The sequence below is a fragment of the Amycolatopsis sp. NPDC004747 genome, assembly GCF_053601335.1.
Window position 1 is genome coordinate 1 of sequence record NZ_JBSGBQ010000026.1, and the last position, 53,952, is coordinate 53,952.

At 71.6% G+C, this 53,952-nt stretch carries 60 protein-coding genes (1 of these 60 only partly in view); 28 read left to right on the forward strand and 32 right to left on the reverse strand.

Annotated features, from left to right (window positions below; genetic code table 11):
• Positions 1-118 precede the first annotated feature (118 nt).
• The 5 genes from ACWEGE_RS33630 to ACWEGE_RS33650 form a co-directional block, all read right to left on the reverse strand.
• The gene (locus ACWEGE_RS33630) at positions 119-379 is read right to left on the reverse strand and encodes a hypothetical protein (protein ID WP_003105220.1); all 261 of its coding nucleotides are present in this window, start codon (positions 377-379) and stop codon (positions 119-121) included.
• Positions 379-1,359 (reverse strand): TNT domain-containing protein, encoded by a 981-nt coding sequence (locus ACWEGE_RS33635; RefSeq protein ID WP_449664495.1) that lies wholly within the window; start codon positions 1,357-1,359, stop codon positions 379-381. The genes ACWEGE_RS33630 and ACWEGE_RS33635 overlap by 1 nt, the downstream gene beginning before the upstream one ends.
• Before the next feature lie 154 nt (positions 1,360-1,513).
• Positions 1,514-2,443 carry a hydroxymethylglutaryl-CoA lyase gene (locus tag ACWEGE_RS33640; RefSeq protein ID WP_449664496.1) on the reverse strand — a complete coding sequence of 310 codons (930 nt, stop codon included), beginning with the start codon at positions 2,441-2,443 and terminating at the stop codon, positions 1,514-1,516.
• Positions 2,443-3,033 (reverse strand): PH domain-containing protein, encoded by a 591-nt coding sequence (locus tag ACWEGE_RS33645; RefSeq protein ID WP_449664497.1) that lies wholly within the window; start codon positions 3,031-3,033, stop codon positions 2,443-2,445. The genes ACWEGE_RS33640 and ACWEGE_RS33645 overlap by 1 nt, the downstream gene beginning before the upstream one ends.
• Before the next feature lie 84 nt (positions 3,034-3,117).
• Positions 3,118-3,915 (reverse strand): biotin--[acetyl-CoA-carboxylase] ligase, encoded by a 798-nt coding sequence (locus ACWEGE_RS33650; protein ID WP_449664498.1) that lies wholly within the window; start codon positions 3,913-3,915, stop codon positions 3,118-3,120.
• 81 nt (positions 3,916-3,996) lie between these two features.
• Between ACWEGE_RS33650 and ACWEGE_RS33655 the strand changes: the two genes are divergently transcribed.
• Complete coding sequence (locus ACWEGE_RS33655) at positions 3,997-5,025, forward strand: C40 family peptidase (RefSeq protein ID WP_449664499.1); 1,029 nt, start codon at positions 3,997-3,999, stop codon at positions 5,023-5,025.
• Between the two features lie 9 nt (positions 5,026-5,034).
• On the opposite strand, the gene ACWEGE_RS33660 is transcribed toward ACWEGE_RS33655, so the two are convergent.
• On the reverse strand, positions 5,035-5,685 hold the full coding sequence (locus ACWEGE_RS33660; protein ID WP_449664500.1) for a response regulator: 651 nt from the start codon (positions 5,683-5,685) through the stop codon (positions 5,035-5,037).
• Complete coding sequence (locus ACWEGE_RS33665) at positions 5,682-6,791, reverse strand: histidine kinase (protein ID WP_449664501.1); 1,110 nt, start codon at positions 6,789-6,791, stop codon at positions 5,682-5,684. The genes ACWEGE_RS33660 and ACWEGE_RS33665 overlap by 4 nt, the downstream gene beginning before the upstream one ends.
• Before the next feature lie 192 nt (positions 6,792-6,983).
• Between ACWEGE_RS33665 and ACWEGE_RS33670 the strand changes: the two genes are divergently transcribed.
• Positions 6,984-7,304, forward strand: coding sequence for a DUF6223 family protein (locus ACWEGE_RS33670; RefSeq protein ID WP_449664502.1), 321 nt, complete (start codon positions 6,984-6,986; stop codon positions 7,302-7,304).
• A 10-nt stretch (positions 7,305-7,314) separates the two neighbouring features.
• A complete protein-coding gene (locus tag ACWEGE_RS33675) occupies positions 7,315-7,650 on the forward strand; it encodes a VOC family protein (RefSeq protein WP_449664503.1) in 336 nt (111 codons plus the stop codon).
• Here ACWEGE_RS33675 and ACWEGE_RS33680 read toward each other — a convergent pair.
• Complete coding sequence (locus tag ACWEGE_RS33680; protein WP_449664504.1) at positions 7,639-8,676, reverse strand: alkene reductase; 1,038 nt, start codon at positions 8,674-8,676, stop codon at positions 7,639-7,641. The two genes, ACWEGE_RS33675 and ACWEGE_RS33680, sit on opposite strands and share 12 nt — an antisense overlap.
• Before the next feature lie 65 nt (positions 8,677-8,741).
• Between ACWEGE_RS33680 and ACWEGE_RS33685 the strand changes: the two genes are divergently transcribed.
• Complete coding sequence (locus tag ACWEGE_RS33685) at positions 8,742-9,596, forward strand: sigma-70 family RNA polymerase sigma factor (protein ID WP_449664505.1); 855 nt, start codon at positions 8,742-8,744, stop codon at positions 9,594-9,596.
• Here ACWEGE_RS33685 and ACWEGE_RS33690 read toward each other — a convergent pair.
• Positions 9,586-10,173: a dihydrofolate reductase family protein gene (locus ACWEGE_RS33690; protein ID WP_449664506.1), complete on the reverse strand. Its 588-nt coding sequence runs from the start codon at positions 10,171-10,173 to the stop codon at positions 9,586-9,588. The genes ACWEGE_RS33685 and ACWEGE_RS33690 overlap by 11 nt on opposite strands.
• Positions 10,174-10,363: 190 nt before the next feature.
• Between ACWEGE_RS33690 and ACWEGE_RS33695 the strand changes: the two genes are divergently transcribed.
• Complete coding sequence (locus ACWEGE_RS33695) at positions 10,364-11,182, forward strand: class I SAM-dependent methyltransferase (protein ID WP_449664507.1); 819 nt, start codon at positions 10,364-10,366, stop codon at positions 11,180-11,182.
• A 15-nt stretch (positions 11,183-11,197) separates the two neighbouring features.
• Positions 11,198-11,851 carry a TetR/AcrR family transcriptional regulator gene (locus ACWEGE_RS33700; RefSeq protein WP_449664508.1) on the forward strand — a complete coding sequence of 218 codons (654 nt, stop codon included), beginning with the start codon at positions 11,198-11,200 and terminating at the stop codon, positions 11,849-11,851.
• A 67-nt stretch (positions 11,852-11,918) separates the two neighbouring features.
• Here the strand turns inward: ACWEGE_RS33700 and ACWEGE_RS33705 are convergent, their stop codons facing one another.
• Positions 11,919-12,302 carry a nuclear transport factor 2 family protein gene (locus ACWEGE_RS33705; protein ID WP_449664509.1) on the reverse strand — a complete coding sequence of 128 codons (384 nt, stop codon included), beginning with the start codon at positions 12,300-12,302 and terminating at the stop codon, positions 11,919-11,921.
• Between the two features lie 96 nt (positions 12,303-12,398).
• Here ACWEGE_RS33705 and ACWEGE_RS33710 point away from each other — a divergent pair, with 96 nt between their 5' ends.
• Positions 12,399-13,301 carry a LysR family transcriptional regulator gene (locus ACWEGE_RS33710; RefSeq protein ID WP_449664510.1) on the forward strand — a complete coding sequence of 301 codons (903 nt, stop codon included), beginning with the start codon at positions 12,399-12,401 and terminating at the stop codon, positions 13,299-13,301.
• On the opposite strand, the gene ACWEGE_RS33715 is transcribed toward ACWEGE_RS33710, so the two are convergent.
• Together ACWEGE_RS33715 and ACWEGE_RS33720 are read right to left on the reverse strand one after the other, a co-directional pair.
• Positions 13,258-14,142 carry a transglutaminase-like domain-containing protein gene (locus ACWEGE_RS33715; protein WP_449664511.1) on the reverse strand — a complete coding sequence of 295 codons (885 nt, stop codon included), beginning with the start codon at positions 14,140-14,142 and terminating at the stop codon, positions 13,258-13,260. The two genes, ACWEGE_RS33710 and ACWEGE_RS33715, sit on opposite strands and share 44 nt — an antisense overlap.
• Before the next feature lie 20 nt (positions 14,143-14,162).
• Positions 14,163-15,161, reverse strand: a complete 999-nt coding sequence (locus ACWEGE_RS33720; protein WP_449664512.1) for a GlxA family transcriptional regulator — start codon at positions 15,159-15,161, stop codon at positions 14,163-14,165.
• Positions 15,162-15,232: 71 nt separating this feature from the next.
• On the opposite strand from ACWEGE_RS33720, the gene ACWEGE_RS33725 reads away from it, so the two are divergent.
• Positions 15,233-16,009 (forward strand): NAD(P)H-dependent oxidoreductase, encoded by a 777-nt coding sequence (locus ACWEGE_RS33725; protein WP_449664513.1) that lies wholly within the window; start codon positions 15,233-15,235, stop codon positions 16,007-16,009.
• On the opposite strand, the gene ACWEGE_RS33730 is transcribed toward ACWEGE_RS33725, so the two are convergent.
• Both ACWEGE_RS33730 and ACWEGE_RS33735 read right to left on the reverse strand, forming a co-directional pair.
• Positions 15,993-16,742, reverse strand: a complete 750-nt coding sequence (locus tag ACWEGE_RS33730) for an SDR family oxidoreductase (RefSeq protein WP_449664514.1) — start codon at positions 16,740-16,742, stop codon at positions 15,993-15,995. The two genes, ACWEGE_RS33725 and ACWEGE_RS33730, sit on opposite strands and share 17 nt — an antisense overlap.
• A complete protein-coding gene (locus tag ACWEGE_RS33735) occupies positions 16,739-17,590 on the reverse strand; it encodes an NAD(P)-dependent oxidoreductase (protein ID WP_449664515.1) in 852 nt (283 codons plus the stop codon). Before ACWEGE_RS33735 ends, ACWEGE_RS33730 begins: the two co-directional genes overlap by 4 nt.
• Positions 17,591-17,672: 82 nt before the next feature.
• Here ACWEGE_RS33735 and ACWEGE_RS33740 point away from each other — a divergent pair, with 82 nt between their 5' ends.
• Positions 17,673-18,038 (forward strand): winged helix-turn-helix transcriptional regulator, encoded by a 366-nt coding sequence (locus ACWEGE_RS33740; protein WP_449664516.1) that lies wholly within the window; start codon positions 17,673-17,675, stop codon positions 18,036-18,038.
• Here the strand turns inward: ACWEGE_RS33740 and ACWEGE_RS33745 are convergent.
• Positions 18,004-19,194 carry an FAD-dependent monooxygenase gene (locus tag ACWEGE_RS33745; protein WP_449664517.1) on the reverse strand — a complete coding sequence of 397 codons (1,191 nt, stop codon included), beginning with the start codon at positions 19,192-19,194 and terminating at the stop codon, positions 18,004-18,006. The genes ACWEGE_RS33740 and ACWEGE_RS33745 overlap by 35 nt on opposite strands.
• A 73-nt stretch (positions 19,195-19,267) precedes the next feature.
• Here ACWEGE_RS33745 and ACWEGE_RS33750 point away from each other — a divergent pair, with 73 nt between their 5' ends.
• A complete protein-coding gene (locus ACWEGE_RS33750; protein WP_449664518.1) occupies positions 19,268-19,840 on the forward strand; it encodes a TetR/AcrR family transcriptional regulator in 573 nt (190 codons plus the stop codon).
• Here the strand turns inward: ACWEGE_RS33750 and ACWEGE_RS33755 are convergent.
• Entirely contained in the window at positions 19,837-20,400 is a 564-nt protein-coding gene (locus tag ACWEGE_RS33755; protein WP_449664519.1) for a flavodoxin family protein, read from the reverse strand. The two genes, ACWEGE_RS33750 and ACWEGE_RS33755, sit on opposite strands and share 4 nt — an antisense overlap.
• Before the next feature lie 78 nt (positions 20,401-20,478).
• On the opposite strand from ACWEGE_RS33755, the gene ACWEGE_RS33760 reads away from it, so the two are divergent.
• The 4 genes from ACWEGE_RS33760 to ACWEGE_RS33775 are packed head-to-tail and all read left to right on the forward strand — an operon-like array spanning position 20,479 to position 23,506.
• Positions 20,479-20,895 (forward strand): MarR family winged helix-turn-helix transcriptional regulator, encoded by a 417-nt coding sequence (locus tag ACWEGE_RS33760; protein WP_176173069.1) that lies wholly within the window; start codon positions 20,479-20,481, stop codon positions 20,893-20,895.
• 31 nt (positions 20,896-20,926) lie between these two features.
• On the forward strand, positions 20,927-21,718 hold the full coding sequence (locus ACWEGE_RS33765; RefSeq protein WP_449664520.1) for an SRPBCC domain-containing protein: 792 nt from the start codon (positions 20,927-20,929) through the stop codon (positions 21,716-21,718).
• A 34-nt stretch (positions 21,719-21,752) separates the two neighbouring features.
• On the forward strand, positions 21,753-22,859 hold the full coding sequence (locus tag ACWEGE_RS33770) for a sensor histidine kinase (protein WP_449664521.1): 1,107 nt from the start codon (positions 21,753-21,755) through the stop codon (positions 22,857-22,859).
• Positions 22,856-23,506, forward strand: a complete 651-nt coding sequence (locus ACWEGE_RS33775; protein ID WP_449664522.1) for a response regulator — start codon at positions 22,856-22,858, stop codon at positions 23,504-23,506. The genes ACWEGE_RS33770 and ACWEGE_RS33775 overlap by 4 nt, the downstream gene beginning before the upstream one ends.
• On the opposite strand, the gene ACWEGE_RS33780 is transcribed toward ACWEGE_RS33775, so the two are convergent.
• A complete protein-coding gene (locus ACWEGE_RS33780; RefSeq protein ID WP_449664523.1) occupies positions 23,490-24,272 on the reverse strand; it encodes a GNAT family N-acetyltransferase in 783 nt (260 codons plus the stop codon). The genes ACWEGE_RS33775 and ACWEGE_RS33780 overlap by 17 nt on opposite strands.
• A gap of 55 nt (positions 24,273-24,327) precedes the next feature.
• On the opposite strand from ACWEGE_RS33780, the gene ACWEGE_RS33785 reads away from it, so the two are divergent.
• Complete coding sequence (locus tag ACWEGE_RS33785; RefSeq protein WP_449664524.1) at positions 24,328-25,965, forward strand: acyl-CoA carboxylase subunit beta; 1,638 nt, start codon at positions 24,328-24,330, stop codon at positions 25,963-25,965.
• The gene (locus ACWEGE_RS33790; RefSeq protein ID WP_449664525.1) at positions 25,962-26,186 is read left to right on the forward strand and encodes an acyl-CoA carboxylase subunit epsilon; all 225 of its coding nucleotides are present in this window, start codon (positions 25,962-25,964) and stop codon (positions 26,184-26,186) included. Before ACWEGE_RS33785 ends, ACWEGE_RS33790 begins: the two co-directional genes overlap by 4 nt.
• Here the strand turns inward: ACWEGE_RS33790 and ACWEGE_RS33795 are convergent.
• Both ACWEGE_RS33795 and ACWEGE_RS33800 read right to left on the reverse strand, forming a co-directional pair.
• Positions 26,177-26,635, reverse strand: coding sequence for a MarR family winged helix-turn-helix transcriptional regulator (locus tag ACWEGE_RS33795; protein ID WP_449664526.1), 459 nt, complete (start codon positions 26,633-26,635; stop codon positions 26,177-26,179). The two genes, ACWEGE_RS33790 and ACWEGE_RS33795, sit on opposite strands and share 10 nt — an antisense overlap.
• 4 nt (positions 26,636-26,639) lie before the next feature.
• Complete coding sequence (locus ACWEGE_RS33800) at positions 26,640-27,530, reverse strand: LLM class flavin-dependent oxidoreductase (protein WP_449664527.1); 891 nt, start codon at positions 27,528-27,530, stop codon at positions 26,640-26,642.
• Positions 27,531-27,717: 187 nt separating this feature from the next.
• On the opposite strand from ACWEGE_RS33800, the gene ACWEGE_RS33805 reads away from it, so the two are divergent.
• Both ACWEGE_RS33805 and ACWEGE_RS33810 read left to right on the forward strand, forming a co-directional pair.
• On the forward strand, positions 27,718-28,344 hold the full coding sequence (locus ACWEGE_RS33805; RefSeq protein WP_449664528.1) for a PadR family transcriptional regulator: 627 nt from the start codon (positions 27,718-27,720) through the stop codon (positions 28,342-28,344).
• Entirely contained in the window at positions 28,325-29,938 is a 1,614-nt protein-coding gene (locus ACWEGE_RS33810; RefSeq protein WP_449664529.1) for a DHA2 family efflux MFS transporter permease subunit, read from the forward strand. Before ACWEGE_RS33805 ends, ACWEGE_RS33810 begins: the two co-directional genes overlap by 20 nt.
• A 70-nt stretch (positions 29,939-30,008) precedes the next feature.
• Here ACWEGE_RS33810 and ACWEGE_RS33815 read toward each other — a convergent pair whose 3' ends face one another.
• The gene (locus ACWEGE_RS33815) at positions 30,009-31,853 is read right to left on the reverse strand and encodes a glycoside hydrolase family 3 protein (RefSeq protein ID WP_449664530.1); all 1,845 of its coding nucleotides are present in this window, start codon (positions 31,851-31,853) and stop codon (positions 30,009-30,011) included.
• Positions 31,854-31,971: 118 nt separating this feature from the next.
• Between ACWEGE_RS33815 and ACWEGE_RS33820 the strand changes: the two genes are divergently transcribed.
• Both ACWEGE_RS33820 and ACWEGE_RS33825 read left to right on the forward strand, forming a co-directional pair.
• Complete coding sequence (locus tag ACWEGE_RS33820) at positions 31,972-32,601, forward strand: Maf family protein (RefSeq protein ID WP_449664531.1); 630 nt, start codon at positions 31,972-31,974, stop codon at positions 32,599-32,601.
• Positions 32,602-32,701: 100 nt separating this feature from the next.
• Positions 32,702-34,054, forward strand: coding sequence for a dicarboxylate/amino acid:cation symporter (locus tag ACWEGE_RS33825; protein WP_449664532.1), 1,353 nt, complete (start codon positions 32,702-32,704; stop codon positions 34,052-34,054).
• A 52-nt stretch (positions 34,055-34,106) separates the two neighbouring features.
• Here ACWEGE_RS33825 and ACWEGE_RS33830 read toward each other — a convergent pair whose 3' ends face one another.
• Positions 34,107-34,829 carry a hypothetical protein gene (locus ACWEGE_RS33830; RefSeq protein ID WP_449664533.1) on the reverse strand — a complete coding sequence of 241 codons (723 nt, stop codon included), beginning with the start codon at positions 34,827-34,829 and terminating at the stop codon, positions 34,107-34,109.
• A 160-nt stretch (positions 34,830-34,989) separates the two neighbouring features.
• Between ACWEGE_RS33830 and ACWEGE_RS33835 the strand changes: the two genes are divergently transcribed.
• The 5 genes from ACWEGE_RS33835 (at position 34,990) to ACWEGE_RS33855 (ending at position 38,768) form a co-directional block, all read left to right on the forward strand.
• On the forward strand, positions 34,990-35,286 hold the full coding sequence (locus ACWEGE_RS33835; RefSeq protein ID WP_449664534.1) for an SAV_915 family protein: 297 nt from the start codon (positions 34,990-34,992) through the stop codon (positions 35,284-35,286).
• A 106-nt stretch (positions 35,287-35,392) separates the two neighbouring features.
• Positions 35,393-37,186 (forward strand): acetyl/propionyl/methylcrotonyl-CoA carboxylase subunit alpha, encoded by a 1,794-nt coding sequence (locus ACWEGE_RS33840; protein WP_449664535.1) that lies wholly within the window; start codon positions 35,393-35,395, stop codon positions 37,184-37,186.
• Between the two features lie 58 nt (positions 37,187-37,244).
• Positions 37,245-37,802: a DUF1707 domain-containing protein gene (locus ACWEGE_RS33845; RefSeq protein ID WP_449664536.1), complete on the forward strand. Its 558-nt coding sequence runs from the start codon at positions 37,245-37,247 to the stop codon at positions 37,800-37,802.
• 7 nt (positions 37,803-37,809) lie between these two features.
• Positions 37,810-38,205, forward strand: coding sequence for a DUF1707 SHOCT-like domain-containing protein (locus tag ACWEGE_RS33850; RefSeq protein ID WP_449664537.1), 396 nt, complete (start codon positions 37,810-37,812; stop codon positions 38,203-38,205).
• Between the two features lie 32 nt (positions 38,206-38,237).
• Positions 38,238-38,768 carry a GNAT family N-acetyltransferase gene (locus tag ACWEGE_RS33855; RefSeq protein WP_449664538.1) on the forward strand — a complete coding sequence of 177 codons (531 nt, stop codon included), beginning with the start codon at positions 38,238-38,240 and terminating at the stop codon, positions 38,766-38,768.
• Positions 38,769-38,775: 7 nt separating this feature from the next.
• Here ACWEGE_RS33855 and ACWEGE_RS33860 read toward each other — a convergent pair whose 3' ends face one another.
• Positions 38,776-40,509, reverse strand: a complete 1,734-nt coding sequence (locus ACWEGE_RS33860) for a glycerol-3-phosphate dehydrogenase/oxidase (protein WP_449664539.1) — start codon at positions 40,507-40,509, stop codon at positions 38,776-38,778.
• A gap of 235 nt (positions 40,510-40,744) precedes the next feature.
• Here ACWEGE_RS33860 and ACWEGE_RS33865 point away from each other — a divergent pair, with 235 nt between their 5' ends.
• Positions 40,745-41,494 carry an MIP/aquaporin family protein gene (locus ACWEGE_RS33865; protein WP_449664540.1) on the forward strand — a complete coding sequence of 250 codons (750 nt, stop codon included), beginning with the start codon at positions 40,745-40,747 and terminating at the stop codon, positions 41,492-41,494.
• Positions 41,495-41,525: 31 nt separating this feature from the next.
• A complete protein-coding gene (glpK, locus tag ACWEGE_RS33870; RefSeq protein ID WP_449664541.1) occupies positions 41,526-43,040 on the forward strand; it encodes a glycerol kinase GlpK in 1,515 nt (504 codons plus the stop codon).
• A gap of 48 nt (positions 43,041-43,088) precedes the next feature.
• Here the strand turns inward: glpK and ACWEGE_RS33875 are convergent, their stop codons facing one another.
• The 5 genes from ACWEGE_RS33875 to ACWEGE_RS33895 form a co-directional block, all read right to left on the reverse strand.
• Positions 43,089-43,892: a VOC family protein gene (locus ACWEGE_RS33875; RefSeq protein ID WP_449664542.1), complete on the reverse strand. Its 804-nt coding sequence runs from the start codon at positions 43,890-43,892 to the stop codon at positions 43,089-43,091.
• Positions 43,893-43,972: 80 nt separating this feature from the next.
• Positions 43,973-44,620 (reverse strand): class F sortase, encoded by a 648-nt coding sequence (locus ACWEGE_RS33880; RefSeq protein ID WP_449664543.1) that lies wholly within the window; start codon positions 44,618-44,620, stop codon positions 43,973-43,975.
• A 79-nt stretch (positions 44,621-44,699) separates the two neighbouring features.
• Positions 44,700-45,218, reverse strand: a complete 519-nt coding sequence (locus ACWEGE_RS33885; RefSeq protein ID WP_449664544.1) for a hypothetical protein — start codon at positions 45,216-45,218, stop codon at positions 44,700-44,702.
• 126 nt (positions 45,219-45,344) lie between these two features.
• Complete coding sequence (locus tag ACWEGE_RS33890) at positions 45,345-45,803, reverse strand: hypothetical protein (RefSeq protein WP_449664545.1); 459 nt, start codon at positions 45,801-45,803, stop codon at positions 45,345-45,347.
• A 72-nt stretch (positions 45,804-45,875) separates the two neighbouring features.
• The gene (locus ACWEGE_RS33895; protein ID WP_449664546.1) at positions 45,876-47,276 is read right to left on the reverse strand and encodes an NAD(P)H-quinone dehydrogenase; all 1,401 of its coding nucleotides are present in this window, start codon (positions 47,274-47,276) and stop codon (positions 45,876-45,878) included.
• A gap of 127 nt (positions 47,277-47,403) precedes the next feature.
• Between ACWEGE_RS33895 and ACWEGE_RS33900 the strand changes: the two genes are divergently transcribed.
• Positions 47,404-47,856, forward strand: a complete 453-nt coding sequence (locus ACWEGE_RS33900) for a gamma-glutamylcyclotransferase (protein ID WP_217709632.1) — start codon at positions 47,404-47,406, stop codon at positions 47,854-47,856.
• Between the two features lie 64 nt (positions 47,857-47,920).
• On the opposite strand, the gene ACWEGE_RS33905 is transcribed toward ACWEGE_RS33900, so the two are convergent.
• The 5 genes from ACWEGE_RS33905 to scpA all read right to left on the reverse strand — a co-directional run.
• Positions 47,921-48,754 carry a DUF559 domain-containing protein gene (locus tag ACWEGE_RS33905; protein WP_449664607.1) on the reverse strand — a complete coding sequence of 278 codons (834 nt, stop codon included), beginning with the start codon at positions 48,752-48,754 and terminating at the stop codon, positions 47,921-47,923.
• 205 nt (positions 48,755-48,959) lie between these two features.
• Positions 48,960-50,261, reverse strand: coding sequence for an amidohydrolase (locus ACWEGE_RS33910; protein ID WP_449664547.1), 1,302 nt, complete (start codon positions 50,259-50,261; stop codon positions 48,960-48,962).
• 197 nt (positions 50,262-50,458) lie between these two features.
• Entirely contained in the window at positions 50,459-50,764 is a 306-nt protein-coding gene (locus ACWEGE_RS33915; protein ID WP_449664548.1) for a hypothetical protein, read from the reverse strand.
• A 49-nt stretch (positions 50,765-50,813) separates the two neighbouring features.
• Positions 50,814-51,797, reverse strand: coding sequence for a methylmalonyl Co-A mutase-associated GTPase MeaB (gene meaB / locus ACWEGE_RS33920; RefSeq protein WP_449664549.1), 984 nt, complete (start codon positions 51,795-51,797; stop codon positions 50,814-50,816).
• Positions 51,798-51,800: 3 nt separating this feature from the next.
• Positions 51,801-53,952: the 3' portion of a methylmalonyl-CoA mutase gene (gene scpA / locus ACWEGE_RS33925; protein WP_449664550.1), read on the reverse strand. 17 nt of this gene lie beyond the right edge of the window; the window shows 2,152 of its 2,169 coding nt (coding positions 18-2,169); the start codon falls outside the window, past its right edge — the gene reads right to left on this strand; it ends in the stop codon at positions 51,801-51,803.

The following is a 53,952-nucleotide window of genomic DNA, read 5'->3' on the forward strand; positions in this document are numbered from 1 at the left end:
CTCCCCCCCCGCCCCCCCCCCCGCCGCGGCCCCCGGGGCCGCCCCCCCCTCACTTCCCCCCGGGGTTGGGGGGGGGGGTCTGGGGGGGGGGGCCCCCCCCCCCCCCCCCCCCCACCACTCAAGAGCCGGGGAGCAGGCCGACGGCGCCGCGCGCGACCTGCGCCCAGGCCAGCCTGCCGAAGAGGTAGTGGCACGCCACCTGCTCGCTGGTGAACCGCGCCCAGTCGTAGCGGTTGCCCTGCTCGCGCCAGAAGACCTCCCACGCCTCGTCCTCGCCCTGCATCAGGCACCAGGCGTTGTCGACCTCGGCGCCGAGCGAGACGACCTCCGGCGGCACGCCCAGCACGCCGAGCCACCGCTGGATCGACTGCGTGTTCATCAGTCCTCATCCCCCTTGGCCTCGGCGAGGTAGCCGAGGGTCACCAGTTCGTCGGCCGCCAGCAGGGCACGGTACCGGGTGCCGCCGCCGACCTGGCCGAACCAGTTCGCGGTCTCCGAGCGCCACATCGGCACCTTGCGCACCACGACGTACCGGCGGTACTCGGCGTCCAGGAACGCCGGTGGCAGCGAGCGTTCCGCGAACGGCGTGCCGTCCTCGTAAAGGATTCGCCCGTAGGCCGGGCCGAAGCGGTCGAGGACCGTGTTGACCGGGACCATCACCGGCTCCGGCCAGTCGATGCTGCTCTCGGGGAACTGCTCGCCCGGCGGCCACGCGTACTCGGGGCCGAGGTCACTGTGCCCGACGACGAACCGGCGGATCCACACCGCCTGCGTCGCCCGCGCGTACGGGACGTACCCCTCCTTCAGGTGCCTCGGCACCGGCCGCGACGGCGCGGTCGGCGACCGGCGGAAGCCCGCGGTGACGTTGGTCAGGGCCTGGTCGTCGAAGATCAGCCGGGCGTCCGGGTGGTCGTTCGGCGGGAAGCCGTCCGGGTCGTCGGGCAGCGGCAGCTGGCGCGCCGGCTTGTCCATCGCCACCGGGAGGTGCCCGATCGGGAACATGTGCACCAGGAACAGCGCGACGATGCTTTCCCGTTCCGTGCGCGGCGAGCCGAGCGGTGGCAGCGGCGCGGGCGAACCCGGGTTCGGCGGCGGACCCGCTATCGGCGGGGGCCCGGCCACCGGCGGCGGCAGGGGGGCCGGCGGTGGCGTCGGCGGGGCCGGCGGGGCCGGAGGCAGCGGGAACGGCGGCAGCAGCGGCGACACCGCGTGCGGCCACGCCGCGGAGCTGCCCGAGGGCGGGGTCGGCGCCTCTTCGAAGGCGCCCGAATCCTCCAGGCCGTACCCGGGCAGCTGCACCGGCCCGGTGTCGAGGTCGCCCTCGACCGGTTCGGAGCCCGCCTCGGAAGGCTCGGTCACACCCATCCTCCGGCTCGGTCGGTGCCCGGTGGGCACACGCTGTTCGACGCGGCCGCGGCGCTGCCGGTCCCCCTTGATACCGCACCCCACCCCCGGGGGTGCGACGAGGTCGCTTTCTCTTCCGGGGGCTCCGGGTCGCGGAGCCCCCGACGTCTCAACCCAGTGCGGCGACCACGCGGGACGGGCTCGGGCGGCCGAGCTGTCCCGCCATCCACACGCTGGCCGCCACCAGCGCGTCCAGGTCGACGCCGGTGGCCACCCCGAGGCCCTCCAGCATCCACACCAGGTCCTCGGTCGCCAGGTTCCCGGTCGCCGATTCGGCGTACGGGCAACCACCGAGCCCACCCGCCGACGAGTCCACAGTCGACACTCCACATCGGAGCGCCGCCAGCGTGTTGGCGAGCGCCTGGCCGTAGGTGTCGTGGAAGTGCACGGCCAACGCACCGACGTCGCCGAACAGCCCGACGAGCGTTTCGACCTGGCCGGCCGTGGCGACGCCGATGGTGTCGCCGAGGGAAAGCTGCGAGCACCCCATCTCGAGCAGGCGGCGGCCGGCGTCGGCGACCTGCTTCGCCGGCACAACGCCTTCCCAGGGGTCGCCGAAGCACATCGAGAGGTAGCCGCGGACGTCCAGGCCCGCTTCCCGGGCCCGCGCGACGACCGGCTCGAACATCGCGAACTGCTCGTCGAGCGAGGAGTTGAGGTTCTTGCGCGCGAACGTCTCCGTCGCGCTGGCGAAGATCGCGATGTGCTCGACGCCGGCTTCCAGGGCCCGGTTCAGGCCCTTCTCGTTCGGCACCAGCACCGGGTACCGGACGCCTTCGCGGCGGTCGAGCCGGGCCAGCAGCTGCTCGGCGTCGGCCAGCTGCGGCACCCACTTCGGGTGGACGAAACTGGTGGCTTCGAGGGTGGTGAGCCCGGCGCCCGCGAGCCGGTCGAGGAACTCCAGCTTGACCTCGACCGGGACGATCGCCTTCTCGTTCTGGAGGCCGTCGCGCGGGCCGACCTCCCAGATCGTGACGGCGTCCGGCAGCTCGCCCGCCGAGGGCACCCGCTCGGGCAGGCCCAGTTCACGCGTACCCATCAGCGGCGTCTCTCGCCACGCGGCGGGTGCCCGCCGCCCTGCGGCGGCAGGGGCGTGGTCTGCTGGGGCTGCTGCGGGGCACCCGGCCGGTAGTCGTCGTACGGGTTGTCGTTGACCTCGCGGTAGATGACCGTGTGCACCTTTTCGACGTGCGGGATGTCCTCGAAGCGCAGCGGCTCGTCCGACGCCGACTCGATGATGAGCGTGCCGCAGCCGAAGACCCGGTCCAGCAGCCCGTGCTCGAACTGGACGCTGTTGATCCGGCCCATCGGGATGTCGATGCCGGTGCGCTTGAGGACGCCCTCGCGGGCGATCAGCCGGTCGGTCGTCACGATGAAGTGGGTGGTCCGCCAGCGCACGAGCGGCGCCAGGAACAGCCACACGATCAGCACGAGCGCCACGACCCCGATGGCGATCAGCCCGACCGAGTTCCACGGCGAGGACGCGTCCTTGGCCAGTATCGCCAGCCAGGTGCCCGCGCCCAGGGTGACCAGCAGCGCGAGCGTCGGGAAGATCAGCATCTTGAAGTGCGGGTGACTGTGCACCACGACGTGCTCTTGCTCGCTGAGCAAATCGTCCGGATAGGCCACGGCGGACGCTCCCAAGGTCGGTGCGGCGGTGTCGTCCCACCGTACCGGCGAGACGACCGGCCGGTGAGTGCAACGCCCGGGAAATCAGGCCGGACGGACGTGGACCACGTCACCCGCGAAGACGGTGTGCCGCTGCCCGCCCGCCACGTCGACCTGGAGCTGCCCGGCGGCGTCGATGTCGGCCGCGCGGCCGATCAGGGAACTGCCGTCCGGCAGCTGCACCTCGACGTCCTGGCCGAGGGTCGCGCAGTGGGCGCGGTAGTCGCCGAGGAGGCCGGCCTCGGTGAGGTCGCCGCCGGCCAGTCGCCAGCGCTGCTCCAGGTCGGCGAAGCCGCCGAGCAGCGCGATGGCGACGTCGGTGCGGTCGGTGTTCGTGGCGCCCCGCTCGGCCAGCGACGTCGCCGGCAGCCCGCCCGGGCCCGGCTGGACGTCACCGAGCGGCAGCACGTTGAGGCCGATGCCGAGCACGATCGACGGGGCGTCCCCGGCGACGGCCTCGGCGAGGATGCCGGCGCACTTGGCGCCGCCGGCGAGGACGTCGTTGGGCCACTTGAGCACGGCGTCCACCCCGACGGAGGCGGCCGCGGCCCGGACGGCGAGCCCGGCGACGACCGACAGCGAGCCGAGCACCGCGAAGGGGACGCCCGGCCGGAGCGCGACGCTCAGGTACAGCCCGGCGCCCTTCGGAGAGCTCCACGAACGGGCCCGCCTGCCGACTCCCGCGGTCTGCTCTTCGGCGAGCAGGACGGTCCGGTCCGCGGCGCCTTCTTCGAGGGCTTTCCGCAGGTCGGCGTTGGTGGAGCCGGTGCGCTCGACGACGTCGATCTTCGCGTAACGATCTTGCAGCGCCGCAGTCAGCCGAACAGCATCGATCTCAGGCATGTGCCCACAATATGAGAGTCCCCCTAACGTGCAAGCTACTCACTCGTTCACTAAGGGGTGTGCTCTTCTAAGTTGGAACCTGTGACGACCAAGCCGACGTCCTGGGCCCGCGGCGCCGCGCTGCGCGGCCTGGTGGCGCTGCCGCTCGTCGCCGGGCTCGTCACGGCGGGCTGGCTGCTGGCCGGCCGCTCGCCGGAACCCGCGGCCGCCCCGGTGCCCCCGCCGGTGGTGCGCGACGCGGCGTCGGGCCCGTCGGTTCTCGAAGTGAGCGCACCGGTGAAGGCCCAGGAGCCGGGCCAGGGCGCGTCCGGCCAGGGCGGCAAGAGCCCGTTGCAGCAGTGGGCCGAGCAGCTGGCCGGCCCCCTCGACATCCCCGCGGACGCGCTGATCGGCTACGCGAACGGCGAGCTGGCGCTCCGCGGCGAGGACCCGTCGTGTCACCTTTCGTGGGTCACCCTCGCGGGGGTCGGCTCGGCGGCGTCGAACCACGGCCGCGGCGGCGGCAACCTGCTGGGCCTCACCGCGACGCAGGTCAAGAAGTACGGCTCCGACGCTCCGGTCGCGGCCGGGCGCGCGCTGTGCGCGGGCGGCACCGACCTCGGCGCGGGCGCCGGCTGGTGGAAGGCGATCGCGGCCTACCACCCGGACGGCGAGGCCGAGCTGTTCCGCCAGCGCGTGCTCGGCATGGCGCAGCTGTACGCGACGCTCTCCCTGGATCCGGCGTCGGCGGACTCCCCGCGGGTCCGCGCGACCCGCTTCGCGCTCGGCCAGCTGGGCCTCCCCTACGTCTGGGGCGGCAACGGCCCGGACGCGGGCGCGGCGGGCTTCGACTGCTCCGGCCTGACGAAGGCGTCGTACGACAGCGCGGGCGTGGCCCTGCCGCGGACGGCGGACAGCCAGTTCCGGGCACTTCCGCCGGTGCCGGCCACGCAGGAGCCCCGCCTGGGCGACCTGGTGTTCTACGGCAACCCGGCCACGCGCATCCACCACGTCGGGCTCTACCTGGGCAACGGCCTGATGATCAACGCGCCGACCGAGGGCCAGGCGATCCAGATCCACACGTACCACTCGAAGGGCGACGACTACGCGGGCGCGGGCCGTCCCGCCTGACGTCCGCCGTCACCGCGGTACCACCAGCCCCGACTCGTAGGCGAACACCACCAGCTGGGCCCGGTCCCGCGCGCCCAGCTTCATCATGGCCCGGTTGACGTGCGTCTTCGCGGTCAGCGGGCTGATCACCATCCGCCCGGCGACCTCCTCGTTCGACAGCCCCCGCGCCACGAGCGTGACGGCTTCCCGCTCCCGGTTCGTCAGCTCCGCCAGCCCCGCGCCGGGCACCAGCGGCTGGGTGACGTACCGGTCGATCAGCTTGCGGGTGATCGACGGCGCCAGCAACGCGTCCCCGCGGGCCGCGACGCGCACCGCGTGCAGGAAGTCCTCCGGCTGGACGTCCTTGACGAGGAAGCCGGCCGCGCCCGCGCGCAGCGCCTCGAACACGTACTCGTCGACGCCGTAGTTGGTCAGGATGACGACGTGCACCCCGGCCAGCGCCGGGTCCGCGGCGATGCGCCGGGTCGCCTCGATGCCGTCGACACCGGGCATCTGGACGTCGACGAGCGCGATGTCCGGCCGGTGTTCCCGCGCGAGCCGCACCGCCTCGGCACCGTCGCCCGCTTCGGCGACCACCTCGATGTCGGCCTCGACGTCGAGGAGCGCGCGGAACCCGCTGCGGATGAGCGGCTGGTCGTCGGCCAGCAGGACGCGGATCACGGCGGGTCCACCGGGAGCTCGGCCCGGACGCTGAACCCGCCTTCGCGACGAGGCCCGGCCTCGAGCCGGCCGCCCAACGCCGTGACGCGCTCGCGCATCCCGGTCAGGCCGACGCCCGGCAGCTCGTCCACAGTGGACGTCCCGTCGTCGTCGACCCGGATGACCAGCGCGCCCGGCCGGTGGTCGATCCGGACCGACGCGGTGGCCGCGGCGGCGTGCCGGGCGACGTTGGTCAAGGACTCCTGGACGATCCGGTAGGCGGTGCGGCCGACCAGGACCGGCACAGCCGGCACGGTGTCCTGCGGGCCTTCGACGGTCAGCTGCGCGTCGAGGCCCGCGGTCCGGGCCCGGCGCACGAGGTCGGGGACGTCGTCGAGCCCGTGCGGCGGGTGCTGGTCGTCGTCGCGCAACGCCTCCAGCGTCGCGCGCAGTTCCCGGGTCGCCTCGCGGCCGGCTTCGCGGATCGCCAGCAGCGCCTCGGGCACTTCTTCACCGCGCTTGCGGGCCAGGTGGACGGCGACTTCGGCCTGCACCTTGATGACGGAGATCTGGTGGGTGAGCGAGTCGTGCAGCTCCCGCGCGATGTGCAGCCGTTCTTCGTCCGCACGCCGCCGCGCGGTCTCCTCGCGGGTGCGCTCGGCTTCGTCGGCGCGCCGCTCGGCCTGGCGCAACGCCTCGCCCGCCGCCCCGGCGGCGATCAGCCACGCCAGCTGGAGGACGTCCCGCGACTGCGTGAACGCCGCGCCGGTGTCGGGCACGCCGGACGCCAGGAGCGCCAGCGGAACCGCGGCCAGCATCAGCACCGAAGCCACGATCGCGGCGAGCCGGTGCCCGGCGCGGACGGCGGCGTACACGGCGAAGAGGTAGGCGACGACGGGCACCTCGAAGCCGGCGATCTGGTAGGCGAGCGCGCAGACCGCGGTCGCGGCCAGCACGGCGACCGGCGCCCGGCGGCGCGCGGCCAGTGCCAGCCCGCCGGCCGCCAGCGCCGCGTACCCCAGGACGTCGAGGCCCGGGGACCGGTGCGGGCCGGACAGCCCGGCGACCACCAGGGCCGCCGCGACCCCGGCGGCGATCACCCCGTCGACGACCTGCGCACGGCTCACCCCCGAACCATAACCGGACGCCCACCGGGCGAAGTCCCGCGTGGAGCGCATTTCCGGGCTACTGCGCCCGCGGTAGCCCGCCGGTTCCTGCGCCGCCCGCGGCAGCGCGAAGTGTCCGCTCGCGCACGACGACGGGCCGGGGGCCGGGCGGACATGCTCCCGGTGTCCGATCCGGAACCGAAGGAGCACCCCATGAACGTCCTCGCCGCGGCCAGTTCCTACGACCTCACCCCGGGCCGGCTCTGGTCCCTGATCGCCGTCGTGTTCGGCGTCGCCGGGGTGGTTGCCGGCGTGCTGGCCCTGCGCCGCGGCCGGGGCGCCGTCGCGGCGCTGGCCGCTGGCCTGGTTTCCGTGGTGATCGGCGGGTGGGTCGTGGCCGCCGCGAAAGGCGGCCCCGGCACCGGCTACGGCATCGTCGGCGGCTACGTGGACCTGGTGATCGGTGCGGTCGCGCTCGTCCTCGGCGGGCTCTCGACGGCTCGCTCGCGCGGTTTTGTCGGTGGTCGCCGTTAGCTTGACGGGCATGTTCGAAATCGACTTCGCCGAGTTCCCGTCCACCTCCGCCGAGGCGTCCGGGCGGTTCTTCGAGCGCGCCTTCGGCTGGGCGGTGACACCGTACGGCCCGGACTACACCGACGTCCGGGCCGAAGGTCTCACCCTGGGCTTCCAGTCCGACGCGGCCGAGCAGCCACGCGCGCCGCTGCTGACGATCCGCACGGACGACCTGGCGGCGGCCCTCGATGCGGTGGCGGCCGCGGGAGGCGTGGTGACGAAGGAGCCGTTCGCGTTCCCGGGCGGGCGGCGGTTCCACTTCCGCGAGCCCGGCGGGAGCGAACTGGCGGTGTGGTCACGGGACTAGCACCGCCGGCTCGAGGTAACCGGCCGCCCCGCCCCCGTAGAACGTCGCGGGGTCGGCCGGGGCGATCGGCAGGTCCAGCGCGAACCGCGTCACCAAGTCCGGATTCGCGGTGAAGTGCCGCGCGTACGAAACCGCATCGGCGATGCCGGCCTCGATCACCGCGTTGCCCGTCTCGCGGCCGAAGCCGTTGTTCACGATCAGGAGGCCGTCGAACAGTTCCCGAAACCGAGCGAAGGCCGCGAAGTCCGGCCCGGTGTCGGGCCCACGGAGGTGGAGGTAGTCCACGCCGAGCCCGGCGACCAGTTCGGCGTACTCGGCCCGCAGCGCGTCGTCCACAGTGAACAGCCCGCCGGTCCACCACGGGCTCAGCCGGACGCCGACGAGGCCGTGCGAGGCGGCCGCATCGACGACCTCGGTGAGCAGCCGGCGGCGGTCGGCCGGGGAGCCGCCGTAGGTGTCGGTGCGGTGGTTGAGCCGCGGGTGCAGGAACTGCGCGAGCAGGTACACGCCGTTGGCCGCGATCTCGACGCCGTCGAACCCGGCGCGGCGCGCGTTCTCGGCCGCCTTCCCGTAGTCCGCGACCGTCGCCCGGACCTCGGCGAGGCTCAGTTCGCGCGGCGTGCCGGTGCGGCACCGCCCGGACGGCGGGTACACCGGCTCGTCCGGGTTCACCGCCGACGGCCCGGCAGGCTGCCCGCGCCGGAGGTCCGGGTGCGAGACCGCGCCGGTGTGCCACAGCTGCACCACGATCCGGCCGCCGAGCCCGTGCACGACGTCCGTGACCCGCCGCCACCCGTCGACCTGGGCTTCGGTGTACAGCCCGGGGACGTCCGAGAAGCCGACGGCCTGTTCGCTCACCCAGGTGCCTTCGGCGACGATGAGCCCGGCGCCCGCGCGCTGCGCGTAGTAGGCGGCCTGGAGGTCGCCCGGCACTCCGCCGGGAACGCGCGCCCGGGTCGTCGGCGCCACGACGATCCGGTTCGGCAGGCGCAGGCCGGCCAGGTCGGCGGGGGTCAGCAAGCTCATCCGGTCACCTCCGGTCGCGGGGATACGTCGAGGAGGCGACGGTGGCGGCGAGGGAAAGGTGACCGATGGACGACCTGGCGGCGGAGTTCGAGGCCGAGCGCGGCCGGTTGCGCGGGCTCGCGTACCGGATGCTCGGCTCGGCGGCCGAAGCGGACGACGCCGTGCAGGAGGCCTGGCTGCGGCTGAACCGGGTGGACTCGGTGGACAACCCGGCGGCCTGGCTCACCACGGTCGTCTCCCGCGTGTGCCTCGACGTCCTGCGGTCGCGGAAGACCCGCCGCGAGGAGCCGCTCGAGGTGTCCCCGGAGCCGGTGGCCGACGCCGACCCGGCGGCCGAAGCCGCGCTCGCCGACTCGGTGGGCCGCGCGCTGCTCGTCGTGCTGGCGGCGCTCGGGCCGGCCGAGCGGATCGCCTTCGTGCTGCACGACCTCTTCGCGGTGCCGTTCGACCGGATCGCCCCGGTGCTGGACCGCACGCCCGTGGCGGCGAAGAAGCTGGCGAGCCGCGCGCGGCAGCGGGTCCGGGGCGTCTCCCCGCTGCCCCCGGCCGACCTGGCCCGGCACCGCCGGGTGGTCGACCGTTTCCTGGCCGCGGCCCGCGGCGGCGACCTCGCCGCGCTGCTCGACGTGCTGGCCCCGGACGTCGTCCGGCGCGCCGACGCCGCCGCGCTGCCGGCCGGCGCACCGCTCGAGGTTCGAGGGGCCCGCGCGGTCGCCGAGGAGACCCAGGTGTTCGGGAAGCGCGCCCGGTTCGCCGAAGCGGCCTTGGTCGACGGCGCGGTCGGTGTCGTTGTCGCGCCGCACGGACGGCTGACGCTCGCCCTGGCCGTGACCGTCGAGGGCGAGCGGGTGGCGGCGTACGAGGTGATCGCCGCCCCCGCTCGCCTCGCCGCGCTGCACGTCACGCTCCTCAGCGCTTGACCCGGTAGGACAGGTGCGTCACGCCGATGCCTTCGGTGACCTCGGGGTCGGTGAGCTTCGTGGTGGCGTCGAGGTGCTCGAAGAAGCGGACGCCGGAGCCGAGCAGCACCGGGATCAGGTCGACCTGGACGCCGTCGAGCAGGCCGAGGTTGAGGCACTGCTGGGCGATCGTCGTGCTGGCGACCGCGACGTTCTTGTCGCCGGCGGTCTTCTTGGCCTGCTCGACGGCGCTCTCGAGGCCGTCGGTGACGAAGGTGAACGGCGCGTCCGGGTGCGGCCAGTCCGCGGGCTCTTCGTGGGTGACGACGAAGACCGGGACGCCCATCGGGTGCGTGCCGCCCCAGCCCTGGGTCAGGTTGAACAGGCGGCGGCCGGTGATCAGCGCGCCGACGTTCTCCATCGCCGCGCGCAGCATCTTCGCGCTGGCTTCGGAGGTCTTGAAGGTGGCCCAGTCGACGGCGGTGGGGACCTCGACTTCGCCACTGCCGAACCACTCGAACAGGTGATCGATGCGGTCTTCCGAGTCGGCCACGAAGCCGTCGAGAGACATGGACATGTTGGCGATGACGTCGGCCATTTCGAACTCCTTTTGGCTGGTCAGAGGCGCTTTGCCCTGATGACGTGAAGTCTTCCGCGGCCGCCCGGCCGGAAGATCTGCCACCTGGCCGACATCCGGCGGCGGGTGGCCGATGCCTTGACAGCGGCCGGTGGCGCGGGCACCATGAACGGGTGTTCATGAACGCGTGTTCACCACGGAGGGGATGGGAATGACCGGGATCGTCAACACCGCACAGGCCGAAGCGTGGAACGGCTACGAAGGCGAGCACTGGGCGGCACACGCCGACCGCTACGACGCGGTGAACAGCGGTTTCAACGGCTACCTGCTCGATCAGGTGAGCGCTGGCGACCGCGTGCTCGACATCGGCTGCGGCAACGGTCAGCTGACGCGGCTCGCCGCGGCGCGGGCCCGGTCCGCGATCGGTGTCGACCTGTCCGGCCCGATGCTCGCGACCGCGCGGGCGCGGGCGGCCTCGGTGCCGAACGTGGCGTTCGAGCAGGGTGACGTCCAGGTGCACCCGTTCGCCGAGGGCGGGTTCGACCTGGCGGTCAGCCGGTTCGGGGTGATGTTCTTCGCCGACCCGGTGGCGGCGTTCGGCAATGTCCGGCGCGCCCTCTCCCCCGGCGGCAGGCTCGCGTTCCTCTGCATGACGGCCCTCGCCGGCACCGATCTCGGCCGGGTGTTCGGCGCGATGGCGGCCTACCTGCCGCAGCCGACCGGGCCGGACGGCAGCGGGCCCACGTCGTTCGCGGACCCGGAGCGGAGCCGGGCGGTGCTGGCCGAAGCCGGCTTCGAGAACGTGGCGTGCACCCGCGTCGAAGCCGATCAGGTCTGGGGCCGTGACGTCCCCGACGCGGCCCGGTTCATCGCGGACTGGGGGCCGGTCCGCCACCACCTGGGCCGGCTCGACAGCGCAACGGCGGCCGAGGCGACCAGTGCTCTCACCGAGGCGCTCGAGCCGTTCGCCGGCCCGGATGCGGTCCGCCTGCGCGGCACGGCGTGGCTGGTCACGGGAAGGAGGCCGTAGCGGGGCGCCCGTACGATGGCGGTGATGTCACCGAGGAAAGCCGCCGCCCAGCAGGACGGGCAGTCACTGCCCGACCTGCTGCTCGAGACCGCGCAGAAGATGATCGCCACGCACGGCACGACCGGGATGACCGTGCGCGAGATCGCGCGCATGGCGGGCGTCGCCGACGGCGTGCTCTACAACCACTTCTCCGACAAGGAGGAGCTGGTGGCCCGGGCCCTGCTGGAGCACGTGCGCACGACGGAGGCGGAGCTGGGCGAGCTGCCCGTGCCCGGCGAAGGCACCCTCTTCGGGAACCTGCGCCGGCACGTGGAGTTCGGCTTGGCGCTGCACAAGGCGCTGGTGCCGGCGTTCAGCGGGCTGGTCTCTCAGCCCAAGGTGCTGGAGCGGTTCGCGGAGATCAGCGAGCGGTCCGGCCACTGGCGCGACCGGCTGGTGGCCTACCTCGAGGCGGAGCGATCGCTGGGCCGCCTGCGCCTGGAGTCCGAAGTGGACGCGACGGCGGCGATGCTGGTGGGCTACTGCCACGCCTCGGTGCTGACGACGGTCTTCCCGCACACCGCCCCCCTCGACCCGCCGCCGGTGAACTCGGTGGTGAGCGCGGCCCTGCACGGCATCGCACCGAGGGAGCTCGAACCGGAGCCGGACGAGCCGGACGCCGAGGGGTGATGTCCCGCGCGGCGGGACATCAGCCACTCGGATGCGGCCGGGCTCCTGGGCCACGGCAGCCCTCCGCCTAGATCATCGGGTTGCCGCTCGCGGTCGTCTCCGGGACCTCCTGCACCACGTCCCAGTGCTCGACGATCCGGCCGTCCCGCACCCGCATCACGTCCGCGATCGCGCTGCCACGCGAACCGGGCGTCAAGCGGAGGAGGCTGTGCGTGCAGACGAGGTCGTCCCCGGCGATCACCCGGCGCACGTCCAGGCTGAGCTCCGGGAACCGGGCCACGAACCCGGCCAGGTAGCGGGCCGAGGCCTCCGCGGTCGCCGGGGCGTGCGGGTTGTGCTGGATGTAGCTTTCACCGACGTGCTCGGCGAAGGCGTCGGCCGGGCGCTTCTCGGTGAAGGCCAGCCGGAGGAAGTCCAGGACCACTTCCTTGTTGCGTTGTGGATCCGCCATCAGTGTCCGTCCTTTGTGGAGTTATCGACACCAAGCCCACCATCCGCGAAGCAGAAAGGGAAAGACCTGTGGAGTCTGCCGCGATACTCTCCCGGTATGGACGATGTCGAGGTCCGTGAGCTGCGGTATTTCCGCGCGGTCGCCGAAGAGCTGAACTTCTCCCGTGCCGCCGAGCGGCTCGGGATGGCGCAGCCACCGCTGTCCCGCGCGATCCGGCTGCTGGAGCGGCGGCTCGGGGTGCAGCTCTTCGAACGCACCAGCCGGCACGTCTCGCTGACGCCGGCCGGGGCCGTCCTCCTGACCGAGTCGGCGAAGGCACTGGACGCCGTCACCGCGGCGGTCCGGCGCACGCGGCGGGCGGCGCAGCGGACGCCGGCGCTCGTCGTCACCGCGAAGCCGGGGGTCGCGACCGATCTGCTGCGGCGGATCGCCGATGCGCACCCGGATCCGGTCGAGGTCCGGGTCAGCGGATTCGGCGAACAGACGAAGATGCTGCGCGACGGCCGGGCCGACGTCGCCGTGCTCGGCTGCCAGGGCGGAACGCCCCACGGGCTGGACGTCGAGGTGCTGTTCAGCGAACCGCGGGTGGCCGCGCTGCCGTCGGACCACGAGCTCGCCGGGCGGGCCGTGCTGACCTGCGCCGACTTCGCCGGGGAACCGACGCCGTGCTGGCCGCTGTCCTCGGCCGCGGACCGGGCGTACTGGTCCGGGCAGGACGTGACCGGCGGGCCGGTGACGCCGGGGCCGATCGTGCACGACATCGCCCAGCTGCTGGAGACGGTCGCGCTCGGGCAGGCGGTCGCGCTGCTGCCGGCGTCGGTCGCCGAGCTGCGCTCGCGGGCGGACGTCGTCTACCGGCCGGTGGTGGACGCGACGCCGTACTCGCTGGCGCTCGCGTGGCCGGCCGGGGCGCGGGACCAGCGGATCGCGCGGTTCGTGCGGACGGCCACCGAGGTCAGCGAAGCACTACCTCGGCCGGGCGCTGTCCCGGCGGGGTGACCGTGTGGATGACCGGCGGCACCCGGACGTCGTCGGCCTCGAAGGCGATCCGCAGCTGCTCGACGTCCGCGCCGGTCATCAGCTCGGCGAGCTCGTCGGCGCGGGCGAGGGTGGCCGGGGCGAGTTCGACGGTGTCGTCGAGCGCGCCCCAGACGTCCCACTGGAGCATCTCGTGCTTGTTGAGCGCGGCGAGGTCGCGCACGACGTTGTGCCACGCGTACGGGATCCCGCGCAGGAACGGCACGTCGAGGTCCGGGTTGACGACCAGCAGGGCCGGGTCGAGCGCGCCCGCGCGGACCGCGGTCCACGCGTCGGCGCCGGTGCGGAAGCGGTCGCGGGGGACGTCGAGGAGGTCGAACTCGACGTCGTCCACCGGGTCGCGGAAGCCGGGTGGCAGCTGGGCTTCGACCAGGCGCCAGCCGTCGGCGGTGCGGACCTCGGCGACGACGTGGTCGAGGTACCAGCCGGGCATCAGGTAGCTCGCGACCCCGACGCGGGCGCGCGCCGGGATGCCGTGGTGGCGCGCCATCGAGACGAACAGCAGGGTGAAGTCGCGGCAGCAGCCGACGATCCGGTGCAGCGGCGGCCGCGGCTCGCCGGGCGGTGCCGGGTCGAGCTCGCGCAGGCGGGCCCACATGTCCGCGGCGTACCTCAGGGTGATCTCGTCGTTGCGGGCGGCCGGGAAGCCGTGGTCGGTGATCGGGCCCGAACCCCAGTAGTGGAACACCAGCTGGGACGCCGCTTCGCGCAGGGCGGTGAGATCGGCCGGGGTGGCGTCGAGCCAGGCCGCGTGCGGACCCGGGTCGGTGAACCGGCTGTGGCTGACGTAGAAGTCGTCCATAGCGGGAAGCTATCCGGATTTCAGGCGGATTGAACAGCCAGTTCCCCGCGGAACGTCGAACGGTAGGCGCTCGGCGACACCCCGAGCGCCGCCTGGAAGTGCTGGCGCAGTGAGGCCGCTGTGCCGAAACCGGCTTCCGTGGCGACGCGGTCGACCGGGAGGTCCGTCTCCTCGAGGAGCTGGCGGGCGCGCTCGACCCGTTGCTGGGTCAGCCACTGCAGGGCCGAGATGCCGACCTCCTCCCGGAAGCGGCGGGTGAAGGTGCGGGTGCTCATCGCCTCGCGGGCGGCGAGCTCGCGCAGGGTGAGCGGCCGGTGCAGGTTCTCCAGGGCCCACGCCCGGGCCGCCTTGGTCGAGGACGTGCGCGGCTCCGGGACCGGCCGCCGGACGAACTGGGCCTGGCCGCCCTCGCGGTGCGGGGACACCACCGTGCCGCGGGCGACCTCGTTGGCCACCGCCGTGCCGTGGTCGCGGCGGATCATGTGCAGCACCAGGTCGATGCCCGCCGCGACGCCCGCCGAGGTCAGGACGTCGCCGTCGTCGGTGTAGAGCACGCACGGATCGACCTCGACCTCGGGGAACCGGTCCTGCAGGTCCTGCGCCGAACGCCAGTGGGTGGTGGCGCGGCGGCCGTCGAGCAGGCCGGCCGCGGCGAGGACGAACGCGCCGGTGCAGATGGAGGCGATGCGTGCGTCCGGCGGGATGCGGTCGAGCGCCGCCTTGAGCGGCGGGGTCAGCACCCGGGCCAGCGGCTCGTACTCGACCCGGGACGCCGGGACGATCACCGTGTCGGCCTCGGCGAGCACCTCGGGGCCGCGCTCGACCGGGATGGTGACGTCTGTGTCGGTGCGGACCGGGCCGGGCTCGAGCGTGCAGGTCACCACCTCGTACAGCGGCTCGCCGTCCGCCGAGCGGGCCTGGCCGAACAGGCGGTGGACGATGCCCAGCTCGATCACGAGCATGCCGTGGCGGACCAGCACGGCGACGTGGTGGCGGTTCGGGTGCACGAATTCGGCCATGGCTCGATTCTTGCACATGGTGGCCATCAGGCCACTCGATCGCGCCGCGAACCAGCGTGATCATCGAGGGCATGAACGTGTTGTGGGTATTCGCGCACCCCGAGCCGCGCTCGCTGAGCGGCGCCCTCCGCGACGACGGGCTCCGGACGCTGCGGGAGCTGGGGCACGACGTCCGGGAGTCGGACCTCTACGCCATGAAGTGGAACCCGGTGGTCGGCGCCGCCGACTTCGGGGCCGCGGCCGGGGACGAGCGGCTGGTCGTCGGGGCGACGTCGGCCCGGGCGCACGCGCGCGGCGAACTGAGCGCGGACATCGTGGCCGAGCAGGAAAAGCTGGCCTGGGCGGACGCGGTCGTCGTGCAGTTCCCGCTGTGGTGGTACGGCCTGCCGGCGATCCTCAAGGGCTGGTTCGACCGCGTCTTCGTGAAGGGCTTCGGCTACGGCGTCCGCGCCGAAGACGGCCGGACCCTGCGCTACGGCGAAGGACGGCTCGCGGGCAAACGCGCGGTGGTGGTGCTCACCGCGGGTGCCCGCGAGCCGTCGATGGGGCAACGCGGGGTGAACGGCGCACTGGACGAGGTCCTGTTCCCGCTGCAGCACGGGACGCTCTTCTACGCCGGGATGTCGGTGCTCCCGCCGGTGCCGGTGTACGGCGCCGACCGCGTGCCGGACGACGAGTTCGCCGCAGCGCGAGACCGCCTTCGGGAACGCCTGCGCACGCTGGGAACCGACGAGCCGATCCCCTTCCGCCCGCAGAACGGCGGCGACTACGACGAAGACCTCGTCCTCCGCCCGGACCGCGCGCCGGGGGTCACCGGCCTGGGCGCCCACCTCACGCGGGCAGGGTGAGCCGCTGCCCCAGTCCCCCGTCCACCGGGAGGTCGGCGCCGGTGGTGAACGTCGCGTCGAAGGCCAAGAACAGCACCGCCGCCGCGACCTCCGCCACCGTCGCGTGGCGCTTCAGCGGGGTGGTCTCGTCACCGATTGCCTTGAACTCCGCCAAGACCTGCTCCGGCACACCGGTCACGCCCATCGTCGGCGTGTCGGTGTAGCCGGGGCTGACCACGTTGACCCGGATCCCGCGCGGGGCCAGCTCGGCCGCGTACGTGCGGGCGAACGAGCGCACCGCCGCCTTCGCCGCCGAATACAGGCCCATCCCGGCGATCCCCGCCTCGGCCGCGACCGATGTGGTGAACACGAACGAGCCCCCGGCCCGGACCAGCGGGGCGAGCCGCCGGGCCGTGAAGTACGCGCCCTTGGTGTTGACGTCGAACGTGCGGTCGTAGAGCTCCGGCGTCGCGTCCTCGTGCGGCGTCAGCGTCGAGAACCCGACGTTGACGAACACCAGGTCCAGCTCGCCGAGCTTGTCCGCGGCCACCGCGCCCAGCTCGGCGACGTCGGCCAGGCGCGCGGCGTCCGACGACAGCAGGTGGGCCTTGCCCGGCAGCGTCCCTTCCAGCGGCGAGACGTCCCGGCCGGTCAGCAGCACCTCCGCGCCGCCGTCGAGCAGGGCGCGGACCACCGCCAGACCTATGCCGTGCGTGCCGCCGGTGACGACGGCCTTCTTCCCGAGGTACTTCACCGGATCTCCTCGATGACGCTGGCGATCGCGTGGGCGCCGTGGCCCGCCGCGACCGCGCGGTCGAACAACTCACGCAGCACGGCGGGCACCGCCGTGCTGATGCCCTGGGCACGGCTCGTCTCGACCAGCATGGCGAGCCCGGCCGCGTTGATGTCCAAAGCGGACACGTCGGTCTCGTAGTCCCCGCCGGCCACCTGCTCGCCGATCCCGGTCAGGAACCCGCCGACGGCCGACTGCCACGCCGACGCCAACGGCGCGAACTGCGCCGGCGTGATGCCTTCGGTCCCGACCAGCGCCAGCGCGTGCAGGTAGCCGGCCATGGTCGACCACATCATGCCGAGCAGCGCCAGGTCGTACAGCGCCGCCAGTCCGGCGTCCTCGCCGAGGAACACCGGTGTCCCCAGCACTTCGAGCACGTCGCGCTGCGCCTCGAACACCGGCTCGGAGCCGCCGTAGAGGATCTGCGCCGCCGGTGTCCCGATGCCCTGCGGCACGGCCATGATCACGCCGTCCACGTAACCGATGCCTTCGGACGCGGCCCACTTCGCGACGCCGCGGGCCTGCTCCGGCGTCCCGGACGTGAGGTTGACGAGCACTTTCGGGGCAGCGGCCACCAGCACCGGCCGCTGGGTGTCGTATGTGGACAGACAGCTGATGACGACGTCCGCCGAAGCCGCTTCCGCCGGCGTCGCCGCGAGCCGGGCGCCGCGGTCGAGCAGCGGTCCCGCCTTGAGCGGCGACCGGTTCCACACCGAGACCTCGTACCCCGCCCCCAAGAGCGCCCCGGCGAGGGCGGCGCCCATCCGCCCCAGGCCGAGCACGCCCACCTGTTTCTTGCTTTCTCCCATGGGTTCCATGCTGCTGACGCGCTTTACACTGGACAAGTACCGACTAATAAGTCGGGTACTCACCAAAAGGTAAGGATCCTGGATGCTGCCTCGAACGTACCGCTGCGGGCTGGACGCGGCCATCGACGTCATCGGCGGCCGGTGGAAGGCCCTGATCCTCTGGGCGCTGCACGCCGAGCCGCTGCGGTTCGGCGAGCTGAAGCGGAAGGTGGCGGGGATCAGCGAAAAGATGCTGATCCAGGCCCTGCGCGAGCTGGAGGCGGACGAGATCGTGCACCGCGAGGTGTTCCACGAGATCCCGCCGAAGGTCGAGTACTCGCTGACCGAGCTCGGTCAGCGGCTGAACACCGCGTTGCTGCCGCTGGGCGACTGGGGCGAGGAGAACATGGCCGACATCGCGAACCGCCGCGGCGTCACGCCGGCGCCACCGCATACGGCTTCAGCGTGATCGCGTTGCCCGCCTTGAGCGGCAGCTCCTCGATCAGCTTGCGCCACGGCAGGTACGGCAGCAGCCGGTAGTTCAGGTTGCGGAACCGCAGCCACCCGCGCGTCGGCGGGACGAACCACTTCCCGTTGCCCTCGGCCAGTTTCTGGCACGCGTCGACGAACCCGCGCATCTCGCGGGTGTAGGCGTCGAACGCCGTCGCGTGGTCGCCGCCGGCCGCCGCGAGCTCGCCCGCGAGCACGTACGCGCCGACGATCGCGAGGCTGGTGCCCATCCCCGAGAGCGGCGCGGCGCAGTACGCGGCGTCGCCGACCAGCGCGACGCGCCCGTGTGCGTACGAGTCCAGCTTGATCTGGCTCGCCGAGTCGAAGTAGAAGTCCGGCGCTTCCCGCATCGCCTTCAGCAGCGTCGAGGTCTCCCAGCCGGTGTCACGGAACCGCTCCTCGACGATCCGGCGTTGCTGCGCGACGTCGCGGTGGTCGTAATCCAGCCGGTCGGAACCGAACCAGAACAGCGCCTTGGCCTCGGTGTTGCCTTTCGCGCTGTAAACCCCGACGGTCCGGTTGGGCTCGTTGTAGAACCGGCCGGCGTGGTCGAGCCCGAGGTGGTTCGGCACGGTGAAGATCGAGACGTGGTAGCCGAGGTCGTGGCGGAACCGGTCCTCGTCGCCGAAGACCAGCGACCGCACGTTCGAGTGCAGCCCGTCCGCGCCGACGACCAGGTCGAACTCGCGCGGCTCGCCGTGGGCGAAGGTGACCGTGACGCCGTCGCCGTGCTCGGTGATGCCGGTGATCGAGTCGCCGAAGACATACTCGACGCCGTCGCGCGTCGCGTCGTACAGGATGCGCGCGAGGTCGCCGCGCAGGATCTCGAGCTCGCCGCTCTGGTAGGTCGACGGCGTGACGACCAGCGGCCGGTTCACACTGTCCACATAGGTCACATCGCCCATCCGGGTGGCGGCCGCTTCGACCGCGCCCAGCAGGCCCATCCGGTCGAGGACCCGCAGTGACGCGCCGCGGAAGTCGACCGCGTAGCCGCCGTCGCGCAGCTCGGGGGCGCGCTCGACGACCGTCGGGGTGAAGCCGTGGCGGCGGAGCCAGAAGGCGAGGGCGGGGCCGGCGACGCTCGCGCCGGAGATGAGGACTCGGTTGTTCGGCATGCCGGGAACGGTAACCCCGATTTGGGCGATCGCGCAAGGCGTTTGCCTAAGACGTTCGTGCTAGGCTCCCGCCATGGGTAACAAGGAGTCACTGCTGGCCGGCGCGAAGCGCTGCCTGTACGAGAAGGGCTACGCCCGCACGACGGTGCGAGACCTGGCGTCGGCGGCGAACGTGAGCATGGCGGCCATCGGCTACCACTTCGGTTCGCGCGAATCACTCCTCAACGCCGCGCTGATCGAGGCGAACGAGGAGTGGGGCGAGACGCTGGCGAAGACGCTGCAGGTGGAGACCCCGCCGGACGCGGCACCGGCCGAGCGGTTCGGGCTGATCTGGCAGCGGGTGATCGAGTCGTTCGCCGAGCACCGCCGGATGTGGGCGGTGAGCTTCGAGGCCTGCTCGCAGCCGGACCTCGACGAGCACGTCCGCGCCCAGCTGGCGAACGCGGTCGAGCAGGCCCGCCACGGCCTGGCGAACCTCTTCCAAGGCCTCGACGACGGGAGCGCCGAGGCCCGGGCCGCCGGCACGGTCCACCAGGCCCTGCTTTCGGGCGTGATGCTCCAGTGGCTGATCGACCCGGGCCAGGCCCCCTCGGGCGCCGACCTGGTGCACGGCCTCCGCCTGATCGCGAAGGACGTGCTGACCTAGGCGGTGACCAGGTCCGCGCCGGCGAAGAACGTCGGCGCGGCCGACACCGCGTCGGCGTCCAGCAGCACGTCACCCGGACGACTGCCGTTGCCGAGCAGCACCCCGCCCCAGTTCATGCTCAGGTACTCGGCGCACAGCTCCAGCGTGCCGATCAGCGGCTGGGCCTCGCGCGCGGTCTCGCTCAAAACACTCACGCCCCACAGCGTCTTGCCGCGCATCCGCGGCTTGAACTCCACCGGCAGCCGCATCCAGCCCGACCAGTAGTCGAGGTAGAGCTTCACGCTCGCCGCCACCGAGTACCAGTACACCGGCGACACGATCACGATGTCCGTCGCCGCGAACGTCGCGTCCATCAGCAACTGCTCGTTCTCGCCCGGGGCCGGGTGCTCGCCGGCGCCGTGGCGGCGGTCCTCGAACGGCGGCAGCGGCACTTCCGGCAGCCGGATCCACCGCTGTTCGACGTCCTTGGGCAGCTCCTTGGCCGCCAGCCGGGCCAGCATTTCCGTGTTGCCCCCGGCCCGTGCGGCGCCCACCAGGAACAGGAAGCTGCGATCGCTCATGTCCACCCTCTCGATGTACTTGCATGTACATATAAATACTGTCCCTGGACTATCCTGGCGTCAAGAGGAGGCCGGAAGATGACCGTCGACGAACAGGCCTGGGGCCGCGTGCTCGTGCTGCACGCCCGGATCGAGCAGGAACTCGCCAAAGCCCTGCAGCGCCGCCACGGGCTCGGGCTGTCGGAGTACCGCGCGCTCGGCAAGCTCGTCGCGGACCCCCGTGGCGAGCTGCGGATGCAGGAGCTCGCCGACGCGATCGGCCTCAACCAGAGCTCGGTCAGCCGGATGTGCGCCCGCCTCGAAGACGCCGGCCTGACCATCCGCGACCTCTGCGAAGACGACCGCCGCGGCGTCTACTCGGTGATCACCGACGCCGGCCGCAAGCGCTACGCCGAGACCGAGCCGACGTACAACGCCGTGCTCCGGACCGCGCTCGACAAGGCCGCGAGCGACCCGGAGCTCGCCACCGCAGTCTCCGCCGTCCGCGGCGCTTGACCCTTATATGCCTCGATGGTTATATGCACGCATGGCCGCGAAGCTGCTGACCGACGAAGAACGTCCCGCCCTCCGGCTGGAACGCCGGCTGAAGCACGCGCCGGAGAAGGTCTGGCGGGCCATCACGGACCCGGCGGAACTCGAGCACTGGTTCCCGGCGAAGGTCGACGTCGAACTGCGGGCCGGTGGCGCGATCCGGTTCACCTTCCCCGGCGAGGACTCCGCGACGACCGGGCAGGTCGTCACCGCCGACCCGCCGCGTGAGTTCACCTTCGTCTGGAACGACGACACCCTGCGCTGGCTGATCTCTCCCGACGGCGAAGGCAGCCTCCTGGAGTTCACCCACACCTTCGGCCGCGGCGACCCGGCCATCGCGAAGCTCGCCGGAGCCCGGACCGCGGCCGGCTGGGACGTCTGCCTCGACGCGCTCGCCGCGCGACTGGCCGGACGGGCCTTCGAGCACCCGCGGGAGTGGCACGGGCGGATGGCGTCCTATGTGGACGAATTCGGCCTCGACGATGGCGAAATCCTCGGCGACGGCACGATCCGCTTCCGCCGCGACCTCGGCTGGAAACCCGAGGCGGAGCTCCGGCCACTGCTGCCGGACGAACCCGGTTGGGAGCTGGTCCACGACCCGCTCGAGGGCACCCGCGTCGAGTTCACCGAGCCGGCCGGCGACGACGTCCCGGCGCAGCTGGCCCACCGGCACGAGCAGCTGGACCGGCTGTTCGCCGCCACACACGGCGTCGACCTGCCGGAGTGGCCGCCGGAGCGCGTGGCCGCCGTGCGGAAGCACTACGCGGAGCATCCGACCCAAGGTTGACGCGCGGGCCGGAGGTCCGCATTACGGTCGGTTCATGCGCATTCGCGTCGTCCTGGACGTCTTGGCCGTCCTGGTGCTGACCCTGGGGGCCGGCGGCAACCTCGCCGCCGGCGCGTGGGCGCTGCCGCCGTGGCTGCCCGCCTGGCTGGGCTGGACCATTCTCGCGCTGAGCGTGACGCCGATCGTGCTCCGGCGCTGGTGGCCGCGGCCCGCCTACATCCTGTCGCTGGTGCTGACCGCGGCGGCGGTGCCGATCGGCGGGCCGGTGCTGGCGATCGCCGTCGTGGCGGCGGGCTGCGCGCTGTACAGCTTCGTGGTGGCGGGCGGCAGCCGGGCGACCCGGGTCGGCTTCGCGGCCGGGCTGCTCGGCGTCGGCGTGCTCGGCGTCGCGGTGCCGAACCCGAGCACGGCGACCACGGTGAACTTCGCCGCGTCGGCGCTGATCGTCGGGTTCGCGCTCGGCACCGCCGTCCACGGCCGCCGCGAGCACGCCGCGATCGAGCGGGAAGCCCATGCGCAGCAAGCGGTTTCGGCGGAACGGCTGCGGATCGCGCGGGAGATGCACGACGTCGTCGCGCACAGCATGAGCCTGATCGCGGTGAAGGCGGCGGTCGGCAACCACGTCGCCCTGGAACAGCCCGACCAGGCCCGCGACGCGCTGCGCGTCATCGAAGACACCAGCCGCGAGACGCTGGCCGAACTGCGGCGCATGCTCGGCGTGCTCCGCGACGGCACGGGTGTCCCGGCACTGGCGCCGGCCCCGTCGCTCGACGACCTGCGCGCGCTCGCCGAACGCGCGCAGCAGGCGGGTCCGGCTGTCGACCTGCGCGTCGACGGCCTCACCGAACTGCCGAGCGGCGTCGGCCAGTCGGTGTACCGGATCGTCCAGGAAGCCTTGACCAACGTGGTCAAGCACGCGAGCGCAACGCAGTGCCGGATCCGCGTGACGGGCGGCGACGGCGACGTGACCATCGAAGTGCTCGACAACGGCCGCGGCGGCTCCGCGACCCCGGGCCACGGCCTGATCGGGATGCGCGAACGGGTCGCGGTCTACGACGGCGAGTTCTCCGCGGAACCGGCCGAAACCGGCTTCCGCGTATACGCGCGTTTGCCGTACGAAGAACCGGTGGCGGCCCGGTGACCCGCGTCCTGATCGCCGACGACCAGGCGCTGCTGCGCGGAAGCTTCCGGGTGCTGGTGGACAGCGCACCGGGCCTCGAGGTCGTCGCGGAAGCCTCCGACGGCGCCGAAGCCGTGGCCTTGACGCGCGTGGAACGGCCGGATGTGGTGCTCATGGACGTCCGGATGCCGGAGATGGACGGCATCGAGGCCACCCGCCGCATCTGCGCGGAGACCGACGTCCGGGTGCTGATGCTGACGACGTTCGACCTGGACGAGTACGTGTATTCGGCGTTGCGCGCGGGAGCGAGCGGCTTCCTGCTGAAGGACACCCGCCCGGCGGATCTCCTGGCGGCGATCGAAGTCGTGGCTTCGGGCGACGCACTGCTGGCCCCCTCGGTGACAAGGCGCCTGGTGGCGGAGTTCGCACGGCTGCCGTCCGGGCCGGTGACCCGCTTGGACGGCGTGACGGCCCGCGAGCAGGAGGTGCTGACGCTGATCGCGCGGGGGTTGTCGAACGACGAGATCGCGGCCCGCCTGCACGTGGGGATAGCGACGGTGAAGACCCACATCGGCAGGCTCCTGCACAAACTGGCGGCCCGCGACCGGGCCCAGCTGGTGATCGCGGCCTACGAGTCGGGACTGGTCCGGCCTACACCGCCCGCGTGAACGGCGCGAAGCGGCGGCTGGGATCGCCAGGGAGCGCGCGGCCGCCGAAGACCAGGCGCGGTGCAGGTGCTGTGGGGGCCAGGCCGCGCTCGCGGACCCACGCGGTCAGGGCCGGAAACCGGAAGTCCGGATCCACGCGCACCTCGCCGCGCACCGACCGCGCCACCCCGCGGATCAGCGTCTTCGCCTGCTCCTCCGTCTCCGCGACGACCGGGCCGATCACCGTCACGTGGCCGACGTCCGTCCCGAACGCGAAGCCGCCGTCGACCACGAAGGGCGTCCCCAGCCGCTTCAGCAGGGGCCGCCGGTCGACGCCGTGGGCCGCGAGATCCAGCGCGAACACGTCGGACAGCGACGCGGGAGAAGCGCCGGGCCCGCCGTCGTCGGCGAAGGCGCCGACGTGGCCCTGGCAGCCACCGTCGGCCACGAACCCCATCGACTCGTACAGCGGCAGGCCGAACTTCGAAGCGTGGAGCCAGACCACCCGGTCGCCCGCCGCGGCGAGCGCGTGCGCGGTGATCGCGCGGCCCAGGCCCTGCCGCTCGTAGCGGCGCGCGACCAGCACCATCGAGATCGACGCCACCGCGTCGAACGCCACCAGCACGCAGGAAGCGGCCAGGCCGTCGCCGTCCGGAGCGTCGATCCCGAACACCGTCCCGGCCTCGTGCAGCAGCGCCCACTTCGGGGGTTCGCGCGGCCACGAGCGCGACTCGGCCAGGTCGGAGCAGGCGGGCAGGTCGCCGGCCGGCAGGGTGCGGATCTCCATGGACGTTGCCTACGCCACACGCCAAGTGACCGGCAAGTAGCTAAGCTCCCGTGGCATGAGCAGTGCGACGGAGCCGCTCGGGACGCCGCCCGAGGATGAACCGGACATCCACACCACGGCCGGCAAGCTGGCCGACCTGTACCGCCGTTACGACGAAGCGGTGCACGCCGGCTCGGCCCGGGCGGTGGAAAAGCAGCACGCCAAGGGCAAGAAAACCGCCCGCGAACGGATCGAGCTCCTCCTCGACGAGAACTCCTTCGTCGAGCTCGACGAGCTGGCCCGGCACCGCTCGACCAACTTCGGCCAGGAGAAGAACCGGCCGTACGGCGACGGCGTCGTCACCGGGTACGGGACCGTCGACGGCCGGCCGGTCTGCGTGTTCAGCCAGGACGTCACCGTCTTCGGCGGCAGCCTCGGCGAGGTCTACGGCGAGAAGATCGTCAAGGTGATGGACCTGGCGATCAAGACCGGCCGCCCGATCATCGGCATCAACGAAGGCGGCGGCGCGCGCATCCAGGAGGGCGTCGTCTCGCTCGGCCTGTACGGCGAGATCTTCCGCCGCAACGTGCAGGCTTCCGGCGTCATCCCCCAGATCTCGCTGATCATGGGCGCGAACGCCGGCGGCCACGTCTACTCCCCCGCGCTGACCGACTTCGTCGTGATGGTCGACGAGACCTCGCAGATGTTCATCACCGGCCCGGACGTCGTCAAGACGGTCACCGGCGAGGACGTCACCTTCGAGGAGCTCGGCGGCGGCCGCACCCACAACACGAAGTCCGGCGTCGCGCACTACCTGGGCTCCGACGACGAGGACGCCATCGCCTACGTCAAGGAACTGCTCTCCTACCTGCCGCAGAACAACCTGTCCGACGCACCGGTGTTCGACCCGGCGGACAACCCGGCCGGGTTCTTCGAAGACGTCACCGACGCCGACCGCGAGCTCGACACGATCATCCCGGACTCGCCGAACACCCCGTACGACATGCACGAAGTCATCAACCGGGTGGTCGACGACGGCGACTTCCTCGAGGTCCACGAGCTGTTCGCGCCGAACATCATCGTCGGCTTCGGCCGCGTCGACGGCCACAGCGTCGGCGTGGTGGCCAACCAGCCGACCCAGTTCGCCGGCTGCCTCGACATCGACGCGTCCGAGAAGGCCGCGCGGTTCGTCCGCACCTGCGACGCGTTCAACATCCCGGTGCTCACCTTCGTCGACGTCCCGGGCTTCCTCCCGGGCACCGACCAGGAGTGGAACGGCATCATCCGCCGCGGCGCGAAGCTGATCTACGCCTACGCGGAGGCCACGGTCCCGCTGGTCACGGTCATCACGCGCAAGGCGTACGGCGGCGCGTACGACGTCATGGGCTCGAAGCACCTCGGCGCCGACATCAACCTGGCCTGGCCGACGGCCCAGGTCGCGGTGATGGGCGCCCAGGGCGCGGCGAACATCGTCCACCGCAAGACCCTGGCCAACGCGGCGAACGAAGGCCGCGACGTCGACGCCCTCCGCGCCGAGCTGATCCAGGAGTACGAGGACACGCTGCTGAACCCGTACGCGGCGGCCGAGCGCGGGTACGTCGACTCGGTGATCGCGCCGGCGCACACCCGCGGGCACGTCGCCCGGGCGCTTTCGCTGCTGCGGAACAAGCGCGAGTCGCTGCCGCCCAAGAAGCACGGGAACATCCCGCTGTGAGCGAGTCCGAAACGCGCCCCTTGCTGCGAGTGGTCCGCGGGAACCCGAGCGACGCCGAGCTGGCGGCGCTGACGGCGGTCGTCGCCGCGGCGTCGGCGGCGAAGGCGCCTGAGAAGCCGAAGCCGCGTACGTCGTGGTGGGGCGATCACGCTGCTTCGCTGCGTCGGCCGCTTCACCCCGGCGAAGGCGCTTGGCGCGCTTCGGGGCTGCCTCAGGGCTGAAGGGCGTCCAGGAAGACCGTCGGGGCTTCGTTGTCCCGGACGATCGTGCCCAGCAGTGCCGCGAGCCGGTCGCGGTCCGGGGTGCTCAGGCCCGCGGCCAGCTCGTCGACCCGGCGGCACGTCGCCGCGTAGAAGTCTTCGGCGAGCTCGTGGCCTTCGGCGGTCAAGAGGACGTGGACGGCCCGGCGGTCGTCCGGGTCGGGCTCGCGGCGGACGAGCCCGCGCCGGACCGCGCGGTCGACCAGGCCGGTGAGGCTCGACTTCTCGAGGCCGAGCGTCGCGCCCAGATCGCCCATGCCGTACGGGCGGCCCATCAGCACGCACAGCAGCTGGCCCTGCTGCACGGTGAGCCCGTACTCGCGGGCGGACTCGGCGTAGACGGCGTTCACCAGGAACGACGCCCGCACGAGCCCGGCCACCACGCCCAGGTCCGCCCCGCTTTTCCCCATCCGGTCAGCCTACGGCTTCCCGCACCGCGGGCACGATCTCCTCGGCCCACCGGGCGGCGGCGGCCGCGTCGGGCGTGCTGCCGCCGGGCCCGAAGAGCACGAACCCCGCGGCGCCGTGCTCCAGCACCGCGCCGGTCAGCTCCTCGACCCACTGGGCGGGCGAGCCGCCGATCCAGCGTCCGTCGCCGTCACGGGTGCGGGCGAGCGGCTCCGCCGTGATGCGGCCGGGGAAGTTGTAGACGGTGGCGATGCCGGCGGGGTCCCGCCCGGCGTCGACGGCGGCCTTATCGATGAGCGGACGCGAGGTCCGGTACCGCTCGCTGAGCCAGTCGGCGGCGTGCCCGGGCATCCACCCGTCGGCCACCCGCCCGGTGACGGCCAGCGACTTCGGCCCGACGGACCCGGTCCACACCGGCGGCATCTCTTCTTCGGCGGGCACGAGGTCGGTGACCCGGTGGAACTCGCCGTCGAAGGTGACCGGTCCACCGCCCCCGCCGAGCATCTTGACCAGCCGGATGCCCTCTTCGAAGGCCCGCACGGCCTGCCCGGGGGTGAGTTTGGGGAAGCCGAGCCGCGCGATGTCGTCCCACAGCCCGCCGACGCCCATGCCGAGCACGATCCGGCCGCCGGTCAGCGCGGACAGGCTCGTGATGGTGCGCGCGAGCACCGCCGCGGGCCGGGTCGGCAGGTTGGTGACGCTGACCAGGCCGGAGATGCGTTCGGTTCGCCCGAGCAGGACGCCGATTTCGGCGTACGCGTCGAGCCGGTCGGCGTGGTACGGGTGATCGGAAACGGTGATCAGGTCGAGGCCACCCCGGTCGGCCTGGACGGCCAGTTCGAGGGTGCCGGGGACGGCGGTGACCGCGGTGGACACGCCGATGCCGAAGTACGTCATGATTCCTCCCAGTTAGTTCGCACCACGAACATAACACAGGTGGTTCTTGATGCGAACTACTTGATTTCCCGAGTCGCCGAGCGATGCTTTCTCGCCGTGTACGGACGGTCACAGGATTGGCCGTGGACCGTCCGCTACCCCAGCCCGTATAGTCCACGTGGAATAACCGACCGGGAGGGATCGAACCATGGCCTCGGCCAAGCTGACGCCACTCGGCCTCGCCGTGCTGGAGCTGCTCCACGAGAAGCCCATGCACCCTTACGAGATGGCCGCGCTCATGCGCGAGCGGTACGTCGACGTCCGGGTCAACGTGAAGGCCGGTTCGCTCTACCACACCGTGGAACGGCTGCACCGCGGCGGTTTCATCGAGGTCGTCGACACGCAGCGCGACGGCAGGCGGCCCGAACGGACCGTCTACGGCATGACGCAGACCGGGCTCGACGAGTTCAACCGGCGTGGCCGCGAACTGCTGGGGGACGTCGCCACCGAGTTCCCCGCCTACCTGTCCGGCCTCGCCGTGATCGACGAACTGGGGCGCGAAACGACGTTGAACGAGCTCGAAACCCGGATCATGCGGCTGCGCGCCGCGGTGGCCTCCGACCGGACCGTGCTGCAGCGGCTCACCGAGGACAAGACGCCGGAGATCTACTGGCTCGACTGGCGCTACAGCTGCGACCACCGGCAGTTCGAACTCGAGTGGACCGAACGCCTCGCCGAGGACCTGCGTTCCGGGCGGATCCCGTTCCAGGAACACCAACCACCCAAGCTCACGCTCATCACCAGGGAAGACGACGATGAACGCAAGACAAGCTAACCCGTGGGCCGCGCTGGGCGCGCTGTGCCTCGGCTTCTTCATGATCCTGCTCGACACGACGATCGTGTCGATCGCGATCCCGACCATGCTGCGCGAGCTGGGCGCCGGGCTGAACTCGATCGTCTGGGTGATCAGCGTCTACCTGCTCACCTACGCCGTGCCGATGCTGTTCACCAGCCGGCTCGGTGACCGCTTCGGCCCGAAGCGCGTGTTCCTCGCCGGGCTCGTGGTGTTCACCGGCGCGTCGCTGTGGTGCGGCCTGTCCGGCAACGCCGAGATGCTCATCGCCGCGCGGGCCGTGCAGGGGCTCGGCGCCGCGCTGATGACGCCGCAGACGCTGGCCTTCATCACGCACCTGTTCCCGCCGGCCAAGCGCGGCCCGGCGATGGGCATGTGGGGCGGGGTCGCCGGGCTGGCGACGATCGCCGGTCCGCTGCTCGGCGGCGTACTGGTCGACCACTTCGGCTGGGAGTGGATCTTCTACGTCAACGTGCCGATCGGCGTGATCGCCGTCGTGCTCACCCTGCTGCTGGTGCCGGACTGGCAGCCGAAGCACGCGCACTCGTTCGACCTGCTGGGCATCCTGCTTTCGAGCGCGGCGCTGCTGTGCATCGTGTTCGGCGTCCAGAACGGCCAGCAGTACGACTGGGGCACGGTCTTCGGCGGCGTCACGGTGTTCGAGATCATCGGCGCCGGCGTGGTGCTGATGATCGCCTTCCTGGTGTGGCAGCGCTTCAACAAGCGCGAGCCGCTGCTGCCGCTGCAGGTGTTCTCCAACCGGAACTTCTCGGCCGGGACGCTCACCGCGACCACCGTCGGCTTCGCGATGACCGGCATGTTCCTGCCGCTGGTCATCTACATCCAGTCGGTGCTCGGGCTGAGCCCGACCATGGGCGGCCTGCTCACCGCGCCGATGTCGCTGCTGTCCGGCATCATCGCGCCGTTCGTCGGGCGCGCGTCGGACAAGGTGAACGGCAAGTACCTGGTGATGTTCGGCCTGGCGGCGCTCGCGGCCGGGCTGGGGATCATCGCGCTGCAGGCGCGCCCGGACAGCAACGCGTGGGCGTTCGTCCCGGCCCTGCTGGTGTGCGGGCTCGGCATCGGCTGCATCTTCTCGCCGATGAGCAACCTGACGATGGGGTCGGTCGAGCCGCGGCTGGCCGGGACCGCGTCCGGCATCTTCAACACCGCGCGCCAGGTCGGCGGCGTGCTCGGCAGCGCGGCGATCGGCGTGCTGCTGCAGGCGCGGATCAGCGCGTCCATCGCGGACGAGGCCACGAAGGCGGCGGCGCAGCTGCCGGCGCAGTACCGGGCGCCGTTCGCCGAGGGGATCGCGCACGCGGCGGCGAGCACCGGGGAGTTCGGCTCGGCAGGCGGCCCGTCGCCGATACCGGGGCTGCCCGCGGAGATCGCCGCGCAGGCGGGGAAGCTGGCCACCGAAGCGGTCCACAACGGACTGACCGACGCCGCCCGGGTGACGATGCTGCTGCCGATGGGCGTGCTCCTGCTCGGCGTTCTTTCCGCCGCGGTGCTGCAGCGGGTCAAGCCGCGCTGGGAAACCCCGGCCCCGGCGCCCGAGGCGGCCGCGGCCTGAAATCGCGCAGACCCCCGTTCCGGTGTCGGGTACCGGAGCGGGGGCCTGCACGGACCGCGGGAGCGGTGGCTCAGCGGTTGTACGACAGGCCGAACCCGTACGGGAACAGGCCCTGCTTGCCGTCACCGGTGTTGACCGGTTCCTGGGAAGAGCTCGCCGGCCAGGTGAAGCTCAGCTTCCCGGTCGGGTTGTAGTCGCCGTACAGCACATCCGCGACACCGGCGCCTTCCGCGCCCGGCAGCCAGGCCGCCACCAGCGCCTTGGCCGACGGCAGCTGCGCCGCGATGTCCAGCGGCCGCCCGGAAACCGTCACCACGACCAGCGGCACGCCCGAGGCCTTCAGCTTGCCGATGAGGGCGACGTCTTCGGCGTCGAGGCCGAGTCCGTTCGGCCGGTCGCCCTGCCCTTCGGCGTACGGCGTTTCGCCCACCACGGCGACCGCGGCCTTGTAGCTGGAGTCGATTCCGCCACCCGCACGGTCATAGGTCACCACTGTGCCTTTCCCGGCACCGGCCTTGATGCCGTCGAGGACCGTCGTGCCCGGGATCACCCGCTCGCCGCTCTGGCCCTGCCAGGTCAGCGTCCAGCCGCCGGCCTGGTTGCCCAGGTTGTTCGCGTTCTTCCCGGCCACGAAGATCTTGTTGTTGTCCTTGGCCAACGGCAGCACGCCCTCGTTCTTGAGCAGCACCTGCGACTCGCGCACCGCCTGCCGCGCCACGGCGTGGTGCGCCGCGCTGCCGAAGTCCTGCTGCAGCGAGCGGTCGGTGTACGGGTGCTCGAACAGGCCCAGCTCGAACTTCTTGGTGAGGATCCGGCGGTTGGCGTCGTCGATGCGGGACATCGGGACGTGCCCGTTGCCGACCTCCGCCTTCAGCGTGCTGATGAACTTCAGGTAGTCGTTGGGGACCATGACCATGTCGATCCCGGCGTTGACGGCCTGGCTGACCTCGGCCGCGGTGAAGCCGGAGCGGCCGTCGATCTGGTCGATGCCGTTCCAGTCGGAGACCACGAACCCGGAGAAGCCCAGCTCCGTCTTGAGCAGGTCGGTGATCAGGAACTTGTTGCCGTGGTCCTTGACGCCGTTCCAGCTGTTGTAGCTGATCATCACCGAGCCGACGCCGTGGGCGATCGCGGCCTGGAACGGCGGTAGGTGGATGCGCCGCAGCTCGTCGAGGCCGATCTGGGTGTTGCCCTGGTCGACGCCGCCGGTGGTGCCGCCGTCGCCGATGAAGTGCTTGGCCGTGGCCATGATCGACGTCGTGTCGCCCAGCGAGGCACCCTGCAGGCCCTCGATGACCACGGAGTTCGCGACGGCGTTGGCGGGGACTTCGCCGAAGGACTCGTACGTGCGGCCCCAGCGGTCGTCGCGCGCGACGCACAGGCAGGGCGCGAAGCCCCACTTGACGCCGGTGGCGGCGGACTCCCGCGCGGTGATCGCGCCGATCTGCTCGGCCAGCTGCGGGTCGTTGGCCGCGCCGAGGCCGATGTTGTGCGGGAAGATCGTGGCGCCGGAGACGTTGTTGTGGCCGTGCACGGTGTCCGAGCCGTAGACGATCGGGATGCCGAGGCCGGTCGAGGTCGCCGCCCGCTGGTAGGCGTCGACCATGTCCGCCCACCCCTGCGGGGTGTTCGGCGCCGGCGTCGAACCGCCGCCGGAGAGGATGGAGCCGAGCCGGGCGGCCGCGGACTGGGCGGGGGTCGCGGCCCCGCGCTCGCCCTGGGTCATCTGCCCGACCTTGTCGTCGAGCGTCATCCGCGCCATCAGGTCCGTGACGCGGTCGGCCACCGAGGCGCGCGGGCTCCGGTACAGCGGTGTGACGGCGGCGGACGCCATCGGGACGAGGGCCGTGCCCGCGACGAGGAGGCCGGCCAAAGCGGTGGTTCGCAATGATCTCGTGGTGCGGAGGAGCGGCATCGGTCTCTCCGTGACAGTCCGTCGATCCATAAGTTGCGAGCCAAAACAAATTAGCTCTCCCGTGGCGTGACGCCGGTCACAATTCGGTCACGACCGCCTGGTCAAGTAAGTTTCAGTCGTGCAGTTCGTCCTCGCCTCCCAGTCCCCCGCCCGCCTCGCCCTCCTGCGCTCCGCGGGCCTCGATCCCGCCGTGTTCGTCTCCGGCGTCGACGAGGACGCGGTCGCCGCCTCCCTGCCCGATCCGTCGCCGTCCGAGCTGGTCGCGGCCCTCGCCGCAGCCAAGGCCGAGGCGGTCGTCGACCAGGTCGCCGCCGTGCACCCGGACGCCGTCGTCGTCGCCTGCGATTCGATGCTTTCGATCCACGGGCAGATGGTCGGGAAGCCCGGTTCGCCGGACGTGGCGCGCACCCGCTGGGCCGCGATGGCGGGAACATCCGGTGAACTGCTCACCGGGCACGCGGTCGTCCGGCTCGACGGCGGGACGCGCGCGAAGGAGACCGCGGGCTGGGAATCGACCACCGTCCGGTTCGGCACGCCGAGCGCGGCGGAGATCGACGCCTACGTCGCCAGCGGCGAGCCGCTCAACGTCGCCGGCGGCTTCACGATCGACGGCCGGGGCGGCTGGTTCGTCGAAGGCCTCGACGGCGGCCACACGAGCGTCATCGGGATCAGCCTGCCGCTGACGCGCCGGCTGCTGGCCGAGGTCGGCGTGAGTGTCGTGGATCTCTGGCAGTCTCCCGCATCCTGAGAAGGGCACCACACCTTCGGGTGATCCGGAAGAGTCGCCTCTTGCCTAACGTTCTCTTTACCCGGCAAGACTGGAAACTTTCGAGCACCGGAGTCGCCCCGTGTCTTTCGTACGGACATACACCAAGCCGCGGGTGTTCGCGGCCGCGGTTCTCGGCTCGCTCGTCGTCGGCGCCCTCCTGGGTGTCGTCGCGCGGCAGACCGAGGCCGGCTGGCTGACCGATCTCCTCGACCAGATCGGCACCATCTTCACCACGCTGCTGCAGATCGCGGTGATCCCGCTGGTCTTCACGGCGATCGTGGTCGGCATCAACAGCCTCCGGAAGCTCGGCGGCGGCCGCACCGCCGCCCGCCTCGGCGGCAAGACGGTGCTCTGGTTCGCCATCACCTCGTTCATCGCGTCGCTGATCGGCATCGTGGTCGGCCGGATCTTCAACCCGGGCGCCGGCGGGCTCGGCGGCGTCGAAGCGACCGCCAAGAACGCCGACAAGGCGGCGAAGAGCGTCGACCACTGGGGATCCTGGGACGCCTTCGTCAACGGGCTGCTGCCGGAGAACTTCGTGAAAGCGTTCTCCGACGGCGAGACGCTGCAGGTGCTGTTCCTCGCGCTGGTCATCGGGGCCGCGGCCTACAGCCTGGGTGACAAGGCGAAGCCGTTCGTCGACTTCACGACGAGCGTGTTCGAGATCATCCAGCGCTACCTCGGCTGGATCGTCCGGCTGGCCCCGATCGGCATCGTCGGCCTGATCGGCGCGGCGGTGTCGAACTACGGCGACGCGCTGTTCCGGCCGCTGTTCTCCACCACGCTCGCGGTGTACGTCGGCTGCCTGCTCGTGCTGTTCGTCGTCTACCCGATCCTGCTGCAGTTCGTGGCGAAGGTCAGCCCGCTCAAGTTCTTCGCGAAGGCGGGCACGGCGATCCAGTTCGCGTTCGCCTCGCAGTCCTCGGCCGCGACCCTGCCGCTGACCCGCCAGTCCGCGGTCAACCTCGGCGTCCAGCCGGCGTACGCGGCCTTCGCGACCCCGCTCGGCAGCGCGACCAAGATGGACGGCTGCGCGGCGGTGTTCCCGGCGATCGCGGCGATCTTCGTGGCCAACCTGGCCGGGGTGTCGCTGAACTTCTGGCAGTACGTCGGCATCGTCGTGGTCGCCGTGGTCGGCGCGCTGGCGACGGCCGGGACCACGGGCTGGCTGACGGCCTTCACGCTGACGACGTCGTTCATCGGCCTCGACGCCAAGCAGGTGGCGCTGGGCCTGGCGCTGATCTACTCGGTCAACCCGATCATGGACATGATGCGGACGGCGACGAACGTGGCCGGCCAGATCGTGGTGCCGACGATCGTGGCGCGCAGCGAAGGCCTGCTCGACGACGAGGTCCTCAACGCCCCGACCGACCGTCCCGAGCACAGCGACGACGGCTCGGCGGCCCGGCACACCGAACCCGCCCCCGCCTGATCCGCACGCCCGTGAAGGCCGCCTCGAGGGTTCGAGGCGGCCTTCACGTCGTTCAGGACGGGCAGCTGCGCAGGTCGGCCCGGGTCAGGCGGATGTCCGGCCAGCCGCGCAGGTCCGACGGCGACGTCACCCGCCGCGTGCAGCCCACCGAACGGCCCGAAAGCTCGTACACCTCGCCCAGCACCGGGGCCGCCGTGCACTTAGGGGTGCCGGACGCGGAATCCGGGCAGTCGTGGCGGACCACGATCACGTCGGGGCTGGCGTCGCCCGTGACGTCGTAGAGCGACAGCGTCCCGGCGTCGGCGTAGAACGGCTTGCCCCAGTCGCGCCACACTCCCCCGCTGTCGACGAGCAGTTCGCCGTACGCGGCCGTGCCGTCGTCGCCGACGTCGCCGCGGACCAGGCACGCCGGGTCCGGGCCGTCGATGCAGCGCAGCGAGTTCTGGTCCAGCCGCACACCCAGCTGGGCGATCGACAGCTCGAACACCGTGCCCGGCTCGGGCCCGACGCGCAGGCGCGCCGAACCGCCCGCCGAGTCGGTCAGCAGCACCACCGGCGTGCCCCCGACGGTCATCGCCGCGAGCTGGCGGCACGGGCCGCCGCCGCAGGTCACCGCGGGTGTCACCGGGGCAGCGGCGGGTTCGGCCGCGCCGGACGACGCCTCGGGGCGCGGCCGCAGCAGGAACACCGCGCCGATCGCGCCGAGGGTGACCACCGCGGCCAGCACCGCGGTGAGCAGCGCCGACCGGGGCGTCCGCGCTGCCGTAGTCCGCATGAGTCAGAGCGTAAGCCGCTTCACGTACGCGTGTCGGCAACGCCCCGTCAGGGTGTGACTGAATCCCCCGGGGGTGCAACCCCCGTACCCCGCCCGAGGGGCTCCGCCCCCACGGACCCCCCAAAGCGTGGTTGCCCGACAGGGTCACGAGTAGCGGAACGTGTCCGTCTATGTTGTTGTGGTGACGAATCCGAACCTGCCTCCCGCCCTGTACCTCCCGACCGGCCCGGTCAACGTCGAAGCCGAGGGCGCGTCGATCGAGCTGCGCCGCACGCCGGACGGCCGCACCGCGCTGGTCGCCTTCACCGCGCTGGACCGGCTGATCGACTGCTGCGGCGAGCACCAGCCGTGGGTGCTGGTGAACACCGAGCACCTGCCGAAGGTGCACCAGGCGAACCCGTACGACGTGATCGTGCTCGATTCGCCGCTGCCCGAGGAGCTGCGCCACCACGTCTGAGCGTGGTTCACCTCTCACTCAAGAGACTCCCGACGTCAGATCCGTAGACTTCCCTGATGCCGCGTGGGCGGTCAGCAATGCAGCTGTCGGACGCAGGAGGTGCGGGGTGGCCGAGCAGGTCGGCGAAACCACGGGTGGTCCGGTGACCAAGATCCTGGTCGCCAACCGTGGCGAAATCGCGGTACGCGTCATCAGAGCCGCGAAGGACGCTGGCCTGGCCAGTGTCGCGGTGTACGCGGACCCGGATCGCGACGCGCCTCACGTGCGCCTGGCCGACGAAGCCTTCGCGCTGGGCGGCACGACGGCCGCCGAGAGCTACCTGAACTTCGACAAGCTCCTGGACGCCGCCAAGCGGTCGGGCGCCGACTCGGTGCACCCCGGCTACGGCTTCCTGTCCGAGAACGCGGACTTCGCCCAGGCCGTCCTCGACGCCGGGCTGACCTGGATCGGACCGAGCCCGCAGGCCATCCGCGACCTCGGCGACAAGGTCACCGCGCGCCACATCGCCATGCGCGCGGGCGCGCCGCTGGTGCCGGGCACGAAGGAGCCGGTCAAGGACGCCGGGGAGATCGTCGCGTTCGCCGACGAGCACGGGCTCCCGGTGGCCATCAAGGCCGCGTTCGGCGGCGGTGGCCGCGGCCTGAAGGTCGCCCGCACCCGCGAAGAGATCCCCGAGCTGTTCGAGTCGGCCACCCGCGAGGCGGTCGCCGCGTTCGGCCGCGGCGAGTGCTTCGTCGAGCGGTACCTGGACAAGCCGCGGCACGTCGAGGCGCAGGTGCTGGCCGACATGCACGGCAACGCGATCGTCGTCGGCACCCGCGACTGCTCGCTGCAGCGCCGCCACCAGAAGCTCGTCGAAGAGGCGCCCGCGCCGTTCCTGAGCGACGAGCAGCGCAAGCGCATCCACGAGTCCGCGAAGGCGATCTGCAAGGAAGCCGGCTACTACGGCGCCGGCACGGTCGAGTACCTCGTCGCGACCGACGGCACCATCTCCTTCCTCGAGGTCAACACGCGGCTGCAGGTCGAGCACCCGGTTTCGGAGGAGACGACCGGGCTGGACCTGGTCCGCGAGATGTTCCGCATCGCCCGCGGCGAGGCGCTGCGGATCACCGAGGACCCGGAGCCCCGCGGCCACTCGATCGAGTTCCGCATCAACGGCGAGGACGCCGGCCGCGGCTTCCTGCCCGCGCCGGGCACGGTGACCAAGTTCGTCGCGCCGAGCGGGCCGGGCGTGCGCGTCGACTCCGGCGTCGAGTCCGGCAGCGTCATCGGCGGGCAGTTCGACTCGATGCTGGCCAAGCTGATCGTCACCGGGTCGGACCGGAACAACGCCTTGGAGCGCAGCCGCCGCGCGCTCGACGAGATGGTCGTCGAAGGCATGGCGACGGTGCTGCCGTTCGACCGGGTGATCGTGAACGACCCAGCGTTCATCGGCGACGAGAACGGCTTCAGCGTGCACACGCGCTGGATCGAGACGGAGTTCGACAACAAGATCGAGCCGTTCGTGGCGCCGGACGTCGAAGCCGCCGAAGAGGAACCGCGGCAGAACGTCGTGGTCGAGGTCGGCGGGCGCCGGCTCGAGGTGTCGCTGCCGGGCGGGTTCGCGCTCGAAGGCGGTGGCGGGGGCGGCACCGCGGTCAAGGCGAAGCCGCGCAAGCGCGCCGGCGGCACCAAGGCGGCGGTGAGCGGCGACGCCGTCACGGCGCCGATGCAGGGCACGATCGTGAAGGTGGCCGTCGAAGAGGGCCAGACGGTCGAAGCCGGTGAGCTGATCGTCGTCCTCGAGGCGATGAAGATGGAGAACCCGGTCACCGCACACAAAGCGGGCACCGTCACCGGCCTTTCGGTCGAGGTGGGCGCCGCCGTGACGCAAGGCACACAGCTGCTCGAGATCAAGTAGCGGACTTCGTCGCAGATGTCGTGGTGGGCCGCCCCCGTGGCGGCCTACCATCGACTACGTGACCGAAGTGCCGTCTCCGCAGCTGCGGATCAGCGACCAGAACCGCGAGTCCGCGCTGTCCGCGCTCGGTGAGCACATGACCGCGGGGCGGATCGACATCGACGAGTACGGCGAGCGCTCGGCGCGGATCACCGCGGCCAAGACGCGCGGCGAACTCGTCGAGATCTTCGCGGACCTCCCCGCACCGCACCCCCAGTACGAGGACGCCCCCCAGGCCGTCAAGGCGCCCGAGCCCGCGGCCCGGCCCAGGCTGCCCGAGCCACCGGTCCGCCCGCGGAGCCCCGAGCATTGGTCGCCCCCGCAGCGGTTCGTCGCCGCGATAGTGCCGTTGACCTGGATCGCCGCGATCGCGCTGATCGCCGCCGTCAGTGGCCACCTGTGGCCGGTCATCTTCGTACCGATCGCGCTCACCGCCTTCGGCAAGTCCATGTGGGGCCACGACTGGAACCCGAACCACGACCACCGCGACCGCCACGAGCGGCACCTGCGCGACCGGCAGCGCCGGCGGGAGCTGCGCGACTCCTTCCGCGACCACCGGCGCGGCCTGGACCGCTGAGCCCGCCGTGAGCGACATGCGGTTGAGCGACGCCGAACGCCAGGACGCCCTGGACGTCCTCGAAGAGCACGTCCGCACCGGACGCCTCGACATCGACGAGTACGGGGCCCGGTCCGCGAAGGTCACCGCGGCGAAGCGGGTCAGCGAGCTCGTCCCGCTGTTCGACGACCTGCCCTCGCCCCGCCCGAGCGCGCTGCTCAGCGGCGTTTCCGCGCCCGGCGTCCCGATGGCGTCGGCGGAGGACAGCGCGCTGGTGCGCTTCCTGACCGCGGGCGCGGTGCCGATCGCGATCGTGCTGGCGATCGCGGTGCTGATCCTGTCCCGCGGCAGGCTGCTGATCATTTCGGTCGCGCTGCCACTGGTCGTCGCGATGATCGCCGGGGCGCGCCGCCGCCGTTCGTGATCGCGGCGCCCGGCCTGGCTAGGCTGGGCGGAGTGGAACCGGTGGAGATCAACGCGGGCACCTACTACCTGCGCCAGCTGCGCGCCGACCGCCACATCGACGACCGCCCGTTGTTGATGGAGGCGTTCGCCGATCCGACGCACCGCAAGTACGTGCTGAACTACCGCCTGCGCACGCTCGACGAGGCCACCGAGTACGTGGCCTTGCGGGCGGCCCAGTGGGCGGGCGACGAGCGCTGCTCGTGGGCCATCGCGGAACCGACTTCGGGGCGGCTCCTGGGCGAAGTGGGGCTCCGCGAGCTGAACCTCGACGCGGCGTATGCCGAGGCGACGATCTGGGTCCACCCGGCCGAGCGCGGCAAGGGCATCGCGACCACGGCGCTGAACGCGGCGCTGAGGTTCGGCTTCGGCGGGCTGGGGCTGAGAGAGGTGAGCTACCGGTACGAGGAGAGCAACGCGGCTTCGGCGATCGTGGCGGAGCGCTGCGGGTTCACGCTGGTCGGTCCGGAGGCGGAGCGGGCGCCGACGGGCGAGCGCCTGATCCGCTGGCACCGGACGTCCTGACGGCCCCTCAGCTCACCGGCTCCACGATCCCCGCGCGGGCCTCGGGCGCCGCCGACCGCAACGCGTCCGCCGCTTCGTCGCTCGGCTGGGACTGGGACTTGCGTTCCGCCTCCACCCGCGCGCGGTAGACCTCGATCTCGTGCTTCACCGTTTCCGGTGACCAGCCGAGCACCTCGCCCACCAGGGCGGCCACCTGCTCGGCGCAGTCCACCCCGCGGTGCGCGTACTCGATCGAGATGCGCGTCCGGCGGGCCAGGACGTCCTCCAGGTGCAGCGCGCCCTCGTACGAAGCCGCGTACACCACTTCGACGCCCAGGTAGTCCGGGGCGTGCTCGATCGGCTTCAGCAGCTCCGGGCGGCCTTCCGCCGAGGCCAGGACTTCGTGGACCAGCGAGCCGTAGCGGTCCAGCAGGTGCCGCACCCGGTAGGGGTGCAGGCCGTGCTCCGCCGCCAGGTGGTCGGCCTGGTTGACCAGCGCGTGGTAGCCGTCCGCGCCGAGCAGGGGGACCTTGTCGGTGATCGACGGCTGCGAGCGGCCCGGCAGGTCCACCGCCGCCGCGTCGACCGCGTCCGCCGCCATCACCCGGTAGGTCGTGTACTTGCCGCCCGCGATGGCCACCAGGCCCGGGGCCACCCGGGCCACCGCGTGCTCGCGCGACAGCTTCGACGTCTCTTCGCTCTCCCCCGCCAGCAGCGGGCGAAGGCCCGCGTACACGCCTTCGATGTCGTCATGCGTCAGCGGCGTCGCCAAGACCGTGTTGACGTGCTCGAGGAGGTAGTCGATGTCGTGCTTCGTCGCCGCCGGGTGGGCCAGGTCGAGGTTCCAGTCCGTGTCCGTCGTGCCGACGATCCAGTGGTTGCCCCACGGGATCACGAACAGCACCGACTTCTCGGTGCGCAGGATCATCCCCGACTCCGAGACGATCCGGTCGCGCGGGACGACGATGTGCACGCCCTTGCTCGCCCGCACCCGGAACCGGCCGCGGCCGCCCGACAGGCGCTGGAGCTCGTCGGTCCAGACGCCGGTGCAGTTGATCACCGCGGCCGCCGAGATCTCCGTTTCACGGCCGTCCTCGACGTCGCGCACGCGCACGCCGGACACCCGGTCGGCTTCGCGCAGGAAGCCGACGACCTGGGTCGACGTCCGCACGACCGCGCCGTAGTGCGCCGCCGTCCTGGCCACCGTCATCGTGTGGCGGGCGTCGTCGGACTGCGCGTCGTAGTAGCGGATGCCGCCGATCAGCGCGGACCGCTTGAGCGCGGGCACCATGCGCAGCGCGCCGGCGCGGGTCAGGTGCTTCTGGCCCGGGACGCTGCGGGCGCCGCCCATCGTGTCGTACATCAGCAGGCCCGCCGCGGTGTACGGCCGCTCCCACACGCGGTGCGTCAGCGGGTAGAGGAAGCTGACCGGCTTCACCAGGTGGGGCGCGATCGTCGTCAGCATCAGCTCGCGCTCGCGCAGCGCCTCCCGGACCAGGCCGAACTCGAGCTGTTCCAGGTAGCGCAGGCCGCCGTGGAAGAGCTTGCTCGACCGGCTCGACGTCCCCGACGCGAGGTCCCGGGCCTCGACGAGCGCGACCCGGAGCCCGCGCGTCGCGGCGTCCAGCGCCGTGCCCGCGCCCACCACGCCGCCGCCGATGACGACCAGGTCGAAGGTCTCCTTGCCGAGCCGCTGCCACGTCTCTTCCCGCTTGACCGGGCCCAGTCGAGCCGGGTTCGTCTCCGCTGCGTGCTGCGCCACGTGACATTCCTCCTCGTGCCGGCGAGGCTTCCAGCATCGCACGACCCGGTGATCATCCGCCCGTCCACGGATGACACTTGTGGCGTAACCCTCCGCGATCTTGAAAAGATTCGGCTGCCCGGTGCTTGGAAGTACCTTCTACGCCCCGGTAACGTCGCCCGGACGTGGGTCGGCAACGGTGCCGTGGCACGCCGTGATCGACCCTGCGCAGATTGTCCAGTGTGGAGGTGCAGCGGTGAGTGCTGGGGCAATAATCGTCTGGGAAATATTGGGAACGGCCGCGCTGATCCTGCTCGGCAACGGTGTGGTCGCGAACCACGTACTCCGCAAGAACAACGGCCACCAAGCCGGCTTCCTGTTCATCAACTTCGGCTGGGCGTTCGCCGTCTTCACCGGCGCCAGCATCGCCGCCCCGAGCGGGGCCCACCTCAATCCGGCCGTCACGCTCGGCCTCGCGATCGCGGACAAGACGCCGTGGGGTGACGTGCCGTTCTACTTCATCGGCCAGATGGTCGGCGCCATCCTCGGCGCCGTGCTCTGCTGGGCCGCCTACAAGCTGCAGTTCGACGACCACCCCGAGCCCGAGAACACGCTCGGCATCTTCTCCACCGCACCGCAGATCCCCAACACGGCCTGGAACCTCGTCACCGAAATCATCGGCACGTTCGTGCTGGTCGCCTGGATCCTGCTCAGCCCGGTCTACGCGGCGGGCGACGGCGGCACCCCGAACTTCGGCAACTCCGCGCTGGGCTACGCGGGCGTCTCGTTCGTGGTGCTCGTGATCGGTACCTCCCTCGGCGGGCCGACGGGCTACGCCATCAACCCGGCCCGCGACCTCGGGCCGCGCATCGCCTACGCCTTCCTGCTGCCGATCAAGAACAAGGCCAACGCCAACTGGGGCTACTCGTGGATCCCGGTGGTCGGCCCGCTCGTCGGTGGCGCCATCGCCGCCCTGCTGTACCTCGCCGTCCACAACCTGACCTGATCGCCGTCCGACGCCAATTCCGGGAGCACACATGACTTCGTACGTAGCCGCGATCGACCAGGGCACCACGTCGACCCGGTGCATGATCTTCAACCACGAAGGCCGCGTCGTCTCGGTCGACCAGCGCGAGCACGAGCAGATCTTCCCCCGCGCCGGCTGGGTCGAGCACAACGCGGAAGAGATCTGGGAGAACACGCGCCGGGTCGCCGCGGGTGCGCTGGCCAAGGCCGACCTGACCGCCAAGGACATCGCCGCCGTCGGCATCACCAACCAGCGCGAGACCGCACTCGTCTGGGACAAGACGACCGGCAAGCCGGTGTACAACGCGATCGTTTGGCAGGACACCCGCACCGACAAGATCGTCACCGAGCTCGGCAACCTCGGCGGCGGCCAGGAGCGCTACCGCGACAAGGTCGGCCTCCCGCTCGCGACCTACTTCTCCGGGCCCAAGATCAAGTGGATCCTGGACAACGTCGAAGGCGCTCGCGAGAAGGCCGAAGCCGGTGACCTGATCTTCGGCAACATGGACACCTGGGTGCTGTGGAACATGACCGGCGGGGCCGACGGCGGTGTGCACGTCACCGACCCGACCAACGCCTCCCGCACCATGCTGATGGACCTCGACACCCTGCAGTGGGACGCCGAGATCGCCGGCGAGATGGGCATCCCCCTTTCGATGCTGCCGGAGATCCGCTCCTCGTCCGAGGAGTACGGCAAGGTCCGCGAGAAGGGCGCGCTGGCCGGCGTCCCGATCGCGGGCATCCTGGGCGACCAGCAGGCCGCGACGTTCGGCCAGGCCTGCCTCTCGCCCGGCGAGGCCAAGAACACCTACGGCACCGGCAACTTCATGCTGCTGAACACCGGCACCGAGAAGGTGATGTCGCAGAACGGGCTGCTCACCACGATCTGCTACAAGATCGGCTCGAACGACACGGTCTACGCGCTGGAAGGCTCCATCGCCGTCACCGGTTCGCTGGTGCAGTGGCTGCGCGACAACCTCGGCATGATCTCGACCGCGGCCGAGATCGAGGAGCACGCGAGCACCGTCGAGGACAACGGCGGCGCGTACTTCGTCCCGGCGTTCTCGGGTCTGTTCGCTCCTTACTGGCGATCCGACGCGCGCGGCGCGATCGTCGGGCTCACCCGGTTCGTCAACAAGGGTCACCTCGCCCGCGCGGTGCTGGAGGCGACCGCCTTCCAGACCCGCGAGGTGCTCGACGCGATGAACGCCGACTCCGGGGTGCCGCTGAAGGCCCTCAAGGTCGACGGCGGCATGGTCGTCAACGAGCTGCTCATGCAGTTCCAGGCCGACATCCTCGGCGTGCCGGTGATCCGCCCGGTGGTCAACGAGACCACCGCGCTGGGTGCCGCGTACGCCGCCGGTCTCGCCGTCGGGTTCTGGAAGTCCGAAGACGACATCCGCACCAACTGGGCCCAGGACAAGCAGTGGGACCCGTCGATGGACGACGCCCGCCGCGAGCGCGAGTACCGCAACTGGAAGAAGGCCGTCACGAAGACCTTCGACTGGGTCTCCGAAGAGGACTGACCGGCCGGGGCCGGGGGTGCCGCCCGGTGGCGCTCCCGGCCCTCCCGTTCACACCTCCCAGCCCTCCGGCTCGCCCGACTGCTCGTTCGGGGCGATGATCACGAACGGCACGCCCTGGTCGTCGGCGACCCGCACCTGCCGCCCGTACGGCGAGTCGAACGGCTTCCCCTCGACCGTGCCGCCGAGCTCGGTCACCTTGGCCGCGCTCGCGTCGGCGTCCGCCACCCAGAAGTACGCCGACCAGTACGACGGCACCTCCGGCGGCACCGATCCGGGCACCGCCCCGAGGCCGCCGACCGGGCGCCCGTCGATGAGCACCACGGCGTAGGTGAAGTCGTCGCTCGAGATGTCCTGGAAGCCGTAGCCGAAGATCTCCTCGTAGAACGGCTTGGCCGCCGGGTAGTCGCGGCTCATGCACTCGTTCCAGGCCAGCGTGCCCGGGGCCGCCGTGACCTGCGTGCCGATGTGGTTGCCGGCCTCCCAGAGGCCGAAGACCGCGCCCGCCGGATCGGCCACGATGGCCATCCGGCCCTCCTTCATCACCTCCATCACGGGCACGACGAGCTGCCCGCCCGCCTCGGTGACGGCGGTGACCGTGCGGTCCACATCGGACACCGCGAGGTACGTCGTCCAGACCGGTGGGACGTCCTGGCCCGGTGGGGTCCGGCCGATGCCGGCGACCGGACGGCCCCGCAGCTCGGCCATGCCGTAGAAGCCGGTCTCCTCACCGCCCCGCTGCACGTCCCAGCCGAACAGGCCGCCGTAGAAGGCGATCGCCTTCGCCTGGTCGGGCACCATCAGGTCCACCCAGCTGGGCGTACCGTCGGGCCATCTTTCGTCCCGGAACACCATGCCGACTCCCAACCCTCGTCTGCGCCGCCTCTGGTGACGACGGGCACAGTGTTGCACCGGGCACCGACAAAAACCGAAAATCAGGCCTGGACCAGGCGGGCGTAGACGACGATGTTGTCCACGTAGTTGTGCGCGCTCCGGTCGAAGACGCCGCCGCACGTGATCAGCCGGAGCTCGGGGCCGGCGGTGTCGTCGTAGACGCCTTCCGCCTCGAAGTCCTTCTTCGGCACCTGGTGCACTTTGGTCACCTCGAACACCGCGGTGGTGCCGTCCTTGCGGGCGATCGAGACCCGGTCCCCCGCGGCCAGCTCCTTGAGCCGGAAGAAGATGCCCTTCTGGTGGTTGCCGTCGACGTGCCCCAGCACGACGGCCGGGCCGGTCTCGCCCGGCGTCGGCGCGTAGGTGTACCAGCCCGCCTGCAGCGGCGTGGTCACCGGCGGCACCTGGACGGTGTTGTCCGGGTTGAGCCCGAGCGGCACCAGCGACGAGTGCGCGCCGATCTTCGGGATGTCGATCGAGACGGGCTCGGACTTGGGCAGCGCCGCGACGGCGTTCCGGCTGTCCACCTGGGGCGCGGGCTCGACCGCGACCGGCTGGGCGGGCGGCGGCTGCGCGGTGCCCGGGCCGGGGCCACCGCCGAGGGTCAGCACCAGCACCACCAGCGTGGCCGGCAGCGCCACGACGACGGCGATCAGGAGACCCCGCCGGTTCGTGATCCTCCTGGGCATGGGCTCCTCCCTCACCGACTCCTGCGAATTCACACGTCCGAGTGGTTCTTCCGGTTGCGCCCGACGGTACCTCCGCCGGTCACCGACGCCAGGTCCGGCGGGCCAGCACGAGGCCGCCACCGCCGAGGGCCAGCACTCCCATGGCGCCCGCGGCGGCGAGCGGGCCGTGGCCGGCCGGGCCGCCACCGGTCTGGGGCGCGCCGGACGGGACCTTCGCCACCTGACGACGTTCACCCAGGACGGTGAACTTCGTGGTCAGTTCCGCGCCGCCGCAGGAGAACGAAACCCGGTAGACGCCGGGTTTCGCCGGCTGCACGGTCGCCGACGCGGCCGCGGCGGGTGCCTTCGCCGGGTCGTCCTGCGGGCCGACGCGCCGCAACGCGCCGATCTTCAAGACCGGTGACGTCAGGTCGCGCGTGCTCGCCTCTTCGCAGCCGAGGCGGATCGCCACCTTCGCGCCCGGGCGGGCGGCGGTCGGCATGACGCGAAGGTAGGCCTTCGGGTTTCCGGCGTGCTCCGCGGGCGTGGCGGCGAAGGCCGCCGGAGCGGAGAGCACCAATCCACCCGCAACCGCGGTGACCGCAAGAATCTTTTTCATTTCCGTTTCCCCTCCCCCGGGACTTCTGTTCCAAGAGACGTTCTACCTGCGGAGAGGGTTGCGCCGGGCCAAGAAAAAACCACCCCGGAGCGGGGCTCCGGGGTGGTCCGAGTCGATTTCGGGAAATCAGCCTGCCATGCTGCCGTCGCCGGCCTTCGCGGCGCCTGAGGGCACCTTCGCGACCTGGGCGGCGGCCACCGTGAACTGCGTGGTGTAGGTCTGGTCGCCGCAGGTGACGGTCAGCGGGTACGTCCCCGCCGCGGTGCCGGGCTTCAGCTCGGCGTCGGCGCTGATGTTCGCGTCGGCGCCCATGAACGGGCCGGGCGTGTAGTTGGTGAACGTCAGGACCGGCGAGGAGAACGCCGGCGAAGGGCCCTCACACTTCGCCAGCGCCACGTTCGGCGCGTCGCGGACGTACTTGTCCACGAGCGTCTGGTTGATCGCGGTGTTGACGTTGAGCTGGACGCTGCCCTTGGCCGGCGCGCCGCCCGGCGCCGGGACCGTGCTCTGCTGCGCCATCGCCGGTCCCGTCAGCGCCGTCGCCCCGAACACCGCTGCCGCAACCAAAAACACCGTCTTGCGCACCTTCACACCCTTCGCGTCCTTCAGCCGTACAACCGACAAGACGCGACGGGGCGCGACGGGTTGCCTACGGGATCAGTCGAGATCGTCGTGGCGCATGAGCTGGCGGCCGGCCTCGGTGATCGAGCCCGACAGCGACGGGTACACCGAAAATGTCAGTGCCAGGTGGTCCACTGTGAGCTGGTTCTGGACGGCGAGCGCGATGGGAAGGATGAGCTCGCTCGCCGTCGGCGCCACGACGACACCGCCGACGACCACGCCGGTGGCGGGGCGGCAGAACAGCTTCACGAAGCCTCGGCGGAGGCCCTCCATCTTCGCGCGCGCGTTGGTGGCCAGGGGCAGCATGATGGTGCGCGCGGGCACCTCGCCGGAGTCGATCGCCTGCTGGCTGATGCCGACGGTGGCGATCTCCGGGTGGGTGAACACGTTGGCGGCGACGGTCTTGAGCTTGATCGGCGCGACGCCTTCGCCCAGCGCGTGCCACATCGCGATGCGGCCCTGCATGCTCGCCACCGAGGCCAGCATGAGCACGCCGGTGCAGTCGCCGGCGGCGTAGATCCCGGGAACGGAGGTGCGCGAAACGCGGTCGACGGTGATGAACCCGCCGGGACCGGGTTCGATGCCGACCTTGTCCAGGCCGATGTCCCTGGTGTTGGGGACCGACCCGACGGTCATCAGCGCGTGGCTGGCTTCGATCACGCGGCCGTCGGCGAGGTGGATCTCGACGCCCTTCTCGGTGCGCTCGACGCGGTCGGCGCGCGCCTGCTTGGCGACGGTTGTGCCGCGCTGGGAGAAGACCTCCTCGAGCACCGCGGCGGCGTCGGCGTCCTCGTGCGGGAGGACGCGGTCACGGCTGGACACGACGGTGACCTTGACGCCCATCTCGGTGTAGGCGGAGGCGAACTCGGCGCCGGTGACACCCGAGCCGATCACGGCGAGGTGCTCGGGGAGCTCCTGGAGCTCGTAGAGCTGGCGCCAGTCGAGGATGCGCTCGCCGTCGGGGACCGCGCCGGGCAGCACGCGCGGGGTGGCGCCGGTGGCGATGAGGACGACGTCGGCGGGCAGCTTCTCGGTGCCGTCCTTGGTCGTGACGGCGACCTTGTGCGTCGCCAGGCCGGGCTCCTCGTCGCAGAAGCGGGCCTCGCCGGCGATGACGCGGACGCCTTCGCGCTGGACGCGGGCGCGGATGTCGGCGGACTGGGCGAGCGCGAGGCCCTTCACCCGGCCGTGGACGGTCGGGAGGTCGATGCTGGTGTCGGCCAGGTCGGTGTTGATGCCGAGCTCGCCGAGGTCGTGCATCTTGGCCAGCGCGCCGGAGCTGGCGATGAACGTCTTCGAGGGAACGCAGTCGTAGAGGACGCAGGCGCCACCGAGGCCGTCCCGCTCGACGATCGTGACGTCGGCTCCGTGCTGAGCCGCGACCAGCGCGGCTTCGTAGCCGGCCGGGCCCCCGCCCATGATCACGATCCTGGTCACCTGGGTCCTCCTCAAGGCAGTCCGTGCGGTGCTCTCACCGTACGCGGCGAAGGTCACCGGACACTGAAGTGGGCGAACACGGCGAGTGCGTCCACTCGGGTGAGGGAGGTATCGCTACGCTGTCGGCGTGCCGTTGTATGCCGCGTACGGATCGAACATGGAGCCCGCCCAGATGCTGGAGCGCGCGCCGCACTCTCCGATGGCCGGCACCGGCTGGCTGGAGGGCTGGCGCCTGACCTTCGGCGGCGAGGACCTGGGCTGGGAAGGTGCCCTGGCCACGATCGTCGAGGACCCCGGCTCACGGGTCTTCGTCGTCCTCTACGACGTGACGCCCCTGGACGAGGACGGCCTGGACCGCTGGGAGGGCGGCGAGCTGGGCATCCACTCGAAGATCCGCCTCCGCGTCCAGACCATGGACGGCTCGGTCCTGGCCTGGCTGTACGTCCTGGACGCCTACGAAGGCGGCCTCCCGTCCGCCCGCTACCTGGGCGTCCTGGCCGACGCCGCCGAGGCGGCCGGCGCCCCCGCCGACTACGTCGACGACCTCCGAACCCGCCCCTGCTCCGGCATCACCGGCTGACTTCCGGCCCCAATCACGCGAGTTACGTCTCCAATCACGCCGGTGACGGCCTCGATCACGCAAGTTACGCCGCTCGTCGCTCGAAGTGGGATCGAAGTTCGGACAGCACCCGGCTGGGGTCTCGGAGATCCGCCGCGGCTGCCCGGATGGTGACCCATCCTCGGCCGGCCAACCGCTCGTCGCGCTCGGCATCGTGCTCACGCCGCTCTTCGTGAGCGACGAAGCCGTCGTACTCCAGGGCGATGCGCAGGGCCGGCCACGCCATGTCGAGCACGTACAGCTTGCGGCCGTCGATGGCGGTGATCTCGTATTGCGCCTCCGGAATCGGCAACCCGGCCTCGACCACGATCAACCGGAGGATGCTCTCGGGCGGCGATTCGGCCTTCCCGGTGGCGAGGGTCAGGAGCATCTGCGCCCTGTGGATACCTCGCTTGCTCCTGCGGTCCAAAATCCGGTCTCGGACGTTCTCTCGGAGCTTCAGGCAGTGGTCGGCAGCCAGGCCCCGCATGGCCTCGTCGAGGGCCGCGAACGCAGTTCGCTTGTCCCCGTCGCAGAGGAAATCGGCCAAGGCGAGGTCGAGCGAGAACGCCGGCAGTCCCTCGATCTCGATCATATCGAACTCGGTGAATTCGGCTCGATGCACCGCCAGCCCGGGCCTCGACTCCACCCGCCGAGCGTAGGGCACCGTGAGGTGCACGGTGGGCTCATCGGCTACCGAAATCCCATGCAGCGCAAGGGAAGTAGCCCCCGACAGGACAGCCGGCGGACCCACCGCTATCAGCGCAGCCTGCGCCCGGGTTGCCAGATTCAGCGCATCTGCCGCATGAATGACCACGCCCCGCCACGGCTGCGCCAGCACGCCGGTCGCCAGCCCCTCGAGCACTGCTCGCCGCCCCAAAACCGCATCGGCTTCGCGACGCGAGACGGCTCCGTGTCGTCCTCCCCAACTGATCACAACTTCGAGGATGAGGCCCACCGACGATCAGCGGAAGGGCCTCATCCTCGAGCTGTGGATAACTCGCCGAGCCTGTGGATAACTTGTGTGCGTAACTCCGAACTCGCGTGATTGGAGACGGGACTCGCGTGATCGGAGACGGAACTCGTTAGGCGAGGGTGGTTAGGGCGGTGTGGACGAGGGTTCGGACTCCGCAGAGGAGGGCTCGCTCGTCGAGGACGAACGTCGGGCGGTGGATGTCCGATTGCGGGGCCGGGGGGCCGGGCCAGACGCCCAGGCGGGCGAAGGCGCCCTGGACGTGCTCCAGGTACCAGCCGAAGTCCTCGCCGCCGGAAGACTGCTCCGTGGGCGCGACAGCGCCCTCGCCGAGGGCGGCTTCGACGCCGGCGCGCATCAGGGCCGTCGACTCCGGGTCGGAGACCACTGGCGGGACGCCCCGGCGGTAGTCCAACGAGAAGCCGACGCCGGTGGGGGCCAGCAGGGACTCCACCGAAGCCGCCACCAGCGGCTCCAGGGCCGTCCAGACCTCGTGGTCCGCGGTGCGCAGAGTACCCCGCAGGACGCCGTCCTGCGGGACCGCGTTGGCCGCCTGGCCCGCGTGGACCGCTCCCCAGACCAGGACCGTCCCGGACCTCGGGTCGACGCGGCGGGAGAGCACCGCGGGCAGGGACGTGATCACCGTGCCCAGCGCGTGCACCAGGTCCGCCGTCAGGTGCGGCCGGGACGTGTGGCCGCCCGGCGACGTCAGGCGCAGCTCGATCAGGTCCGCCGCCGAGGTCAACGCCCCGACGCGCATCCCCACCGACCCGACCTCGAGGCGCGGGTCCACGTGCAGGCCGTAGATCCGCTCGACGCCCTCCAGCGCACCCGCCGCGATCATGTCCAGCGCGCCGCCGGGCATGACCTCCTCGGCCGGCTGGAAGATCAGCCGGACGCGGCCAGGCAGCTCCGGCGCGCCGGCCAGCGCGCGGGCCGCACCCAGCAGGATCGCCGTGTGGGCGTCGTGGCCGCACATGTGCGCCGCGCCATCGGTGGTCGACGCGTACGGCAGGCCCGTGGCCTCCGTCAGCGGCAGCGCGTCCATGTCCGCGCGCAGCGCCACGCACCGCTCACCACTGCCGATGTCGCACACCACGCCGGTGCCGCCCGGCAGCACCCACGGCTTGAGGCCGACCGAGCGCAGCAGCGTGACGACCAGTTCCGTGGTCGCGAACTCGTGCCGCGACAGCTCCGGGTGCGCGTGGATGTGCCGCCGCCAGGCCAGCACGTCGGTCGCGTTGGCGCGCAGCCAGTCGTCAAGCCAGAACGGGCCGCGGCCCGCACCAAGGTCGTCCACGGGAGCCATGCTTACGCCGGCATCGGAAATGAGCGCCTCGGACCCCTCCATGGGGTTGATGATGCGCCCTTGGGGGTCGCCTGGAACGTCCGGCCGTGAGTCGAGCACCGTCACGCCGCACCTCCTCCCGCAACACGGGCAACCCGCGCAGCGGCTGGGGTCACGCGTCGTGCCGATCGATCTGTCGTACGCATTTGCAGACGATCGTGCACCATGCAGGCGGCAAGCCGCGCCTCGAAAACGGCCGTCCTAGACGGCCGGTACCGGATCTGCGTTGAACGGCGTGCACCACTTCGGCAAAGCCGAAAACCTCAGGACCCCTTGGCCCGCTTCGAACGGATCTTGCGCCCCCAGATCACGATGCCGAGCAGGACGACCGCGATCAGGCCCGCGATCAGCTTGTTCCTGGTCTTCTCGGTGTTCGCCTTGTCGGTCTGGGCCGGGTCGAGGACCGGGCCCGGATTGACCGTGGTCTGCACCAGGACCAACCCGGCGGGAGCGTGCGCCGCCGACACCGTCACGGCCGCCGGGCGCACCGGCGCGGCATACGCGGGCGACGCGGTGAACAGCACCGCTCCCAGCAGCCCGACCAGGACCAGACCCCGCAGTTTCGCCATGTCATCCTTTCGCCACGCCCAGGCATTCTGCCCGCGGACCGCGCGCCCGTCAGCCACCGAACGCGTCGAGGATCCGCTGTGCACCGAGGGTAGCCGTCAGTTCACCGTCCCGCACCGCCCGCTCGACGTCGGGGACGACCGTTCGCACGTCCGGATGCACCGCCAGCCGACCGAGCAGCTGCTCGCGCACCATCGCCCAGGTCCAGTCGACCTGCTGCTGCCGTCGCCGGGCGTCGAGTTCGCCGGACGCCGAAAGCGTGTCGCGGTGCCGCTCGATCGCGCCCCAGACCTCGTCGAGCCGCAGGTTGTGCAGGCCGCTGCAGGTCAGCACCGGTGGCGTCCACGACGCTTCGGGCCCGTAGATCATCCGCAGCGCGCCCGCCAGCTCCCGCGCGGCGCGCCGGGCGTCCCGCTCGTGATCGCCGTCGGCCTTGTTCACGGCGATGACGTCGGCGAGCTCCAGCACGCCCTTCTTGATGCCCTGCAGCTGGTCGCCGGTGCGGGCCAGCGTGAGGAACAGGAAGCAGTCGACCATGTTCGCCACGGTCACTTCGGACTGTCCGACGCCGACCGTCTCGACCAGCACGATGTCGTAGCCGGCCGCCTCCATCAGCACGATCGTCTCGCGGGTCGCCCGCGCGACCCCGCCCAGCGTCCCGGACGTCGGCGACGGCCGGATGAACGCCCGTTCGTCGACCGCCAGCCGCGCCATCCGGGTCTTGTCGCCGAGGATCGACCCGCCGGTCCGGGTGGACGACGGGTCGACGGCCAGCACGGCCACCCGGTGCCCGGCCGCGGTCAGGTCGGTGCCGAGCTGGTCGATGAATGTCGACTTGCCGACGCCGGGGACGCCGGTGATGCCGACCCGCTGGGCCCCGCCGGCCGCGGGCAGCAGCTCCACCAGCAGCTCCTGCGCCAGCGCGTGGTGGTCCGCCCGCTGCGACTCGACCAGCGTGATCGCCTTCGACAGCGTCCCGCGGTCCCCGGCGAGCACCCCCTTGGCGTAGGCGGTGACGTCGATCTTGCGCGGCAAGGGTCAGGACTCCTGCGCCGTCAGCTGGCCGAGCAGGTCGATGGCCGCGTCCGCGAGCACCGTGCCGGGCCCGAAGATCGCGGCCGCGCCCGCCTCCCGCAGCGCCGGGTAGTCCTGCGGCGGGATGACGCCGCCGACGACGACCATGATGTCCTCGCGGCCCAGCTCGGCGAGCTCGTGGCGCAGCGCGGGCACCAGCGACAGGTGCCCGGCGGCCAGCGACGACACGCCGACGACGTGCACGTCCGCCTCGATCGCCTGCCGGGCCACTTCGGCCGGGGTGGAGAACAGCGGGCCGACGTCGACGTCGAAGCCGAGGTCGGCGAAGCCGGTGGCGATCACCTTCTGGCCGCGGTCGTGGCCGTCCTGGCCCATCTTCGCGACGAGGATCCGGGGACGGCGGCCCTCCTCCGCGGCGAACTCGTCGACCAGCTGACGGGCCTTCTCGACGTTCTGCGTCTTCCCCACCTCCTCGCGGTAGACACCCGAAATGGTCCGGATCTGGCCGGAGTGCCGTCCCCAGATCTTCTCGAGCGCGTCGGAGATCTCGCCGACCGTGGCCTTGGCCCGGGCCGCGTCGATGGCCAGTTCCAGGAGGTTGCCGCCGTTGCCGGCGCCCTCGGTGAGCCGCCGCAGGGCGTCCTCGGTGGCCGCGGAGTCGCGCTCGGACCGCAGCCGCCGCAGCTTCTCCAGCTGCTGGGCGCGGACGCCGGCGTTGTCGACCTTGAGGACGTCGATCTCTTCGTCGTCGGTGACCTGGTACTTGTTGACGCCGATCACCGGCTGCCGCCCGGAGTCGATGCGCGCCTGGGTGCGCGCGGCGGCCTCCTCGATGCGCAGCTTGGGGATACCGGCGTCGATCGCCTTGGCCATCCCGCCGGCCTGCTCGACCTCGGTGATGTGCCCCCACGCCTTGCGCGCGAGGTCGTAGGTCAGCTTCTCGACGAAAGCGGACCCACCCCACGGGTCGATCACGCGCGTGGTGCCGGACTCCTGCTGCAGCAGCAGCTGGGTGTTGCGGGCGATCCGCGCGGAGAAGTCCGTCGGCAGCGCGAGGGCCTCGTCGAGGGCGTTCGTGTGCAGCGACTGCGTGTGCCCCTGGGTGGCGGCCATCGCCTCGACGCACGTCCGCACGACGTTGTTGTAGACGTCCTGCGCGGTCAGCGACCAGCCGGACGTCTGGGAGTGCGTCCGCAGCGAAAGCGACTTCGACGACGTGGGGTTGAAGCCCTTCACGAGCTTCGCCCACAGCAGCCGGGCCGCGCGCAGCTTCGCGACCTCCATGAAGAAGTTCATGCCGATCGCCCAGAAGAACGACAGGCGCGGCGCGAACTTGTCGACGCTCAGCCCCGCGTCGACCCCCGATCGGATGTACTCGACGCCGTCGGCGAGCGTGTACGCCAGCTCCAGGTCGGCCGTCGCCCCGGCTTCCTGCATGTGGTAGCCGGAGATGGAGATCGAGTTGTACTTCGGCATGTGCTGCGAGGTGAAGGAGAAGATGTCGGAGATGATCCGCATCGACGGCTGCGGCGGGTAGATGTAGGTGTTGCGGACCATGAACTCCTTGAGGATGTCGTTCTGGATGGTCCCCGCGAGCTGCTCCGGCTTCACCCCCTGCTCCTCGGCCGCGACGACGTAGAGCGCCAGCACCGGCAGCACCGCGCCGTTCATCGTCATCGACACCGACATCTTGTCGAGCGGGATGCCGTCGAAGAGCTGCCGCATGTCGTAGATGGAGTCGATCGCGACGCCCGCCATGCCGACGTCGCCCGACACGCGCGGGTGGTCGGAGTCGTAGCCGCGGTGGGTGGCCAGGTCGAAGGCGACCGAAAGCCCTTTCTGGCCCGCGGCGAGGTTGCGCCGGTAGAAGGCGTTGGACTCCTCGGCGGTGGAGAACCCGGCGTACTGGCGGATGGTCCACGGCTGGTTGACGTACATCGTCGGGTACGGCCCGCGCAGGAAGGGCGCGATGCCGGGGTACGTGCCCAGGAAGTCCACATCGGACAGGTCGGCGGCGGTGTAGACCGGCTTGACGCCGATGCCTTCCGGCGTCTCCCAGGCCAGGGCGTCCGGGCCCTTGCCGGTGGCGCTCTCCACCGCGCGCGCCCACGTGTCGCGGTCGCCCGGCGACGGCGTGCCGAGGTCGAGACCGGCG

Excerpts from the sequence above, each read along its gene's own strand:
- ACWEGE_RS33795 (WP_449664526.1), bottom strand. The coding sequence starts at position 26,635 with ATGGGGAAAAGCGGGGCGGACCTGGGCGTGGTGGCCGGGCTCGTGCGG.
- ACWEGE_RS33670 (WP_449664502.1), top strand. The coding sequence starts at position 6,984 with ATGAACGTCCTCGCCGCGGCCAGTTCCTACGACCTCACCCCGGGCCGG.
- ACWEGE_RS33725 (WP_449664513.1), top strand. The coding sequence starts at position 15,233 with ATGAACGTGTTGTGGGTATTCGCGCACCCCGAGCCGCGCTCGCTGAGC.
- ACWEGE_RS33650 (WP_449664498.1), bottom strand. The coding sequence starts at position 3,915 with ATGCCTGAGATCGATGCTGTTCGGCTGACTGCGGCGCTGCAAGATCGT.
- ACWEGE_RS33760 (WP_176173069.1), top strand. The coding sequence starts at position 20,479 with ATGACCGTCGACGAACAGGCCTGGGGCCGCGTGCTCGTGCTGCACGCC.
- ACWEGE_RS33710 (WP_449664510.1), top strand. The coding sequence starts at position 12,399 with ATGGACGATGTCGAGGTCCGTGAGCTGCGGTATTTCCGCGCGGTCGCC.
- ACWEGE_RS33780 (WP_449664523.1), bottom strand. The coding sequence starts at position 24,272 with ATGGAGATCCGCACCCTGCCGGCCGGCGACCTGCCCGCCTGCTCCGAC.
- ACWEGE_RS33705 (WP_449664509.1), bottom strand. The coding sequence starts at position 12,302 with ATGGCGGATCCACAACGCAACAAGGAAGTGGTCCTGGACTTCCTCCGG.
- ACWEGE_RS33755 (WP_449664519.1), bottom strand. The coding sequence starts at position 20,400 with ATGAGCGATCGCAGCTTCCTGTTCCTGGTGGGCGCCGCACGGGCCGGG.
- ACWEGE_RS33770 (WP_449664521.1), top strand. The coding sequence starts at position 21,753 with ATGCGCATTCGCGTCGTCCTGGACGTCTTGGCCGTCCTGGTGCTGACC.
- ACWEGE_RS33750 (WP_449664518.1), top strand. The coding sequence starts at position 19,268 with ATGGGTAACAAGGAGTCACTGCTGGCCGGCGCGAAGCGCTGCCTGTAC.
- ACWEGE_RS33805 (WP_449664528.1), top strand. The coding sequence starts at position 27,718 with ATGGCCTCGGCCAAGCTGACGCCACTCGGCCTCGCCGTGCTGGAGCTG.
- ACWEGE_RS33675 (WP_449664503.1), top strand. The coding sequence starts at position 7,315 with ATGTTCGAAATCGACTTCGCCGAGTTCCCGTCCACCTCCGCCGAGGCG.
- ACWEGE_RS33630 (WP_003105220.1), bottom strand. The coding sequence starts at position 379 with ATGAACACGCAGTCGATCCAGCGGTGGCTCGGCGTGCTGGGCGTGCCG.
- ACWEGE_RS33695 (WP_449664507.1), top strand. The coding sequence starts at position 10,364 with ATGACCGGGATCGTCAACACCGCACAGGCCGAAGCGTGGAACGGCTAC.
- ACWEGE_RS33800 (WP_449664527.1), bottom strand. The coding sequence starts at position 27,530 with ATGACGTACTTCGGCATCGGCGTGTCCACCGCGGTCACCGCCGTCCCC.
- ACWEGE_RS33745 (WP_449664517.1), bottom strand. The coding sequence starts at position 19,194 with ATGCCGAACAACCGAGTCCTCATCTCCGGCGCGAGCGTCGCCGGCCCC.
- ACWEGE_RS33785 (WP_449664524.1), top strand. The coding sequence starts at position 24,328 with ATGAGCAGTGCGACGGAGCCGCTCGGGACGCCGCCCGAGGATGAACCG.
- ACWEGE_RS33700 (WP_449664508.1), top strand. The coding sequence starts at position 11,198 with ATGGCGGTGATGTCACCGAGGAAAGCCGCCGCCCAGCAGGACGGGCAG.
- ACWEGE_RS33640 (WP_449664496.1), bottom strand. The coding sequence starts at position 2,443 with ATGGGTACGCGTGAACTGGGCCTGCCCGAGCGGGTGCCCTCGGCGGGC.
- ACWEGE_RS33875 (WP_449664542.1), bottom strand. The coding sequence starts at position 43,892 with ATGGTGTTCCGGGACGAAAGATGGCCCGACGGTACGCCCAGCTGGGTG.
- ACWEGE_RS33685 (WP_449664505.1), top strand. The coding sequence starts at position 8,742 with ATGGACGACCTGGCGGCGGAGTTCGAGGCCGAGCGCGGCCGGTTGCGC.
- ACWEGE_RS33815 (WP_449664530.1), bottom strand. The coding sequence starts at position 31,853 with ATGCCGCTCCTCCGCACCACGAGATCATTGCGAACCACCGCTTTGGCC.
- ACWEGE_RS33690 (WP_449664506.1), bottom strand. The coding sequence starts at position 10,173 with ATGGCCGACGTCATCGCCAACATGTCCATGTCTCTCGACGGCTTCGTG.
- glpK (WP_449664541.1), top strand. The coding sequence starts at position 41,526 with ATGACTTCGTACGTAGCCGCGATCGACCAGGGCACCACGTCGACCCGG.
- ACWEGE_RS33810 (WP_449664529.1), top strand. The coding sequence starts at position 28,325 with ATGAACGCAAGACAAGCTAACCCGTGGGCCGCGCTGGGCGCGCTGTGC.
- ACWEGE_RS33830 (WP_449664533.1), bottom strand. The coding sequence starts at position 34,829 with ATGCGGACTACGGCAGCGCGGACGCCCCGGTCGGCGCTGCTCACCGCG.
- ACWEGE_RS33885 (WP_449664544.1), bottom strand. The coding sequence starts at position 45,218 with ATGAAAAAGATTCTTGCGGTCACCGCGGTTGCGGGTGGATTGGTGCTC.
- ACWEGE_RS33880 (WP_449664543.1), bottom strand. The coding sequence starts at position 44,620 with ATGCCCAGGAGGATCACGAACCGGCGGGGTCTCCTGATCGCCGTCGTC.
- ACWEGE_RS33735 (WP_449664515.1), bottom strand. The coding sequence starts at position 17,590 with ATGGGAGAAAGCAAGAAACAGGTGGGCGTGCTCGGCCTGGGGCGGATG.
- ACWEGE_RS33680 (WP_449664504.1), bottom strand. The coding sequence starts at position 8,676 with ATGAGCTTGCTGACCCCCGCCGACCTGGCCGGCCTGCGCCTGCCGAAC.
- ACWEGE_RS33720 (WP_449664512.1), bottom strand. The coding sequence starts at position 15,161 with ATGGCCGAATTCGTGCACCCGAACCGCCACCACGTCGCCGTGCTGGTC.
- ACWEGE_RS33765 (WP_449664520.1), top strand. The coding sequence starts at position 20,927 with ATGGCCGCGAAGCTGCTGACCGACGAAGAACGTCCCGCCCTCCGGCTG.
- ACWEGE_RS33915 (WP_449664548.1), bottom strand. The coding sequence starts at position 50,764 with ATGGCGAAACTGCGGGGTCTGGTCCTGGTCGGGCTGCTGGGAGCGGTG.
- ACWEGE_RS33740 (WP_449664516.1), top strand. The coding sequence starts at position 17,673 with ATGCTGCCTCGAACGTACCGCTGCGGGCTGGACGCGGCCATCGACGTC.
- ACWEGE_RS33715 (WP_449664511.1), bottom strand. The coding sequence starts at position 14,142 with ATGGACGACTTCTACGTCAGCCACAGCCGGTTCACCGACCCGGGTCCG.